53 protein-coding genes and 4 tRNA genes (1 of these 57 cut by a window edge) are annotated in these 56,218 nt (G+C 61.6%); 25 read left to right on the plus strand and 32 right to left on the minus strand.

All coding sequences use genetic code 11. The features are described from left to right. The first annotated feature begins 73 nt into the window (after nt 1–73). The 8 genes from REA38_RS14655 to REA38_RS14690 all read left to right on the plus strand — a co-directional run bounded on the left by REA38_RS14655 (nt 74) and on the right by REA38_RS14690 (nt 4,785). Nucleotides 74–149: transfer RNA gene (locus REA38_RS14655), tRNA-Val, on the plus strand. Nucleotides 150–177: 28 nt separating this feature from the next. Next, a tRNA-Val gene (locus REA38_RS14660) sits at nt 178–253 on the plus strand. Nucleotides 254–291: 38 nt separating this feature from the next. Beyond that, nucleotides 292–367 (plus strand) — tRNA-Val (locus REA38_RS14665). A gap of 7 nt (nt 368–374) precedes the next feature. Continuing rightward, nucleotides 375–450 (plus strand) — tRNA-Lys (locus REA38_RS14670). Between the two features lie 195 nt (nt 451–645). Beyond that, the gene (gene fepB, locus REA38_RS14675) at nt 646–1,653 is read left to right on the plus strand and encodes a Fe2+-enterobactin ABC transporter substrate-binding protein (protein ID WP_033649828.1); all 1,008 of its coding nucleotides are present in this window, start codon (nt 646–648) and stop codon (nt 1,651–1,653) included. A gap of 215 nt (nt 1,654–1,868) precedes the next feature. Then, the gene (gene fepD, locus REA38_RS14680) at nt 1,869–2,924 is read left to right on the plus strand and encodes a Fe(3+)-siderophore ABC transporter permease (RefSeq protein WP_033635435.1); all 1,056 of its coding nucleotides are present in this window, start codon (nt 1,869–1,871) and stop codon (nt 2,922–2,924) included. After that, on the plus strand, nt 2,924–3,961 hold the full coding sequence (gene fepG, locus REA38_RS14685; RefSeq protein ID WP_308886112.1) for an iron-enterobactin ABC transporter permease: 1,038 nt from the start codon (nt 2,924–2,926) through the stop codon (nt 3,959–3,961). Before fepD ends, fepG begins: the two co-directional genes overlap by 1 nt. Before the next feature lie 17 nt (nt 3,962–3,978). Next, complete coding sequence (locus REA38_RS14690; RefSeq protein ID WP_033655005.1) at nt 3,979–4,785, plus strand: ABC transporter ATP-binding protein; 807 nt, start codon at nt 3,979–3,981, stop codon at nt 4,783–4,785. Nucleotides 4,786–4,822: 37 nt separating this feature from the next. Here REA38_RS14690 and fes read toward each other — a convergent pair whose 3' ends face one another. Beyond that, nucleotides 4,823–6,106 carry an enterochelin esterase gene (gene fes / locus REA38_RS14695; RefSeq protein ID WP_308886114.1) on the minus strand — a complete coding sequence of 428 codons (1,284 nt, stop codon included), beginning with the start codon at nt 6,104–6,106 and terminating at the stop codon, nt 4,823–4,825. Between the two features lie 277 nt (nt 6,107–6,383). Between fes and REA38_RS14700 the strand changes: the two genes are divergently transcribed. After that, complete coding sequence (locus tag REA38_RS14700; protein WP_308886115.1) at nt 6,384–8,546, plus strand: TonB-dependent siderophore receptor; 2,163 nt, start codon at nt 6,384–6,386, stop codon at nt 8,544–8,546. A gap of 35 nt (nt 8,547–8,581) precedes the next feature. Here the strand turns inward: REA38_RS14700 and REA38_RS14705 are convergent, their stop codons facing one another. The 3 genes from REA38_RS14705 to budA all read right to left on the minus strand — a co-directional run bounded on the left by REA38_RS14705 (nt 8,582) and on the right by budA (nt 12,808). Further along, nucleotides 8,582–10,168 carry an ABC transporter substrate-binding protein gene (locus REA38_RS14705; RefSeq protein WP_308886116.1) on the minus strand — a complete coding sequence of 529 codons (1,587 nt, stop codon included), beginning with the start codon at nt 10,166–10,168 and terminating at the stop codon, nt 8,582–8,584. 142 nt (nt 10,169–10,310) lie between these two features. Further along, nucleotides 10,311–11,996 carry an acetolactate synthase AlsS gene (gene alsS / locus REA38_RS14710; RefSeq protein ID WP_308886117.1) on the minus strand — a complete coding sequence of 562 codons (1,686 nt, stop codon included), beginning with the start codon at nt 11,994–11,996 and terminating at the stop codon, nt 10,311–10,313. A 32-nt stretch (nt 11,997–12,028) separates the two neighbouring features. After that, entirely contained in the window at nt 12,029–12,808 is a 780-nt protein-coding gene (gene budA / locus REA38_RS14715; protein ID WP_033635443.1) for an acetolactate decarboxylase, read from the minus strand. Between the two features lie 451 nt (nt 12,809–13,259). Between budA and REA38_RS14720 the strand changes: the two genes are divergently transcribed. Continuing rightward, a complete protein-coding gene (locus tag REA38_RS14720; RefSeq protein WP_033635445.1) occupies nt 13,260–14,162 on the plus strand; it encodes a LysR family transcriptional regulator in 903 nt (300 codons plus the stop codon). On the opposite strand, the gene eutC is transcribed toward REA38_RS14720, so the two are convergent. Both eutC and REA38_RS14730 read right to left on the minus strand, forming a co-directional pair. Beyond that, entirely contained in the window at nt 14,141–14,932 is a 792-nt protein-coding gene (gene eutC, locus REA38_RS14725) for an ethanolamine ammonia-lyase subunit EutC (protein ID WP_161726334.1), read from the minus strand. The two genes, REA38_RS14720 and eutC, sit on opposite strands and share 22 nt — an antisense overlap. After that, nucleotides 14,929–16,314, minus strand: a complete 1,386-nt coding sequence (locus tag REA38_RS14730; RefSeq protein ID WP_126192480.1) for an ethanolamine ammonia-lyase subunit EutB — start codon at nt 16,312–16,314, stop codon at nt 14,929–14,931. The genes eutC and REA38_RS14730 overlap by 4 nt, the downstream gene beginning before the upstream one ends. Nucleotides 16,315–16,473: 159 nt before the next feature. Between REA38_RS14730 and REA38_RS14735 the strand changes: the two genes are divergently transcribed. After that, complete coding sequence (locus tag REA38_RS14735; RefSeq protein WP_308886119.1) at nt 16,474–17,022, plus strand: nucleotidyltransferase family protein; 549 nt, start codon at nt 16,474–16,476, stop codon at nt 17,020–17,022. Nucleotides 17,023–17,074: 52 nt separating this feature from the next. Continuing rightward, nucleotides 17,075–17,542 (plus strand): FlxA-like family protein, encoded by a 468-nt coding sequence (locus tag REA38_RS14740; RefSeq protein WP_060422042.1) that lies wholly within the window; start codon nt 17,075–17,077, stop codon nt 17,540–17,542. A gap of 1 nt (nt 17,543) precedes the next feature. Here the strand turns inward: REA38_RS14740 and REA38_RS14745 are convergent, their stop codons facing one another. Continuing rightward, nucleotides 17,544–18,464 carry a LysR family transcriptional regulator gene (locus tag REA38_RS14745; RefSeq protein ID WP_308886121.1) on the minus strand — a complete coding sequence of 307 codons (921 nt, stop codon included), beginning with the start codon at nt 18,462–18,464 and terminating at the stop codon, nt 17,544–17,546. Between the two features lie 96 nt (nt 18,465–18,560). On the opposite strand from REA38_RS14745, the gene REA38_RS14750 reads away from it, so the two are divergent. Then, nucleotides 18,561–19,559 carry a bile acid:sodium symporter family protein gene (locus REA38_RS14750; protein ID WP_164134899.1) on the plus strand — a complete coding sequence of 333 codons (999 nt, stop codon included), beginning with the start codon at nt 18,561–18,563 and terminating at the stop codon, nt 19,557–19,559. 26 nt (nt 19,560–19,585) lie between these two features. Here the strand turns inward: REA38_RS14750 and REA38_RS14755 are convergent, their stop codons facing one another. The 3 genes from REA38_RS14755 to zipA form a co-directional block, all read right to left on the minus strand. After that, nucleotides 19,586–19,801, minus strand: coding sequence for a DUF3820 family protein (locus tag REA38_RS14755; RefSeq protein WP_004936441.1), 216 nt, complete (start codon nt 19,799–19,801; stop codon nt 19,586–19,588). Then, nucleotides 19,801–21,822 carry an NAD-dependent DNA ligase LigA gene (gene ligA / locus REA38_RS14760; RefSeq protein ID WP_047571072.1) on the minus strand — a complete coding sequence of 674 codons (2,022 nt, stop codon included), beginning with the start codon at nt 21,820–21,822 and terminating at the stop codon, nt 19,801–19,803. The genes REA38_RS14755 and ligA overlap by 1 nt, the downstream gene beginning before the upstream one ends. A gap of 79 nt (nt 21,823–21,901) precedes the next feature. Continuing rightward, complete coding sequence (gene zipA, locus REA38_RS14765) at nt 21,902–22,918, minus strand: cell division protein ZipA (protein ID WP_060427682.1); 1,017 nt, start codon at nt 22,916–22,918, stop codon at nt 21,902–21,904. 221 nt (nt 22,919–23,139) lie between these two features. Between zipA and cysZ the strand changes: the two genes are divergently transcribed. From cysZ to crr, 5 genes are all read left to right on the plus strand, one after another. Then, a complete protein-coding gene (gene cysZ / locus REA38_RS14770; protein WP_033635453.1) occupies nt 23,140–23,898 on the plus strand; it encodes a sulfate transporter CysZ in 759 nt (252 codons plus the stop codon). Nucleotides 23,899–24,083: 185 nt separating this feature from the next. Next, entirely contained in the window at nt 24,084–25,052 is a 969-nt protein-coding gene (gene cysK, locus REA38_RS14775; RefSeq protein ID WP_033635454.1) for a cysteine synthase A, read from the plus strand. A gap of 398 nt (nt 25,053–25,450) precedes the next feature. Continuing rightward, the gene (gene ptsH / locus REA38_RS14780) at nt 25,451–25,708 is read left to right on the plus strand and encodes a phosphocarrier protein Hpr (protein ID WP_033635455.1); all 258 of its coding nucleotides are present in this window, start codon (nt 25,451–25,453) and stop codon (nt 25,706–25,708) included. A 46-nt stretch (nt 25,709–25,754) separates the two neighbouring features. Continuing rightward, nucleotides 25,755–27,482 carry a phosphoenolpyruvate-protein phosphotransferase PtsI gene (gene ptsI / locus REA38_RS14785; RefSeq protein WP_004936461.1) on the plus strand — a complete coding sequence of 576 codons (1,728 nt, stop codon included), beginning with the start codon at nt 25,755–25,757 and terminating at the stop codon, nt 27,480–27,482. A gap of 49 nt (nt 27,483–27,531) precedes the next feature. Beyond that, nucleotides 27,532–28,041: a PTS glucose transporter subunit IIA gene (gene crr / locus REA38_RS14790; RefSeq protein WP_004936467.1), complete on the plus strand. Its 510-nt coding sequence runs from the start codon at nt 27,532–27,534 to the stop codon at nt 28,039–28,041. A 75-nt stretch (nt 28,042–28,116) separates the two neighbouring features. Here crr and REA38_RS14795 read toward each other — a convergent pair whose 3' ends face one another. The 10 genes from REA38_RS14795 to REA38_RS14840 form a co-directional block, all read right to left on the minus strand. Further along, the gene (locus REA38_RS14795) at nt 28,117–29,442 is read right to left on the minus strand and encodes an ATP-binding protein (RefSeq protein ID WP_041036181.1); all 1,326 of its coding nucleotides are present in this window, start codon (nt 29,440–29,442) and stop codon (nt 28,117–28,119) included. 6 nt (nt 29,443–29,448) lie between these two features. Continuing rightward, on the minus strand, nt 29,449–30,129 hold the full coding sequence (locus REA38_RS14800) for a response regulator transcription factor (protein ID WP_033635459.1): 681 nt from the start codon (nt 30,127–30,129) through the stop codon (nt 29,449–29,451). 257 nt (nt 30,130–30,386) lie between these two features. Beyond that, entirely contained in the window at nt 30,387–31,268 is an 882-nt protein-coding gene (cysM, locus tag REA38_RS14805; protein ID WP_308886124.1) for a cysteine synthase CysM, read from the minus strand. 81 nt (nt 31,269–31,349) lie between these two features. After that, nucleotides 31,350–32,438 (minus strand): sulfate/thiosulfate ABC transporter ATP-binding protein CysA, encoded by a 1,089-nt coding sequence (gene cysA / locus REA38_RS14810; protein WP_033635460.1) that lies wholly within the window; start codon nt 32,436–32,438, stop codon nt 31,350–31,352. Then, on the minus strand, nt 32,428–33,303 hold the full coding sequence (gene cysW / locus REA38_RS14815; RefSeq protein ID WP_101427202.1) for a sulfate/thiosulfate ABC transporter permease CysW: 876 nt from the start codon (nt 33,301–33,303) through the stop codon (nt 32,428–32,430). Before cysW ends, cysA begins: the two co-directional genes overlap by 11 nt. Next, complete coding sequence (cysT, locus tag REA38_RS14820; RefSeq protein WP_019453852.1) at nt 33,303–34,142, minus strand: sulfate/thiosulfate ABC transporter permease CysT; 840 nt, start codon at nt 34,140–34,142, stop codon at nt 33,303–33,305. The genes cysW and cysT overlap by 1 nt, the downstream gene beginning before the upstream one ends. After that, on the minus strand, nt 34,143–35,165 hold the full coding sequence (locus REA38_RS14825; RefSeq protein ID WP_033635463.1) for a sulfate ABC transporter substrate-binding protein: 1,023 nt from the start codon (nt 35,163–35,165) through the stop codon (nt 34,143–34,145). 200 nt (nt 35,166–35,365) lie between these two features. Next, complete coding sequence (locus tag REA38_RS14830) at nt 35,366–36,265, minus strand: Dyp-type peroxidase (protein ID WP_033649846.1); 900 nt, start codon at nt 36,263–36,265, stop codon at nt 35,366–35,368. A gap of 181 nt (nt 36,266–36,446) precedes the next feature. Then, complete coding sequence (locus REA38_RS14835; RefSeq protein WP_033635465.1) at nt 36,447–37,034, minus strand: RpoE-regulated lipoprotein; 588 nt, start codon at nt 37,032–37,034, stop codon at nt 36,447–36,449. A gap of 156 nt (nt 37,035–37,190) precedes the next feature. Further along, on the minus strand, nt 37,191–37,655 hold the full coding sequence (locus REA38_RS14840; RefSeq protein ID WP_041036188.1) for a DUF2919 domain-containing protein: 465 nt from the start codon (nt 37,653–37,655) through the stop codon (nt 37,191–37,193). Between the two features lie 178 nt (nt 37,656–37,833). Between REA38_RS14840 and REA38_RS14845 the strand changes: the two genes are divergently transcribed. Then, nucleotides 37,834–38,232, plus strand: coding sequence for a YgiW/YdeI family stress tolerance OB fold protein (locus tag REA38_RS14845; RefSeq protein WP_016926776.1), 399 nt, complete (start codon nt 37,834–37,836; stop codon nt 38,230–38,232). 42 nt (nt 38,233–38,274) lie between these two features. On the opposite strand, the gene REA38_RS14850 is transcribed toward REA38_RS14845, so the two are convergent. Next, nucleotides 38,275–38,700: a GNAT family acetyltransferase gene (locus tag REA38_RS14850; RefSeq protein ID WP_004936504.1), complete on the minus strand. Its 426-nt coding sequence runs from the start codon at nt 38,698–38,700 to the stop codon at nt 38,275–38,277. Nucleotides 38,701–38,904: 204 nt separating this feature from the next. Here REA38_RS14850 and amiA point away from each other — a divergent pair, with 204 nt between their 5' ends. The 3 genes from amiA to REA38_RS14865 all read left to right on the plus strand — a co-directional run bounded on the left by amiA (nt 38,905) and on the right by REA38_RS14865 (nt 41,227). After that, on the plus strand, nt 38,905–39,786 hold the full coding sequence (gene amiA, locus REA38_RS14855) for an N-acetylmuramoyl-L-alanine amidase AmiA (RefSeq protein WP_033649849.1): 882 nt from the start codon (nt 38,905–38,907) through the stop codon (nt 39,784–39,786). 65 nt (nt 39,787–39,851) lie between these two features. Next, the gene (hemF, locus tag REA38_RS14860) at nt 39,852–40,772 is read left to right on the plus strand and encodes an oxygen-dependent coproporphyrinogen oxidase (protein ID WP_047571066.1); all 921 of its coding nucleotides are present in this window, start codon (nt 39,852–39,854) and stop codon (nt 40,770–40,772) included. Beyond that, entirely contained in the window at nt 40,772–41,227 is a 456-nt protein-coding gene (locus tag REA38_RS14865) for a YaiI/YqxD family protein (protein ID WP_041038074.1), read from the plus strand. The genes hemF and REA38_RS14865 overlap by 1 nt, the downstream gene beginning before the upstream one ends. Before the next feature lie 30 nt (nt 41,228–41,257). Here the strand turns inward: REA38_RS14865 and REA38_RS14870 are convergent, their stop codons facing one another. The 4 genes from REA38_RS14870 to REA38_RS14885 form a co-directional block, all read right to left on the minus strand. Next, a complete protein-coding gene (locus REA38_RS14870; protein WP_308886126.1) occupies nt 41,258–43,498 on the minus strand; it encodes a TonB-dependent receptor domain-containing protein in 2,241 nt (746 codons plus the stop codon). A gap of 121 nt (nt 43,499–43,619) precedes the next feature. After that, a complete protein-coding gene (locus REA38_RS14875) occupies nt 43,620–45,746 on the minus strand; it encodes a S9 family peptidase (protein WP_079656691.1) in 2,127 nt (708 codons plus the stop codon). 54 nt (nt 45,747–45,800) lie between these two features. Next, nucleotides 45,801–46,604 carry a TonB family protein gene (locus REA38_RS14880; RefSeq protein ID WP_060424427.1) on the minus strand — a complete coding sequence of 268 codons (804 nt, stop codon included), beginning with the start codon at nt 46,602–46,604 and terminating at the stop codon, nt 45,801–45,803. Nucleotides 46,605–46,706: 102 nt separating this feature from the next. After that, nucleotides 46,707–47,546, minus strand: a complete 840-nt coding sequence (locus REA38_RS14885; RefSeq protein WP_308886134.1) for a ChaN family lipoprotein — start codon at nt 47,544–47,546, stop codon at nt 46,707–46,709. Nucleotides 47,547–47,723: 177 nt separating this feature from the next. Between REA38_RS14885 and mmuP the strand changes: the two genes are divergently transcribed. Both mmuP and mmuM read left to right on the plus strand, forming a co-directional pair. Next, nucleotides 47,724–49,133 (plus strand): S-methylmethionine permease, encoded by a 1,410-nt coding sequence (mmuP, locus tag REA38_RS14890; RefSeq protein ID WP_033654998.1) that lies wholly within the window; start codon nt 47,724–47,726, stop codon nt 49,131–49,133. Then, complete coding sequence (mmuM, locus tag REA38_RS14895; protein WP_308886128.1) at nt 49,123–50,061, plus strand: homocysteine S-methyltransferase; 939 nt, start codon at nt 49,123–49,125, stop codon at nt 50,059–50,061. The genes mmuP and mmuM overlap by 11 nt, the downstream gene beginning before the upstream one ends. A gap of 10 nt (nt 50,062–50,071) precedes the next feature. Here the strand turns inward: mmuM and REA38_RS14900 are convergent, their stop codons facing one another. The 7 genes from REA38_RS14900 to REA38_RS14930 form a co-directional block, all read right to left on the minus strand. Beyond that, complete coding sequence (locus REA38_RS14900) at nt 50,072–50,428, minus strand: type II toxin-antitoxin system death-on-curing family toxin (RefSeq protein WP_308886130.1); 357 nt, start codon at nt 50,426–50,428, stop codon at nt 50,072–50,074. Beyond that, nucleotides 50,425–50,634, minus strand: a complete 210-nt coding sequence (locus REA38_RS14905) for a type II toxin-antitoxin system Phd/YefM family antitoxin (RefSeq protein ID WP_004936539.1) — start codon at nt 50,632–50,634, stop codon at nt 50,425–50,427. The genes REA38_RS14900 and REA38_RS14905 overlap by 4 nt, the downstream gene beginning before the upstream one ends. A 109-nt stretch (nt 50,635–50,743) precedes the next feature. Continuing rightward, nucleotides 50,744–53,023, minus strand: coding sequence for an NADP-dependent oxaloacetate-decarboxylating malate dehydrogenase (maeB, locus tag REA38_RS14910; RefSeq protein WP_033635475.1), 2,280 nt, complete (start codon nt 53,021–53,023; stop codon nt 50,744–50,746). Nucleotides 53,024–53,235: 212 nt separating this feature from the next. After that, the gene (locus REA38_RS14915; protein ID WP_193146500.1) at nt 53,236–53,409 is read right to left on the minus strand and encodes a hypothetical protein; all 174 of its coding nucleotides are present in this window, start codon (nt 53,407–53,409) and stop codon (nt 53,236–53,238) included. Beyond that, the gene (locus REA38_RS14920; RefSeq protein ID WP_033635477.1) at nt 53,390–53,770 is read right to left on the minus strand and encodes a DUF2570 family protein; all 381 of its coding nucleotides are present in this window, start codon (nt 53,768–53,770) and stop codon (nt 53,390–53,392) included. The genes REA38_RS14915 and REA38_RS14920 overlap by 20 nt, the downstream gene beginning before the upstream one ends. After that, a complete protein-coding gene (locus tag REA38_RS14925; RefSeq protein WP_033635478.1) occupies nt 53,767–54,168 on the minus strand; it encodes a M15 family metallopeptidase in 402 nt (133 codons plus the stop codon). Before REA38_RS14925 ends, REA38_RS14920 begins: the two co-directional genes overlap by 4 nt. Continuing rightward, the gene (locus REA38_RS14930; protein WP_004936551.1) at nt 54,158–54,484 is read right to left on the minus strand and encodes a phage holin, lambda family; all 327 of its coding nucleotides are present in this window, start codon (nt 54,482–54,484) and stop codon (nt 54,158–54,160) included. Before REA38_RS14930 ends, REA38_RS14925 begins: the two co-directional genes overlap by 11 nt. A gap of 292 nt (nt 54,485–54,776) precedes the next feature. Here REA38_RS14930 and REA38_RS14935 point away from each other — a divergent pair, with 292 nt between their 5' ends. Further along, a protein-coding gene (locus tag REA38_RS14935) for a glycosyl hydrolase family 18 protein (protein ID WP_308886132.1) crosses the window boundary here: on the plus strand, nt 54,777–56,218 show its 5' portion. 58 nt of this gene lie beyond the right edge of the window; the window shows 1,442 of its 1,500 coding nt (coding positions 1–1,442); its start codon is at nt 54,777–54,779; its stop codon lies beyond the right edge, outside the window.

Below are 56,218 nucleotides of genomic sequence, written 5' to 3' on the forward strand. Positions count from 1 at the left end.
CGAACGATTGAAATCATTTTAAAAACCGTTGACTCACTTTGAACTATCCCTATAATGCGACTCCAACAAGACGGGGCGATTAGCTCAGTTGGTAGAGCATCTCCTTTACACGGAGGGGGTCGGCGGTTCGAGCCCGTCATCGCCCACCATCTTGTTGAGAAAAATGAGAACGAATGAGGGTGATTAGCTCAGTTGGTAGAGCATCTCCTTTACACGGAGGGGGTCGGCGGTTCGAGCCCGTCATCACCCACCATCATTCTCTCGTTTAGCAGTACCTGGAAGTCCTGAAGTGGGTGATTAGCTCAGTTGGTAGAGCATCTCCTTTACACGGAGGGGGTCGGCGGTTCGAGCCCGTCATCACCCACCACTTCTGCGGGTCGTTAGCTCAGTTGGTAGAGCAGTTGACTTTTAATCAATTGGTCGCAGGTTCGAATCCTGCACGACCCACCAATTCAGAGAAAAGCGCCTTTTGGCGCTTTTTTCGTTTCTGCCGATCGATATCCCTTTCTTCTTCATTCACCACGCGCTGAGATACGAATGGTTATCATTTTGCCGGCTTGGATGGTAAATTAGCGGGCATCCACCACGCAGCCAATCCGCCGCCGGATTGATAAGCCTTAGTTCAAGGAAAGAAAGAGCCCGCTCATGACCCTATCCTTACGCCAGCTGTTCATTGCATTTATCGCCACTTCCAGCCTGCTGCTCAGCGGCTGCGGCCCGGACGACCAGAGCGACGGGCAGAAACCGTCCGCCCCCGCTGCCGACAGCAGTTGGCCGCGCACCATCGACAGCGTCAAAGGGAAATTCACGCTGGAAAAACCGCCGCAGCGCATCGTGTCCACCAGCGTCACCATCACCGGCACGCTGCTGGCTATCGACGCCCCGGTCGTCGCCAGCGCCGCCACCAGCCCAAATCCCCTGGTGGCCGATAAGCAAGGCTTCTTTACCCAGTGGAGCGAAGTGGCCAAACAGCGCCACGTCGAACGGCTGTACCAGGTGGAGCCCAATGCCGAAGCCGTCGCCGCCGCCGCACCGGATTTGATCGTCGTCGCCGCCACCGGCGGTGATTCGGCGTTGAAGCTGTATGACCAGCTGTCCGCCATTGCGCCGACGCTGGTGCTCGACTATGGCGACAAGAGCTGGCAGCAGCTGGCCAGCGAGCTCGGCGAGATCACCGGCCATGAAGCCGGCGCCAAACAGGCGGAGGATCGTTTCGAACAGCGCGTGGAGCAAGTGAAGCAGGCGATCGCGCTGCCGCCGCAGCCGACCACTCCGCTGGTGTATGCCGACAACGGCCGCGAGGCCATGCTGTGGACGCCGGGTTCCGCCCAGGGCAAGCTGCTGACGCAGCTCGGCTTCCAGCTGGCCACCCCGCCGGAAAGCGCCAAAGGCAACACCAGCATGGGTAAACGCCATGACATCATCCAGATCTCCGGCGAAAAAATGGCCGAGGGCCTGAACGGCAAAACGCTGATCCTGTTCGCCACCAACGAGCGCAAAGTGCAAGAGGTGCTGACCAACCCGTTCCTCAAACATCTGGAGCCGGTGGAACAGCGGCACGTCTATGCCGTCGGCAACGACACCTTCCGCCTCGATTACTACAGCGCCACCAACATGCTGAACCAAATCGAACGGCTGTTCAAAAAGCCCTGAACCACGCCGTCGGCGGGTCAGCCTCCTGCCGACGTTTGCCATAAACAGGGCAACCGTTCACATTCAATCAATTGAAATATCAATAGTTATTAACATCGTCAACGCACCTGCGCCACCAACCGGCGGGTGCATGCGGGCGTAAACTCGTGCTACTATTGGCACCCCGCATGAACGCAAATAACAATGAGAATAAAAATCATACAGGAGTTACCGGTGTGAACGTACCCACTCCGACTGAGCGGACGCTTTCGTCCGCACCGCACGCAGCTTACGCCAGTGGCTTCAAACGCATCGCCGGGTTCGGTATCGGCTTGGCGCTGTTGCTGCTGTGCATCATTGCCAGCCTGATGCTGGGTTCCAAAGCCATCCCCTTCCACACCGTCTGGCTCAGCCTGCAGGGCGCCGCGAGCGGTTCCGACAGCACCATCATTCTCAACGCCCGGGTGCCCCGTACGCTGGCGGGCATCTTGGCCGGCATGGCGCTCGGCGCCGCCGGCGCGCTGATTCAGGCCTTGACGCGCAATCCGTTGGCCGATCCCGGCGTGCTCGGCATCAACGCCGGCGCCAGCTTCGCCGTGGTCATCGGCATCATGTTTTTCGGCGCCGCCACCACCGAAAGCTATATGGCCTACGCCTTTGTCGGCGCCGCCCTCACCACCCTGCTGGTCTACCTGATCGGCACGCTGGCGGGCGGGCGCATCAACCCGGTGCGGCTGACGCTGGCCGGCGTGGCGATCGGCGCGGTGCTGCTCGGCATCACCACCGGGCTGTCGCTGATCGATCCGCAAACCTTCGACCAACTGCGCTTCTGGCAGGCCGGCACGCTGGATATCCGCACGCTGTCCACGCTGCCGGTCACCGCCCCCGCCATTTTGCTCGGCTGCCTGCTGACGCTGCTCATCGCCCGGCCGCTGAATACCATCGGCATGGGGGAAGATCTGGCTATCGCGCTCGGCGCGCGCGTGGTGCTGACTCAGGTCATCGCGGTGATCGCCATCACGCTGCTGTGCGGCGCGGCAACCGCCACCGTCGGCCCAATTAGCTTTATCGGCCTGATGGTGCCGCACATCGCCCGCTGGTGGGTCGGCCCCGACCAGCGCTGGATCCTGCCCTACTCCATGCTGCTGGCGCCGATTTTACTGCTGTGCGCCGACGTGGTCGGCCGTCTGCTGGCGGCCGGTGAGCTGCGGGTTTCCATCGTGGCGGCCTTCATCGGCGCGCCGGTGCTGATCTGGCTGGTGCGCCGCAAGAAAACGCTGGGGGGGCTGTGATGAGTCTGCCCCACACGTTGCATATCGGCCGCCCGGACGGCGTCATCAACTGGCGCATGCCGCTGCGCCTGCTGCTGGTCAACCTTTCGCTGCTGGCGTTGTGCCTGGCGATGGCCGTTACCGCGCTGTGCTACGGCACGCTGCAGCTCTCGCTGGAGCAGGTCTTTGCCGCGCTCAGCGGCGAGGCGCCGAAAAATCTGGTTACCGTGGTCACCCAATGGCGCTTGCCGCGTATCGCCATGGCGCTGCTGTTAGGCGCCGCGCTCGGCATGAGCGGCGCCATTTTCCAGTCGATTATCCGCAACCCGCTCGGCAGCCCGGACGTGATTGGCTTTAACATGGGGGCTTACACCGGCGCGCTGATCGCCATCACCCTGTTCAACGGCGGCTATTACTACATCGCCAGCGGCGCGCTGGCCGGCGGCATTCTCGCCGCGCTGGCCATCTACCTGCTGGCCTGGCGGCAAGGCATCGCCGGCTTCCGGCTGATCATCGTCGGCATCGCCATCAGCGCGGTATTGGTCTCCACCAATACCTGGCTGATCATCACCGCCTCGCTGGAGCGCGCCATGGACGCCGCCATGTGGCAGGCCGGTTCGCTCAACGGCATGACCTGGCAGAAAGCCCAACCCGCCACGGCGTTCATCGTGCTGGCGGCCGCGGCCGCGCTGCTGATGGGCAAACGGCTGCAGCTGCTGGAAATGGGCGACGACACGGCGCGCGCGCTGGGCGTGAACGCCGAAGGCAGCCGGCTGTGGCTGATGCTGTTCGGCGTCACCCTCACCGCCGCCGTCACCGCCACCGCCGGGCCGATTTCCTTTATCGCGCTGGCGGCGCCGCAGATCGCCCGCCGCCTGGCCGGCCAATCCTCGGTCACCCTGACGTCCTCGGCGCTGATGGGTGCGGCGCTGCTGCTCGGCGCCGACGTAGTGTCCCAACATCTTTTCGCACCGATCCAACTGCCGGTCGGGGTCGTGACCGTCTGTATCGGCGGCCTGTACCTGATTTGGCTGCTCATCCGTGAGGCCCGCAGATAATGAAGAATGACAATGCCATGAGCCACCGCCTGCACGCCTCGCATCTGAAGCTGGGCTACGACAATAAAATCATCGCTGACGATCTGAGCGTGGCGATCCCCGACGGCGCCTTCACGGTGATCGTCGGGCCGAACGCCTGCGGCAAATCGACGCTGTTGCGCGCCCTGTGCCGCCTGCTGAAACCCAGCGCCGGCGAGGTGATGCTGGACGGCAAGAACATCAGCAACTTCGCCACCAAGGCGCTGGCGCGCGAGCTTGGGCTGCTGCCGCAAACCTCGATCGCACCGGACAGCATTACCGTGGCGGATCTGGTGTCGCGCGGCCGCTACCCGCACCAGAGCCTGCTGAAACAGTGGACGCAAGCCGACAAACAGGCGGTGGAAGCCGCCATGGCGGCCACCAACGTCGGCCAGCTGGCGGACCGCAGCGTCGACGAGCTGTCCGGCGGGCAGCGCCAGCGCGTCTGGGTGGCGATGGCGTTGGCGCAGCAAACGCCGCTGCTGCTGCTGGATGAACCGACCACCTATCTGGACATCGCGCATCAGATCGAGCTGCTGGATCTGTTCCGCCAGCTCAACCGCGAGCACGGCCAAACCCTCATCGCGGTGCTGCACGATCTCAACCACGCCTGCCGCTATGCCGATCACATCATCGCTATGCGCGACGGCAAGATCGTGGCGGAGGGGAAACCGGCGGAGATCATCACCGCCGAGCTGGTTGAGCGGGTATTCGGCATGCCGTGCATGATCATCGACGATCCGCTGTCCCACACGCCGCTGGTGATCCCGCGCGGCCGCTACCACTGCGACACGCCGCAGGCATGAAAAAGGCCGGGTTAACCCGGCCTTCGTTTATCCATGACTAGGGAGCCAACAGCGCCCGCAATCCGTCGAGCAAACCGCCGCGCCAGCAGACGGCATCATGCCCGCCGGCGAACACGCGATAATCGACCCGATGCCCCGCCTCCACCAGCGCCCGATGCATTTGGCGATTGACCTGATGAATATCCCTCTCCCCTTCACCGGCTTCCTGAAAGACGCGCAGCGGCGTCGCGGCGCACAAGCCCCGCCGCACCTGTTCAGTCAACCAGCCGACGTCGGCGTCATACTCCTCAGCCGGGTTAATCATCGCTTCAATGTGCGGCCACCAGAAAGAACCCGACTGGGTCAATACACAGCCGAAACGCTGCGGCCAATGCAACGCGGCATACAACGCCGCCAACCCGCCGTAACTCTGCCCCGCCACCACCGTGCGCTGCGGATCGTCGCTGTAAGGCGCACGCGCCGCCACCTGCGGCAGCAGCTCCTCTTGCACCGCCCGCCAGAAAGCCGCATTGCAGGCCAATTCTTCCGCACGCCGCGCCATGTCTATCACGTCGATAAACAGATAAAGCGCCGACGGCAGCCTTCCGTTAAGCGTCTCGGCGTCCAGTGCGGAAAAAATCGGTATGCCATGCAGCCAAAATTGCCCGTCCAGCAGTACGACTAACGGGCGGTCTTCCCCTGCGCCGGTGGCGTACAGCCAGATGTTGCGTCGGTTAGCCAATCGTTCGCTGTGCCAAAAGAAGTGCTGCAAACGCCCAGACGCGGCGGGCAATGCTTGCCCGGCGTCCAACGCCCGCCACGCTGATTGATCCGGCGCCGCCGGCAAATGTATCGCAGACAACGGGAAGCCGCGGCTGCTGCAGTGTGGCGCCACCGGATTGAGCGGATCATGGCGCATCAACGGAAACAACGAACACCACCACTGACGCTGCTGCTGCCGACGCTGAGCCGCATCGCCGGTAAAAGCGGGCGGCAGTTGCGCCGTCTCAATGGGTATAAAACTGTAACTGCCTCGCCAATCTTCGCGAACAGTGAACTGCCACCACCAAATATCGCTACCCGGCCGGCGTTCCAGACTCTGTGGCGAAGGGCTGTGATGGTCGGTCACGCAGTTGATATCGACATACACCTTTTTAATCGGCGAGCGCCGTTCATCGCCCCACGGGTCGCGCCAGAAAAAGGTAACGCGCACCTGCGCTGCGGGCAGCGATTCGACGAGCGGCATTCCCAACTCCGCGACCTGACGCCACCAATCTTCTCCGCCGAGATCGGGCCTTTGCAGCAGGTTGAGCACCAGGCCATCGGCATGAAGCGAATGCATTTTTCCTTTTTCCCCTGTTCACCGCACCCGGCGTTTTTTGTTTTCTTGAATAATGCAAATGGTATTGAGAATCATTTGTATTTTCAATAAAATGTAACCAATTATAAATCAACGCGCCTGAGGTCAACAAGGCCACTTCGAAGCGTGGCTCTGCAAAACGGTAAGCGATTCGTCCACCGTTCATTTATGGCAAGGAACTGCGCAGCCCTTCTCGGCGGCGCCAAATGAAAAAAGACGGCAATAGCTTGATATAAAATTGTTTTTTAAGGGATGAAAAATGTCAGAACACCCCCAAAATACCGCCAATCAACCTCTGCGTCACCCAGTCGCCAAGCTCTTGCTGACCTCAGCCATGCTGCTGGCGCCGGGCGTACAGGCCGGAACCGACAACGTTGAGCGTGATATCACCGTCGTCGCCGGCGCACAGGAAAACGTCACCGCGCCGCTGCAGGGCATCGTCGCCAAAGAAAGCGCGGCGGGAACCAAAAGCGCCGCGCCGTTGGTAAAAACGCCGCAGGCCATCACCGTCGTCACGCGCGATCAAATGGATCAGCAGGATGCGGCTTCCGTCGCCCAGGCGCTGCGATACTCCAGCGGCGTCGTGGCGGAATACCGCGGCACCTCTAACCGCAGCGACGAAGTGATCGTACGCGGCTTTCGTTACGCCCCAAAATATCTGGACGGCCTGAGCTATCAAAGCGGCCAGATCGATCCCTGGCTGCTTGAACGCGTTGAGGTGGTGCGCGGCCCGGTTTCTGTGCTGTACGGCCAGGCCAACCCGGGTGGGCTGGTGGCGATGACCAGCAAGCGGCCCGTCGCCCAGGCTATTCGCAAACTGCAATTGAGCGCGGGCAACCTGCATCAAGGAGAGGCCGCTTTCGACTTCGGCGGCGCATTGGACGAAGATGCCAAACTGCTGTATCGCCTTAACGGCATCGCCGGCACCAAAGAGACCGGTATCAAAGAGCACAAGGAAAAACGCTTCGCCATCGCACCGGCGCTGACCTATATCGCCAATGAAGACACGACGTTCACCCTGTTGACCAGCTATCAAAAGGAACCGGAGAACGGCTACCGCAACTTCCTGCCGACCTCCGGCGTGGCGATCAAAAGCAGCGCCGGCTATCTGCCGTATGATTTCAACGTCAGCGATCCCGGTTTCAATCAGGCTCGCCGCGAACAAACCTCGTTCGGCTATATCTTCGAGCACTATATTAACGACGTTTTCTCTTTCCAGCAGAACATGCGTTACACCACGGTGGATGAACGTTACAAATATCTGGTGTTCATGTCGCAAGCCAAAAACAGCACGCTGCTGCAGCGCCGTCCGCAAAAAGATATCGTCAAATCCCATGAGCTGGGGTTGGATAACCAACTGAAAGCGCAATTCAGCACCGGCGACGTCGAGCACAGCGTGTTGACCGGCCTTGACTACAAGTGGAGCAAGGTCAATACCCAAAACTGGCGCGGCGACAGCGCGGGCTATTTCCTCGACTGGACTCGGCCGGTTTACGGCATGCCGGTCAACGAAAGCGCATTGCCGAAGGTCACCGATAACCGCAAGGTGCTGGACCAACTCGGCGTTTATCTGCAGGATCAGATGAGCTACGGCGGTTGGAATTTGTTGTTGTCGCTGCGCAACGACTGGACCGAGCTGCGCACTCAGGACATGTTGAGATCCAGCGACAGTCAGCAAAACGACACCAAGCTGACTGGCCGCAGCGGCCTGCTGTACGCCTTTGACAACGGCATTGCCCCGTACATCAGCTACAGCACATCGTTTGAACCCAACCTCGATACCGGCGCGCCGGGCACCGATCCGTTCAAGCCCACCACCGGTGAACAAACCGAAATCGGCGTGAAATTCCAGCCGAAGAACAGCAACACGCTGCTGACGCTGGCGTTGTTCGATCTGACGCAGAAAAACGTCAGCTCCACCAACCCGGTAACCAAATACAAGGAGCAGATCGGCAAAGTGCGTTCCAAGGGGCTGGAAGCCGAAGTGCATTCACAGCTCACCCCGGCCATCGCGCTCATGGCGGCCTACACCTATACCGACATCGTTACCAAAGAAACCTATGTCGACGATCAGCGCGGCAAGACGCTGGTGATGGTGCCGACGCACGCCGCCTCCGCCTGGGGAACCTACAGCTTCCTGCAAGGGCCGCTGAAAGGCTTCTCCACCGGCGCTGGGGTACGCTACAACGGCGCCAGCCAAGGCGATGCGACCAACACCTACAAAGTGCCGGCCTTTACGCTGTATGACTGGATGGCGCGCTACGAATTGGCAGAAGTGGCTCCAAGCCTGGCAGGCGCCGCGCTACAGGTTAACGTCAACAACCTGACCGACAAGCATTACGTTTCGTCCTGCGGCGGCGTGGACGCCTGTTTCTACGGCAGCGGCCGCACCGTCACCGCCACGGTCAGCTACAGCTGGTAAAACCTTTGGGCGCCGCATTGCCGCGGCGCCCTGCTTTATTTCTCCAGCGATACCTGCTTGAAGATGTGTTTGCCGAACGGGTCTATCTCGTAGCCTTTCACTTCCTTGCGCACCGGTTCGAAGATGGTCGAGTGCGCGATCATCAGCGCCGGCATCTGATCGTGCATCATCACCTGCGCCTGCTGGTACATCGCCACCCGCTTGGCGTGATCGTTCTCCTCGCGCGCCTGCAGGATCAGCTGGTCGAACGGTTTGTAGCACCATTTCGCCGAGTTCGAACCACCGAGCGAAGCGCAGGTGAACAGCGGCCCGAAGAAGTTGTCCGGATCGCCGTTGGCGGTGGTCCAGCCCATTAGCGCCGTCTGGTGCTCGCCGTTTTTAATCCGCTGCAAATATTCGCCCCACTCGAAGGTGACGATTTTGGCGCGCACGCCGATGTTGGCCCAGTCGGCCTGGATCATCTCCGCCATGCGTTTGGCGTTGGGATTGTAGGGCCGCTGCACCGGCATCGCCCACAGATCGATGTCGAACCCCTGCCCCAGCCCGGCCTCCTGCAACAGCTGCTTCGCCCGCTCCGGCGAATACGGGTAATCTTCAAGCTGCGCGTTGCTGCCCCACTGGGTCGGCGGCAGCAGATTCTTGGCCGGCTGGCCGGCGCCGTGGAACACCGCCTCGATGATCGCCGGCTTGTTGACCGCCAGCGCCAACGCCTGGCGCACCTTGACGTTATCCAACGGTTTCTTCTGGGTGTTGAACGCCAGGAAGCCGATATTCAAGCCGGATTTTTCCATCACCTGAAGGTTGCCGTCCTGCCGCATGCGCGCCAGATCCGCCGGATTGGGGAACGGCATCACCTGACACTCGTTCTTTTGCAGCTTGGCGTAACGCACCGTCGCATCCGGCGTGATCGAAAACACCAGCCGGTCGATCTTCGGTTTGCCTTCCCAGTAACGATCGAACGCCTTGTAGAGGATTTTCGCGTCTTTCTGATACTGCACCAGCTGGAACGGCCCGGTGCCGATCGGATCGTTGTCCACCCGCTGCGGCGTGCCGGCCTTCAGCATCGCGTCGGCATATTCCGCCGAAAAAATGGTGGCGAAGTACATGCCCAGATCGGCGACGAACGGCGCCTCGGCGCGGGAGAGCTCAAAGCGCACGGTGTTGTCGTCCACCTTGACGATCCGGTCGATCAGCGTGCCGAACTCCATCGACTCGAAGTTGGTGTAGGCGCCGTTGGAGACCTTGTGATACGGGTTGTTGGCGTCCTTTTGCCGCATAAACGAGAAGATGACGTCATCGGCGTTGAAATCGCGGGTGGGCGTAAAATATTTATTGCTCTGGAATGCCACGCCCTTGCGCAGGTGGAAGGTATAGCGCTTGCCGTCCTCGCTCACCTCCCAGCTTTCCGCCAGGCTGGGTTGCAGCTCGACGGTGCCGGGTTTGAAGTCCACCAGCCGGTTGTAGATCGCCGCCGAACTGGCGTCCACCGTGGTGCCGGAGGTGAACAGCTGCGGGTTGAAGCCTTCCGGCGAGCCTTCGGAACAGTAGACCAGCGTATTGGCCCGCGCGCCGCCGGCAATCGCCAACGCCAGCAGCCCGATCGTTATTGCTTTTCTTTTCATTGCGCTATCCCCAGTGGTGAAAAAACAGCCCAACGGTTAGCAATAAATCATGCGGTTAGCGATGTAAAGGACAAATTCCGCGCATAAAAACGGGCAGGCGCGCATGCGGCCTGCCCGGTGAAACGGCGCGAGGATGATGAAATTAAATCATCTGGCTGAAGTTCATCTGCGCCATCAGCTTATAGTTGTCGGCGTAGTCGACCGGAATGGCCACCACCACCGGCCCCTGGATCGCCATCGCCTTGCGCAGCATCGGCCGCAGATCGTCCACCGACTGCACGGCGAAACCGACCGCGCCGCAGGATTCCGCGTAGGCTTTGAAGTCGATCGGCCCAAACTCCACGCCGGATTTGCGCTGGTATTTGTTCACTTCCTGCATCTCCACCATGTTGTAGGCGTTATCGACCCAGATGACGTGCACGATGTTGTTTTTCAGCCGCACCGCGGTCTCCAGCTCCATGCTCGACTGCATGAACCCGCCGTCGCCGGAGATCGACACCACTTTATCGCCAGGGCGCACCAGCGCCGCGCCGATGGCCCACGGCAACGCCACCCCCATGGTTTGCTGGCCATTGGAGATCAACAGCTGACGGGCGCGGAAGCTGTACAGGTAACGGGCGATCCAGATATGGAAGCTGCCCATGTCCACGCACAGGGTTACGTCGTCGCTGACGATGTCCTGCAGCTCCTTGACGATGCGCAGCGGGTGGATCGGCATGCCGCCGCGGCGCGCGGCGCGCTCCGCCAGTTCCGTGCGTTGGCGGCCGAGATCGGTGAGGATCAGCTCCACCTCCGGCGGCACGCAGACCGCCTCAGTGAACGTTTCGGTCATCATGTTCAGCGTGGCGCTGATGTTGCCCACCAGCTCGACGTCCGGCCGATAGCAGATGTCGATATCCGCCGGCAGCACGTCGATGTGCACCAGTTTCAGCCGCCCGTGGCTGTTCCACATGCAGGGATCGTATTCGATCGGATCATAGCCGACGCTGACCACCAGATCGGCCTTCTGCAACAGCTGATCGGCCGGCTGGTTGTTGAACAGGCCGACGCGGCCGGCGAAACGGGCGAAGTGGTTGACGTCGATCACCCCCGCCGCCTGATAGGTGCCAACCACCGGCATATGGGTGCGGTACAGCAGATGGCGCACCGCTTCGCTGTTCTCCGGCCGGCTGGCCTGCAGGCCGAGCAGCAATACCGGGCATTTGGCCTGCCGGATCAGTTTCACCGCCGCCTGAATGTCGTCCGCCGCCGCGGCCCCCATGCGCGGCAAGCGGCAGCCGGCCAGCACCGGCGCGCTCACCGGTTCATTGACGATATCCATCGGCAGGCTGACGAACGATGCCCCCGGCCGGCCGAACTCGGCGCGGCGAAAGGCGTTGGCGATCACCTCGGAAATTGCCGAACCGGCATGCACTTCGGCGCAATACTTGGTCACCGGCCGGAACATGCTGACGGTATCCATGCTCTGGTGCGTCTGTTTCAGGCTGTCGGCGCGCTTCACCGCCCCGCCGAAGGCCACCACCGCGTCCCCTTCCGAAGTGGCGGTGGCCAGCCCGGTGATCAGGTTGGAGCTGCCCGGCCCGGAGGTGACCAGCGCCACCCCGGCCTTACCGGTCAAGCGGCCGACCGCCGCCGCCATAAAGGCCGCGTTGGCCTCATGCCGCACCACCACCGTTTCAATCGATGGCGCGTCCTCCAGCGAGTCGAACACCCGGTCGATCTTGGCGCCCGGAATGCCGAAAACGTGTTTGACGCCCTGCGCTTCCAGGTTTTTCACCACCAAATCGGCGCCGCATTGCCAGTCATTGCCTGTTTTTTCCTGTGCCATGGTTCCACCTCCTAAGAAAACGATCGCCGGGGTTAGCCCTCGGCGGAACGAATCGCGCGATCCAAATCCTCTGGACAGAGGTTGGCGCGCAAGAAATCCGCATCATGCGGCAACTGAAGATTGAGACGCGTGATGACGCCGAACTGCAGACGGCCATGATCGAGCTGGTAGTCCAGCACGTGGCCGCCGCCGCTGCGGTCGTCGGTAACGAAGTGTTCGTGATAGCCGGCCACGCCGATGCCCTGCATGTAATCCGGCGAGCGGAAACCAACCAGCGTGCCGCGCCGCTGATGGAACGAGAAGGTCGGCTGCTCTTCTATCGCCTCCAGCATCGGGCGGTAGGGCCGCTCCTGGCGCGGCACGGTGCGGGTTTCCACGTGGCTGAACTCGCCGTCGACCCGCACCGCGCAAAACAGGTTCGGCGAGGCGACCTGCTCGTCGATGCACTGGTGCAGCTGCGCCTTGGTGATCGGCCGGTCGAACTGCTGGCTGACGCTGGGCTGGAAAAAGGTGACGACGGCGAAGGGGGTTTGCTGTTGCAGGCCGGCCGGCCGGGCGCTGCCGTCGGCGCGCAGCTGGTGTATTTCCTGGTCGAAAGCGATCAGTTCGCCGTCCAGGTGATTGAAGGTGCCGAGGCCGAAATCGCCGTGCTTGAGCAGCTCGGCAATGGTGGTTTCACCCTCGTAGACCCCGTCGATGAGCGCGCTCATCAGCGAGATTTGATAGATTTCGCCCTCCCCGGCGTTGATCGACTGCCTGGCAAAACCCTGCGCCAAATGGCGCGCACAGGCACACCCGTGTTTTTCGTTCATGACTGACTCCTCCACCAGCGCGAAACCGCGGTTCCGCGCGTTCAAAAGACCCACCGACGGTGAGCCAAGATGCCCCCCAAGGCGCGTTCATCAGTTGGAACGATTCAGCCTGAGGCGACAAAAAAACCGGCACGGCTGGCCGGCCGATAACCAGGCATCAGATCAGAATGAGATAAAGTAAAGGCTTACTAATCATTAAGACTGAACCGGTTATCAAATTGAACGGTTAATCTGGTGTTGGAGCGGCAATCAACTCCGCAGGCGGCTCACGCGGCCTGGGAAAAACATCTGCTATTTGGTGCTAAGCGCCGCGAGGTTTATGCGTTTTTTCTCTATGCGGCCGGGATGGGACGGCGCCGAAGCCCGTCGTCAACCCGCAGCCAGAGTAGCCGCCGCGCCGCCGGCAGAGAAGCGGGTATTCATAAGAAACGCTTTTGCATATAATGCAAAAATGAATGACGCCCGCTATGTAGAACATCTGCCAATTTTTCTCGACGTCGCCCGCCTGGGCAGCTTTTCCGCCGCTGCGCGCCGGCTGGGCATGGTGCCCTCTTCACTGGTGCGCCACATCGATGCCCTGGAAAGCGCGCTCGGCGCCGCGCTGTTCGTGCGCTCCACCCGTGGCCTGCTGCTGACCGACGCCGGCGAGCTGCTGCTGACGCGCGCCGCCGCGCTGATGACGGACATCACCGGCCTTCGCGCCGAGCTGAGCGCGCTGAACGAAACGCCGCAGGGCACGCTGCGCATCAGCTGCCTGCCAACCTTCGGCAAAACCTATGTGCTGCCGCTGCTGCCGACGCTGGCGGAACGCTACCCGCAGCTGTCGGTCGACCTCGATCTGACCGAACGCCAGACCGATCCGACGCAGGAGCGGCTCGACGCCGCCCTCCGCATCGGCGAACAGAAGGACAGCGCGCTGTATGCCAGCCGCATCGCCACCCAACGCTGGGTAATGTGCGCCAGCCCCGCCTACGTCGCCCGCTATGGCCTGCCGGCCGATCTGGAAGCGCTGCCGCAGCATCGGCTGATCGCCCGCTACCACAAGCAGCAGCCGGCCTGCTGGGCGCAGATCCTCGACGCGGCGCTGATGAACCGCTGCACCATGGCGCTGCGCTGCGACGACTTCACCGCGCAGCGCCAGGCGGCGCTGCTCGGGCTCGGCATCGCCTTTCTACCCAACTGGGTGGTGGGGCCTGACGTGCAGCACGGGCAACTGGTGCAGATGCTCGAAGATCCGCGCCATGAGCAGCAAGGCATCTATCTGCTGCGCCCAATGGCGAAGGTGTCCGCCCGGCTGGCGGCCTTCACCGCCCTGCTGCAGCAAACCCTCGGTCAGCCGCCCAACTGGGGGTAAAGCGGCGTTACCCGGCCGCGCAGCGCCGGGTTGTCACTCTCGTCTTTCAGTTCGACGCCGGTCAGCCGGCGCTGGAACGCCTGCTCCAGCAGCCAGGCCAATTTGAACGCCGCCTGCGGGTAATCCAGCCCCTCGGGGCGCACGTTGGAGATGCAATTGCGCTCGGCGTCCGTTCTGCGCGCGTTCGGCCCCCAGGTCATATAGACACCCAGGCTGTCCGGCGACGACAGCCCCGGCCGTTCGCCGATCAGCACCGCCACCGCCCGGGCCTGCAGGCATTCGCCGATCTCATCCCCCAGCGCCACCCGCGCCTGATGCGCCAGCACCACCGGCGCAACGGTCAGCCCCAGCGTATCGAGATAGGGCCGCAGCGCCTGCAGCAGCGGCAGCGCCTGGCGGTGCACCGCCTTGGAGGAGAGACCGTCCGCCACCACCAGCAGCAGATCGACGCGGCGCGATGGCGAACCGAGCAGCAGGCTGCGGCTATCCGGCGCTAATCGCCGCCCCAGATCCGGCCGGCGCAGATAGGCGGCGCGGTCGGCGGCCTGGCTGTGCACCGCCAGCGTGGGCCAACCGGCATCGTGCAGATCCGCCGCCAGCCGCTCGCTGTCGAAAGGCTGATGCACCGCGTCGCGCGCCTGGGCATGAGCCAGGCCGAAGCGCAGCAGTTCGTCGGTCGGCAGGCTGGCACCGGTGCGCCCCAGCGCGATGCGCGCATCGGTAAAGGCGCGCAGCGCGTCCCAGCTGTTGACGTGAACCGGTTTGCTCATGTGCGTTCTCCCTGCAACGCCAGTAGCAGCGGATGATTGGCGGCGGCATCGCGCAGCCGCCCGCGTTCGTCGGTGATGTTCATCGCCGCCAGCCAGGCGGCGAACTCTGGCGCGTGCTTCAGCCCCAGCAGCTCGCGGATATAGAGCGCGTCATGGAACGACGTGCTTTGGTAGTTGAGCATGATGTCGTCCGCGCCCGGCACGCCGATCAGGAACGTTAACCCGGCGGCGGCCAACAGCGTCAGCAGCGTGTCCATGTCGTCCTGATCGGCTTCGGCATGGTTGGTGTAGCAGACGTCGCAGCCCAGCGGCAGCCCGAGCAGCTTGCCGCAGAAGTGGTCCTCCAGCCCGGCGCGGATAATTTGCTTGCCGTCATACAGGTATTCGGGGCCGATAAACCCTACCACGGTGTTGATCAGCAGCGGCGAGAAATGGCGCGCCACCGCATAGGCGCGCGCCTCGCAGGTTTGCTGATCGACGCCGTGATGGGCGTTGGCCGACAGGCAACTGCCCTGCCCGGTTTCGAAATACATCACGTTGTCGCCCAGCGTGCCGCGCCTGAGGCTCAGCGCCGCCTGCTGCGCTTCCTCCAGCAGCGCCAGATTAATGCCGAAGCCGCGATTGGCCGCTTCGGTACCGGCGATCGACTGAAACACCAGATCCACCGGCGCGCCGCGCTCTATCAGCCGCAGCGTGTTGGTCACGTGGGTCAGCACGCAGGATTGGGTGGGAATGGCAAAGCGCTGGATCACGTCGTCCAGCATGTAGTTGAGCTTTTCCAGCAGCGGCAGGCTGTCGCTGGCCGGATTGATGCCGACCACCGCGTCGCCGCTGCCGTACAACAGGCCGTCCAGCATGCTGGCGGCGATGCCCTGCAGGCTGTCGGTCGGGTGATTGGGCTGCAGCCGCACGCTGAGGTGGCCCGGCAGGCCAATCGTATTGCGAAAGCGCGTCACCACCCGGCACTTCTTGGCCACCAAAATCAGATCCTGATTGCGCATGATCTTGCTCACCGCCGCCGCCATCTCCGGCGTGATGCCGGCCGCCACCTGCGCCAGCATGGCGCTGTCCGCCTGCTCGCTCAACAGCCAGTCGCGAAAATCGCCGACCGTGAGGTGCGAGATGGGCTCGAAGGCGGCGGCATCGTGGCCGTCGATAATCAGGCGCGTCACCTCGTCCTGTTCGTACGGCACCAGCGCATGCTGCAGGAATGCCTTGAGCGGCAAGTCCGCCAGCGCGATGCGCGCCGCCATGCGCTCTTCGGCGCTGTGCGCCGCCACCTCCGCCAGATAATCGCCGGAACGCGCCGGCGAAGCCTTCGCCATCAGCTGACGCAGATCGCCGAAGCGATAGCCGCGTTGGCCCACCGTTGCCTGATACATAGCCCCCTCCCTTGCCCCGAGTGACGAGATAAAAGCCCTGCACCAAGTGTAGTCAGTGAGAGAAGAAAATTAATTTGCCTGCGATCGCCGTCATCACGCCTCCTGCCATTTCACCCGCCGCCGCTTCGGGTTACAGTAGCCGCGAAAACAGGAGGGGTGATGGATCCGCAACGGCAAATTATCGACTGGCTGCAACAAGATGACGCGCGCATGGCCGCCCTGCGCACCGTGCGCCGGCTCGGCCTGAATGACTGGTGCCTCGGCGCCGGCTTCGTACGCAATCTGGTGTGGGATCGGCGCCACGGCTATGTGGAGCCCACGCCGCTCAACGATATCGACGTGATCCACTTCGATGCGGAGCGTGCGGACGCCAAGCGCGATCGCATGCTGGAGGCGCGGCTGCAGCAATGGCTGCCGCAGCCGTGGTCGGTCAAGAATCAGGCGCGCATGCATCTGCGCGGCGGCCGGGCGCCTTACCGCAACAGCGAAGAGGCCATCAGCTTCTGGACCGAAGTGGAAACGGCGATCGGCGCGCGCCTGAACGCCGACGACAGCCTCACGCTGGTGGCTCCCTTCGGGCTCGCGGCGCTGTTCGGCGACACCATCACCTTCAACGTGAAAAACGGCGATCGCGCTGCCTATGCCCAGCGCGTGCTCGACAAAGGCTGGCTGCAGCGCTGGCCGCGCCTGCGGCAAGTAAAGATTTAGCCGCCGCTGCCGATACCCTGAACAGCGATATACCGACTCAGGGAGAGCATCCATGTCGACCAGCATCACCATGATCGTACCGATCAAAAATACCGTTCCCGGCGTCAGCAACGTCTTCAGCGCGCCGGGCCATCAGGGCGAATTGCTGATGGCCAAACCGGTCAACAACCAGCCGGAAGGCGGCAAGGCGAAGAAAAACGAAGGCGCCAACGGCAATGACGAACCGGCAAATCTCAACGAAAGCCGCGCCTCGGCGCGCATCAAGGCGCTGAACCGGCAGATTCAGGCTCTGCAGCAAAAGCTGGTGGAGCTGAAGGACTCCAGCGCCGATCCCAAAGAGATCGAGAAGCAGAAACAGCTGATCGAAGCGCAGATCAAGATGCTGCAGGCCGAGATCGCGCGCATCCAGAAAGAAGAAATGGAAAAGCAGCAGCAGGAGCAAATGGAAAAAGCCGCGGCGCAAGCCGGCGACGGCGTAAACCGCCCGACGCCGCTCAACGCGGTGGACGTCTATATCTGAGTCAATATTCCGCGTTTTCCTGCCGGCGCTGGTGCAGCAGCGCCGCCTGCTGACGCGCGACCTGCCAGATGGCCTCCGCCGCCGGCGTCAGCGAGCGATTTTTACGCCGCACCAGCATCAGCGCGCGGTTGATCTCCGGCACCAGCCGCCGCACCCGGAGCCGCCCCCCTTCCGGCAGCGGCAGCGCCAACGCCGGGAAGATGCTGATGCCGATCCCCTCCGCCACCATCGGGAACAGCGTGGCCGGATGGCCGATTTCCTGCACCACCTGCGCCTCGACGCCCTGCTGCCTCAGCGCGCTGTCGATCAACGGCCGGCTGCCCGACGCGTAATCCTGCAACACCAGGCGGCAGCCGTTTAACGCCGACCAACGCACCTCTTGCTGCGCAGCAAACGGGTGGTCGTCGCGGCACAGCAGCAGGAACGGTTCATGCAGCACCGCTTCGCACTCCAGATCTACCGCCTGCACCGGATCGACCACGATGCCGAAATCCACCTCGGCGTTGCGCACGCTGTGCAGCACCTGCTGCTGCGCCTGATCGCGCAGCATGATGCGGATCTCCGGGTATTCGCGTTCACCGGCGGCGATGCACTGCGGCATCAGATGGGCGGAAATGGTCTGGCTGGTCGCCACCCGCACCGTACCGCTGCGCTGTACGCCAAAGCTGCGCGCATCCAGCAACGCGGCCTGCAGTTCGTCCAGCAGCCGTTCGACCCGGTTGGCCAGCTGCAGGCCGGCATCGGTCAACACCACTTCACGCGTGGTGCGATCCAGCAGGCGAACGCCGACCTCCGCCTCCAGCTCTTTCACGCTGTGGCTGACCGCCGATTGCGTCAGGCCGATCGCCTCGCCGGCGCGGCTGAAGCTGCCGTGGCGGGCGACAGCGACGAACACCCGCAGCTGTTTGAGTGAGTAATTCATGTGTTTTATTCATATATAAATTAAATAAATCAATTTAATTATTATATGCCCACGCGGGAGAATAGCCCCATCGATTTTCTACCCGAGCGCATCGCCATGAGATTCCTGCCCGATCGTTTTACCCTGACGCTGATCGCCACCGTGCTGCTGGCTTCTTTCCTGCCGGCGCGCGGCGAGTTCGTCGGCTGGCTCAACGTCCTGACCATCGCCGCCATCGCCCTGCTGTTCTTCATGCACGGCGCCAAGCTGTCGCGCGAGGCCATCCTGGCCGGCAGCAATAACTGGCGGCTGCATCTGTGGGTGATGTTCAGCACCTTCATCATTTTTCCGGCGCTGGGGATGCTGTTCGCCTGGTGGGCGCCGATCGACGTCAGCCCCGAGCTGTACGCCGGTTTCATCTACCTGTGCATCCTGCCCGCCACCGTGCAGTCGGCCATCGCCTTCACTTCGCTGGCGGGCGGCAACGTGGCGGCGGCGGTGTGCAGCGCCTCCGCCTCCAGCCTGCTGGGGATCTTCGTGTCGCCGCTGTTGGTCGGCCTGCTGATGAACGTGCACGGCGATACCGGCAGCCTGCGGCAGGTGGGCTCGATCGTGCTGCAACTGCTGGTGCCGTTCGTCGCCGGCCACCTGCTGCGACCGCTGATCGGCGGCTGGATCGAGCGCCATCGCCCGCTGATCGGCAAAACCGACCAGACCTCGATCCTGCTGGTGGTGTACGCCGCCTTCAGCGAGGCGGTGACGCACGGCATCTGGCATCAGGTGGGGATCGGTTCGCTGGCGTTTATCGTCGGCGGCAGCATCGTGCTGCTGACGATCGTGCTGGTGGTGAACACCTACATGGCGCGCTGGCTGGGGTTCAGCAAGGCGGACGAGATCACCATCGTGTTCTGCGGCTCGAAGAAGAGCCTGGCGAACGGCATTCCGATGGCCAATATCCTGTTCCCGGCGGCGACGGTGGGGCTCATGGTGCTGCCGCTGATGGTGTTCCATCAGGTGCAGCTGATGACCTGTGCGGTGCTGGCGAAAAGGTATCAGCGCAAGCAGCAGGCGCAACAGGCGGTGCCCAACGCCAACGCGCAGGTGTCGCGCGGGTAAAAAAAGACGGGCCGGGGCCCGTCAGTTCAACTTTTCTTCAGCGGCTTGACCAGGTGGTCAAGCCCTTCGATTTTAATCGCCAGCGTCATCTCCATCAGCATGCCGAGCTTGCCTTTGGGAAATTCACCCTTGCGGGCGAACCACAGCAGGTACTCTTCAGGCAGATCGATCAGCACCCGTCCCTGGTACTTGCCGAACGGCATCACGGTATTGGCGATCTCCAGCAGGTTTTCCTTTTCCATCAGTCACCCAGCAGGCGGATCATCTCCGCTTCGTCGATCACGGCGATACCCAGCTCCTGCGCCTTCGCCAGCTTGGAGCCGGCCGCTTCGCCGGCGATCACCAAATCGGTTTTCTTCGACACGCTGCCGCTGACCTTGGCGCCCAGCGCCGTCAGGCGATCTTTGGCCTCGTCGCGCGACAGCTGGCTCAGCGAGCCGGTCAGCACCACGGTTTTGCCGGCGAACGGGCTGTCTATCTCTTCGGCGACCACCACCACCGGTGCCGGCCAGTGAATGCCGATCTCGGCGCCCACCAGCTCGTTGATCACCTGCTGATTGAGCGCTTCATCAAGGAAATTGCGGGTGTGTTTGGCCACCACTTCGCCGACGTCCGGCACCTCTTTCAGCGCCTCGATATCGGCGGCGAACAGCTTCTCGAGCGATCCGAAATGCGCCGCCAGGTTGGCGGCGGTCGCCTCGCCAACCTCGCGAATGCCCAGCGCATACAGGAAACGGGCGAAGGTGGTCTGCTTGGATTTCTCCAGCGCATTGACCAGATTCTGCGCCGATTTCGGCCCCATGCGATCCAGGCCGGTCAGAATGCCGGCGGACAAGCGGAACAGATCGGCCGGATTCTTCACGTACTCTTTGTCCACCAGCTGCTCGATGATCTTGTCGCCCATGCCTTCAACGTCCAGCGCGCGGCGGGAAACGAAGTGCTTCAACGCCTCTTTGCGCTGCGCGCCGCAGATAAGACCGCCGGTGCAGCGCGCTACCGCCTCGCCTTCCACGCGCTCAACGTCTGAGCCGCACACCGGGCAGTGCAGCGGGAACACCACTTCGCGCGCATCCTGTGGCCGGCGGTCTTCCAGCACCCCCACCACCTGCGGGATCACGTCGCCGGCGCGGCGCACGATCACCGTATCGCCGATGCGCAGCCCCAGACGCTCAATTTCATCGGCGTTGTGCAAGGTGGCATTGCTGACGGTCACCCCGGCCACCAGCACCGGCTCAAGGCGCGCCACCGGCGTAATCGCGCCGGTGCGGCCAACCTGAAACTCCACTTCGCGCACTACGGTGATCTGCTCCTGCGCCGGGAATTTGAACGCCGTCGCCCAGCGCGGCGCACGCGCCACGAAGCCCAGCGTTTCCTGCAGATCGATGTCGTCAATCTTGATCACCACGCCGTCGATGTCGAAACCGAGCTGCGCGCGGTCCTGCTCGACCTGGCGATAAAACGCCAGCACTTCCTCGCTGCCGGTGCGGCGCTGGGCGCGATCGCTGACCGGCAGGCCCCAGGCCTTGAACTGCATCAGGCGCTCAAAGTGGCTGCGCGGCAGTTCGCCGCCTTCCAGCAGGCCGACGCCGTAGCAGAAGAAGGTCAGCGGGCGTTTGGCGGTAATGCGCGGATCGAGCTGGCGCAGCGAGCCGGCGGCGGCGTTGCGCGGGTTGGCGAACACCTTGCCGTCTTTGCGCCGGGCTTCTTCGTTCATCTGTTCAAAACCGGCCTGCGGCATGAACACTTCCCCGCGCACTTCCAGCCGGCGCGGGATGTTGTCGCCGGTCAGGCGCAGCGGAATGGCGCGAATGGTGCGCACGTTGGAGGTGATGTTTTCGCCGGTGGTGCCGTCGCCGCGCGTCGCCGCGCGCACCAGCTCACCGTCTTCGTACAGCAGGCTGACCGCCAGGCCGTCCAGCTTCAGCTCGCAGCAGAAGGTCAGCGGATCGCTGCTTTTGAGCCTGTCCTGCACGCGCTTGTAAAACGCCAGGAAGCTTTCTTCGTCGAACACGTTGTCCAGCGACAGCATCGGCACTTCGTGGCGCACCTGGTCAAACGCCGCCAGCGGTGCAGCGCCCACGCGCTGGGTCGGTGAATCGGCGGTGACCAACTCAGGATGCGCGCTCTCCAGTTCCCGCAGTTCGCGCATCAGGCGGTCATATTCCGCATCCGGCACTTCCGGCGCATCCAGCACATGATACTGGTATTCATGATGGCGCAATGTGGCTCGTAGTTGATTGATTTGTTGGATTATCGATTCCATGGCTCACCATCAAAGATAAAAAACCCCCGGCTAGCGGGGGCTTTGTTGTTACGGATGTTCTGTGCGCGCGGCAACCCGGTCAGGCGTTGTTTTCCAACACTTCACGAATGCGCGCTTTGTAGGTTTCCAGCTTCTGCGGCGTCATCATGCGGCGCTCATCGTCCAGCACCACGCCGCCCACGTCGTCGGCGATGCGCTGTGCCGACTGCAGCATCAGCTTGAAGTTCTGATTGGCGTCGCCGTAAGACGGCACCATCATGAACATCGACACGCCCGGCGTGGAGAAGTCGGACATCATGTCAGGATCGAACGATCCCGGCTTGACCATGTTCGCCAGGCTGAACAGCACCGGGCCGCTGCCGGCCGGGCTGATATGGCGGTGGAAGATACCCATTTCGCCAAACTGGAAGCCGGCCTGCAACACGCTCTGCAGCAGCACTTCGCCGCCGATCACGCCGCCCTGGTGGGCCGCGACGTGCAGCACCAGCACGGTCTCTTTCAGTTTAGCCTGAATTGGCGCAGCCGCCGGCTGCGGTGCAGGTTCCGGCGCAGGCTTCACTTCCGGCGCTGGCTGCACAGAGGCCGGCTCGGCGTGGAATGCCGGTTCCGCCACCTGCGGCACCTCATGTTCATGCGGCAGATCGTCGACGCGCGGCTCACGGCGCGCGGCCGGTTGCGGTTGCTGCGGTTCGGCCGGTTCTTCGTCCGGCGCGTAGTTGTTCAGCAGGATGTCATCATACTCCGGCCGCTGAGACAACGGAGGCGGCGTCTGATGGGCAGCCGGCTGAACGGCGCGGGGCGCTGGCGCAGCCGCCGGAGCGGGCTTCGGCGCGGCCACGGGTTCTTCGCGTGCGGCATCGAAATGGCCGAATGACGGCTCGTCTTGCGGGTGAGCGGCGCGTACGCGCACCTCACCGACGCCTTCTTCGAGATCGTCGATCGGAGTTTGTTCACGTTCCTTTTGGGAACGTTTGGCTGGGCGATCGCGGAAGAGCGCTGACCGTTCTTTGCGACTGGTCCACAGACCGTGCAATAACAGCGCTATTATGGCGATCGCGCCAACAACGATTAATATCAGACGCAAATCCTGCATCATTGCTATCTCTGTTGTTCCAATACATTGCCACCGCGGCAAACATTCACTCTTTAACTCTATTTGCCCGCGCACACAAGTGCAAGTCCGTGCTGAACTTTATGCCAATAAAGATGATTATACTGCCTTTTTCTGCTGGTTTTTCAGCCAACCCTACCCTAGCCAGTGGAAAATCATCCCTATATGATAATGATGCCTGTTCAGACAACGAGATAACTTAAGATATGTCCTATACGCAGCCCCCTTCCCGTTCGACCAGCGGCATTCACTATTTCGCCGAGGGTTGGCGCCTGATTTCGCGCCCGGGGATTAAACGCTATGTGGTCCTGCCGTTGCTGGTCAACGTGCTGCTGATGGGTTCCGCTTTCTGGTGGCTGTTCAGCCAACTCGGCGACTGGATCCCGGCGATGATGAGCCACGTTCCCGACTGGCTGCAATGGTTGAGCTACCTGCTGTGGCCGCTGGCGGTCATTTCGGTGCTGTTGGTGTTCAGCTATTTGTTCAGCACCATCACCAACCTGATCGCCGCGCCGTTCTGCGGCCTGCTGGCCGAGCAGCTCGAAGGCAGCCTGACCGGCAAACCGCTGCCGGACACCGGCCTGCTCGGCATCGCCAAAGATTTGCCGCGCATCATGGCGCGCGAATGGCGCAAGTTGATGTATTACCTGCCGCGCGCGCTGCTGCTGCTGGCGCTGTACTTCGTGCCCGGCATCGGCCAGACGGTGGCGCCGGTGCTGTGGTTCCTGTTCAGCGCCTGGATGCTGGCGATCCAGTATTGCGACTACCCGTTCGACAACCACAAGGTGAGCTTTGCCGACATGCGCCGCGCCTTGCGCCAGCACAAACCCGCTAACCTGCAGTTCGGCGCGCTGGTCAGCCTGTTCACCATGATCCCGATCCTCAACCTGGTGATCCTGCCGGTCGCCGTCTGCGGCGCCACCGCCATGTGGGTCGATCGCTACCGCTCACAGTTCGTCCGATAACCGCCGCTTTTTACCGCCGATAGCGCGGGAATTTTCGACAGGGCGCGCATTTCGCGCCCTTATCATTGTGCTTAAAACTTATTTCCTAATAACATATAGATATACCAATTCTTTACTTCCCTGTCGGTACTGTTAGCGTATGCTTTCGATGTTCCCCACATTTTCATAGAGTTAAAGGACGGGCTATGAGCAAGATATATGAAGACAACTCATTAACAATCGGCCATACGCCGCTGGTTCGTCTGAACCGTATCGGCAACGGACGCATTCTGGCCAAGGTTGAATCACGCAACCCGAGCTTCAGCGTCAAATGCCGCATCGGTGCCAATATGATTTGGGATGCGGAACAACGCGGCGTGTTGACCGCCGGCAAAGAGCTGGTGGAGCCGACCAGCGGCAACACCGGCATCGCGCTGGCCTTCGTTGCCGCCGCACGCGGTTACAAGCTGACGCTGACCATGCCGGAAACCATGAGCATCGAGCGCCGCAAGCTGCTCAAGGCGCTGGGTGCCAATCTGGTGCTGACCGAAGGGGCGAAAGGCATGAAAGGCGCTATCGCCAAAGCCGAAGAGATCGTCGCCACCGATCCGAACCGTTACCTGATCCTGCAGCAGTTCAGCAACCCGGCCAACCCGGCGATCCATGAAAAAACCACCGGCCCGGAAATCTGGGAAGACACCGACGGCGACGTCGACGTATTCATCTCCGGCGTCGGCACCGGCGGCACGCTGACCGGCGTCAGCCGCTACATCAAGAACACCAAAGGCAAGGCCATCACCACCGTGGCGGTCGAGCCGACCGACTCGCCGGTCATCAGCCAGGCGCTGGCCGGTGAAGAGCTGAAGCCGGGCCCGCACAAGATCCAGGGCATCGGCGCCGGCTTCATTCCGGGCAACCTCGATCTGGATCTGGTGGATCGCGTCGAGAAAGTCTCCAACGACGAGGCCATCAGCATGGCGCGCCGCCTGATGGACGAAGAAGGCATCCTGGCGGGCATTTCCTCCGGCGCAGCGGTCGCGGCGGCGGTGAAACTGGCCGAAGAACCGGCGTTCGCCGACAAGACCATCGTGGTGATCCTGCCCTCTTCCGGCGAACGTTACCTGAGCACCGCGCTGTTCGCCGATCTGTTCACCGAGCAGGAATTGCAGCAGTAATTCCGCCACTGCACAAATCGCTAAAAAAGCACCCTGCGGGGTGCTTTTTTGTGGACTGGATCAAACTTTATAGCAGTCCAAGATTGCTTTTGCCCGCCGGCTTTAGTATTTAACGGTGCATTATTTCGATGCGCAAAATTAATCCCCCCTGAGCCCGGTCAAGGCTGAATCGATTTACTCATCTGTCGCCGACGCGGCGAATCGGGCATAATGGGGAGCGGATTGGAACGACGTCTAAAGCCGAGTTTTTTGATCTGAAGTGCCTAACGCGTCGTTTTCTGTTGCATCAACGTTCGCCCCTGTCCATAGTCAGGCGCTATAACCAGACAAGCTAAAGTCAGGCCCCTGGGCTAAACTTTAGCTCCACAACATTAATCCAATAAGTTGGGGAAACATCAATGTTCCAGCAAGAAGTTACTATTACCGCTCCGAATGGTCTGCATACTCGCCCTGCCGCTCAGTTCGTTAAAGAAGCCAAAGGCTTCGCGTCTGACATCACCGTGACCTCCAACGGCAAAAGCGCCAGTGCTAAAAGCCTGTTCAAACTGCAAACTCTGGGGCTGACTCAAGGGACCGTAGTGACAATCTCCGCTGAAGGTGAAGACGAGCAGAAAGCCGTTGAGCACTTGGTAAAACTGATGGCAGAGCTTGAGTAATCGGCCCGTCTTTTTAGTTAACACCAGTCAAGAGTAAGGTAGGGTTATGATTTCAGGCATTTTAGTATCACCGGGCATCGCTTTTGGTAAGGCTCTCTTGCTGAAAGAAGACGACATCGTCATCAACCGGAAGAAAATCTCTGCTGATCAAGTAGAGCAGGAAGTCTCGCGTTTTCTGGCCGGCCGCGCGAAAGCGTCCGAACAGCTGGAAGCGATCAAGACCAAAGCTGGCGAAACCTTCGGCGAAGAGAAGGAAGCTATCTTCGAAGGCCACATCATGTTGCTGGAAGACGAAGAGCTTGAGCAGGAAATCATAGCCCTAATCAAAGACGATCTGGCCTCCGCAGACGCCGCCGCCTACACCGTGATCGAAGGTCAGGCGAAAGCGCTGGAAGAGCTGGACGACGAGTACCTGAAAGAACGCGCCGCCGACGTGCGCGACATCGGCAAGCGCCTGCTGCAGAACATTCTGGGCATGCCGATCGTCGATCTGGGCTCCATTCAGGACGAAGTGATCCTGGTGGCCACCGATCTGACCCCGTCCGAGACCGCGCAGCTGAACCTGGACAAAGTGCTGGGCTTCATTACCGATCTCGGCGGCCGGACTTCCCACACCTCTATCATGGCGCGCTCCCTGGAGCTGCCGGCGATCGTCGGCACCAGCGACGTGACCAAGCAGGTGAAGAACGACGACTACCTGATTCTGGATGCGGTTAACAACCAGATTTACGTTAACCCGACTGCTGACGTTATCGATCAGCTGAAAGCCGCCCAGAACCAATACATCACCGAGAAAAACGATCTGGCCAAGCTGAAGGACCTGCCGGCGATTACGCTGGACGGCCATCAGGTTGAAGTCTGCGCCAACATCGGCACCGTGCGCGACGTCGCGGGTGCAGAGCGCAACGGCGCGGAAGGCGTCGGCCTGTATCGTACCGAATTCCTGTTCATGGACCGCGACTCGCTGCCGACCGAAGACGAGCAGTTCCAGGCTTACAAAGCCGTGGCGGAAGCCATGGGCTCGCAGGCCGTAATCGTCCGCACCATGGACATCGGCGGCGACAAAGACCTGCCGTACATGAACCTGCCGAAGGAAGAGAACCCGTTCCTCGGCTGGCGTGCCATCCGCATCGCGATGGACCGCCGTGAAATCCTGCACGCCCAGCTGCGCGCCATCCTGCGCGCCTCGGCGTTCGGCAAACTGCGCATCATGTTCCCGATGATCATCTCCGTGGAGGAAGTGCGCGATCTGAAAGGCGAAATCGAGACGCTGAAGGCGCAGCTGCGCGAAGAAGGCAAGGCGTTTGACGAGAGCATCGAAGTGGGCGTGATGGTGGAAACACCGGCTGCGGCGGTCATCGCTCACCACCTGGCGAAAGAAGTCGACTTCTTTAGTATTGGGACAAACGATCTAACCCAGTATACTCTGGCGGTAGATCGCGGCAACGAGCTGATTTCTCATCTCTATAACCCGATGTCCCCATCAGTGCTAGGCCTGATCAAACAGGTTATTGATGCATCTCACGCGGAAGGCAAGTGGACCGGCATGTGCGGCGAACTGGCTGGCGATGAGCGTGCTACACTGTTGTTATTGGGCATGGGGCTGGATGAGTTCAGCATGAGTGCGATTTCAATCCCGCGCATCAAGAAAATTATTCGTAACACGAATTTCGAAGATGTGAAGGCGTTGGCAGCGCAGGCCTTGGCACAGCCAACGGCACAAGACCTGATGAATTGCGTCAATAAATTCATCGAAGAAAAAACGCTCTGCTAAACTTCCACGACACTGGAACGCCGCCCAATTTAATGCTTAGGAGAAGATCATGGGTTTGTTCGATAAACTGAAATCTCTGGTTTCTGATGACAAGAAAGACACGGGCACTATCGAGATCGTCGCTCCCCTTTCTGGCGAAATCGTCAATATCGAAGATGTGCCGGACGTAGTGTTCGCTGAAAAAATCGTTGGCGACGGTATCGCCATCAAACCGGCCGGCAACAAAATGGTTGCTCCGGTTGACGGCACCATCGGTAAGATTTTCGAAACCAACCATGCATTCTCTATCGAATCCGACAGCGGCATTGAGCTGTTCGTCCACTTCGGCATCGATACCGTAGAACTGAAAGGCGAAGGCTTCAAACGCATCGCCGAAGAAGGCCAGCGCGTCAAGAAAGGTGACGTGGTTATCGAGTTCAACCTGCCTCTGCTGGAAGAGAAAGCCAAGTCTACCCTGACGCCGGTCGTTATCTCCAACATGGACGAGATCAAAGAGCTGATCAAACTGTCCGGCAGCGTGACCGTTGGCGAAACCCCGATCATCCGCATCAAGAAGTAATCGCGAATGAGCAAGAAAAACGGCGCCCTCGGCGCCGTTTTTTTATCCCCTTCGTCGTATCCCGATTTCGCTACGTTATGACGGCCAGCGCGGGATACGCAGGGTAATGACCAGGCCTTCTTTATCGCCGTTGCGCGCCTCAACCTGGCCGCCGTGCGCCAGCACCACCTTGCGGGTAATCGCCAGCCCCAGGCCGTAGCCCTTGCCCGACAGCGCCGACTTCACGCGCACGAACGGATCGAAGATGCTCGACAGCTTCGCCTCCTCGACCCCCGGCCCCTGATCGCTGACGGCGATCTGGAACTGGTTATCGACGCGCGTCAGCGCTACCGTCACCCGCTGGCCGTGGCTGGAAAAGCGCAGCGCATTGCGCACGATGTTGTCCACCGCACGCCGCATCAGCTCCGCATTGCCCTTGACGGTGTACTCCACGTCCGATTCGGCCTGCAGCACGATATCCACGCCGGGCACCTGCGCCTCGTAGCGCGCATCGCTCACCACCGCGTCCACTAACCCATAGAGATCGAAATACTCTTCGTCCGGCAGGCTGCTGTGTTCGGTACGCGACAACGCCAGCAGCTCGCCGATCATTTTGTCCAGCCGCCCCGACTCGTGTTCGATGCGCTTGAGCGAGGTTTCGACATTGCCGGCATTCTGCCGCGCCAAACCGATCGCCAGCTGCAGGCGCGCCAACGGCGAACGCAGCTCATGCGAAACGTCGTGCAACAGCTGCTCGCGGGCGCTAACCAGCAGCTCCAGCCGCTCGGCCATGGTGTCGAAATCGCGCGCCACGTCGGACAGCTCGTCATGGCGGCGCCGCATCTTCGGGAACAGCCGCACCGAGAGATCGCCCTGCGCCACCCGATCCAGGCCGCCGCGCAGCTGACGCATCGGCCGGGTCAGGTTCCAGGCCAGCACGGCGCTGAACAGCAAACCGCCCAGCCCGCCGACCCACAGCATCGGCGCAGGAATGTTGAAGAAGTGGGAACGCCGCTCCGGCCGATACTCTTCCCGCAACGCGCGCACGTTATAACTCAGCCAGTATCCCTGCCCTTCCCCGGTCTGCACCCAGGCAGAGATCTCTTTCGGCATCCGCCGCCCTTCAAACGCCGGCTCTTCCGGCGCGGGCGGCGGCGGTTGGGTCATCGGCGTCACGGACAGCAAACGCCTGTCGTCCTCGGGCCAGTCGCGCATCAGGGCTTCCAGCGCCGGCATGCCACCGCTGCGCAACTGGGTGGCGGCCGAGGCCAGCTGCAGGCCGATCACCCGCCGCGCCATAGCGTTCTCCGGCGGCACATAGCGATCGCCATAGAGAGAAAACGCCACCCACAGCGCCTGTGTCATGATGATGAAGGTCAGCCAAAAGCCGAGTAAAATTTTCCAGAACAGTCTTCCGCGCATGTCAGATTACCGAATGCGATAGCCGATGCTGCGCACCGTCTCGATAATGAGCTTACTGCCAGCCAACGCGCTCAGCTTCTGGCGGATATTGCTGATGTGCACGTCCACGCTGCGGTCATAGGCCTCGCGCGGGCGCCCCAGCCCCTTCTCTGACAGTTCGTCCTTCGACACCACGCGATCCGGCGCACGCAGCAACAGCTCCAGCAGATTGAATTCCGAAGCGGTCAAATCAAACGCCTTGCCGCGCCATTCGCTGCTGCGGGTTGAAGGGTTCAGCGTCAGCTCGCCGAAGCTGATGGCGGCCTCGTCGTCCGCCTCTTGCGGCCGCTCTTCGAAACGGCGCAGCACCGCGCGCAGACGCGCCACCAGTTCGCGCGGGTAGCACGGCTTGGGCATGTAATCGTCGGCGCCCATCTCCAGACCAATCACCCGATCGATGTTGTCGCCTTTGGCGGTCAGCATGATGATCGGCAACCGGCTCTTTTTACGCACGTCGCGCAGCACGTCGATGCCGCTCATATCCGGCAGCATGATATCGAGGATCATCGCGGTATAGTCGCCCGACAGCGCGCCCTCTACTCCCGCCTTGCCGGTCAGCACCAGCGTGGCGTCGAAGCCTTCGCCCGTCAGGTATTCGCTCAGCATGGTGCCAAGCTCCAGGTCATCGTCGACCAGTAAAATTTTCATGCCTTGCTCCTTCACCGATTTTCGTTATTTTCCCGCCAATTCCGCCGGCCCGCAGCCGGTTTTACTCAATCCTTACACATCGCCGTTCGCGTCTCGCCACCGTTAGTGTGGCTGCTGTCGCGCGATTTCTCTACTTCTGTCAGGGCATTGGCATGCAGGCAGGCGCCAGCCGCCATGCTGGCGGGGCGGATATGCCGTCGGTCAAAAGGGAAGTGAGAGGGGGTTTCCCGGCGGAACGCGCCGCCGGGAGGGCACATTCAGTCGAACACGCCGGTGGAGAGGTAACGGTCACCGCGATCGCAGACGATCGCCACCACGACGCTGCCGGGGTGGGCCGCCGCGACGCGCAGGGCACCGGCCACCGCGCCGCCGGAGCTGACGCCGCAGAAGATGCCTTCACGCTGTGCCAGCTGGCGCATGGTCTGCTCGGCATCGCGCTGCTCGATATCCAGCACCTGATCCACCAGCTCCGGGCGGAAAATGCCCGGCAGGTAAGCGGGCGCCCAACGGCGAATGCCGGGGATGCTGCTGCCTTCCGCCGGCTGCAGGCCGATGATCTGCACCAGCGGATTCTGGCTCTTCAGGTAACCGCCTACGCCGGTAATGGTGCCGGTGGTGCCCATGCTGGAAACAAAGTGGGTGATGCGCCCTTCGGTCTGGCGCCAGATCTCCGGGCCGGTGGTGGTGAAGTGGGCGTAGGGGTTGTCGAGGTTGTTGAACTGGTCCAGCACCTTGCCCTGCCCCTGGCGCTGCATCTCCAGCGCCAGATCGCGCGCCCCTTCCATTCCCTGCTCACGGCTGACCAGGATCAGCTCGGCGCCGTAGGCGCGCATCGCCGCCTGCCGCTCCAGGCTCATGTTCTCCGGCATCAGCAGCTTCAGCGTATAGCCTTTGAGCGCGGCGATCATCGCCAGCGCGATGCCGGTGTTGCCGCTGGTGGCCTCGATCAGCACGTCGCCGGGCTTGATCTCGCCGCGCAGCTCCGCCTGCTGGATCATCGCCAACGCAGCGCGATCCTTCACCGAGCCCGCCGGGTTATTGCCTTCCAGTTTGACCCATACCTCGCTGCCCGCCTGGGCGGCCAGCCGTTGCAGTTGTACCAGCGGGGTATTCCCGATGCATTGTTCGAGCGTTGTCACGATCTTTGCCTGTGTGTTGGTGTGCGTAAAGTAAAAAGGCAACCCGGGGGTTGCCTTGAATAAAAGGGCAGCTAAAACCTATCAGGCGCTTTTGGCTAACGCAACAGGTTGCAGCAGTTGATCGCCGGCATACAGCCGCGCATTGAGGCTGCCGACGTAATAACGGCCGCCGCGCACCGGGGTTGGGTTGCCTTCCGGCAACACCACGCCGATCGGCTCCTGATGCCAGCCGATTGGCTGCACCGTCAACTGCCAGAAGTGGCCACGCGGGCTGACTTCCAGCACCTGCACCGGCAGCGGGCAGCGCTCGCTGCTTTCGGTCGCCACTTCCATTTCCCACGGGCGCAGGAACAGATCGACGCTGCCCTGGTGCATCGGCTGGAACGACAGCGGCCACTGGTGCGCGCCGACGAACAGCTGGGAGCCGCGGATCTCGCCGTTCAGGCGGTTCACTTCCCCCATGAACTCCAGCACGAAGCGGCTGGCCGGTTCGCGCATGATCTCTTCCGGCGAGCCAACCTGTTCGATATTGCCCTGGCTCATCACCACGATGCGGTCGGCCACTTCCATCGCCTCTTCCTGATCGTGGGTGACGAACACGCTGGTGAACTTCAGCTCTTCGTGCAGCTGACGCAGCCAGCGGCGCAGTTCTTTGCGCACCTGCGCATCCAGCGCGCCGAACGGTTCGTCCAGCAGCAGAATTTGCGGTTCCACCGCCAGGGCGCGCGCCAACGCCACGCGCTGTTTCTGGCCGCCGGACAGCTGCGACGGATAGCGGTTGGCCAGGTGGGCCAGCTGCACCATTTCCAGCAGCTGGGTGACTTTCTGTTTGATCGCCGCGGCGTTCGGCCGCTCGCGACGCGGCAGCACGGTCAGGCCGAAGGCGATGTTGTCGAACACCGTCATATGGCGGAACAGCGCATAGTGCTGAAATACGAAGCCCACGCGCCTGTCGCGCGCGTGCATGTGGCTGACGTCGGTGCCGTGGAAGCCCAGCTTGCCGCCGCTCTGGCTTTCCAGCCCGGCGATAATGCGCAGCAGCGTGGTCTTGCCGGAACCGGACGGCCCGAGCAGCGCCACCATCTCGCCGGAAGCAATATCGAGCGAGATATCGTTCAATACCTTGGTGCGACCGAAGTACTTGTTGATGCCGTTAATCTCAATACTCATGATTTTCCTCCCGCTCGAGACGCGCGTTTTGACGTTCCAGACGCCACTGCAGCGCGCTCTTCAAAAATAGGGTAACGATCGCCATCAGGGTCAACAGGGCGGCGGCGGTAAAGGAGCCGACGGTGTTGTAATCCTGCTGCAACAGCTCGACCTGCAGCGGCAGGCTGTAGGTTTCGCCGCGAATCGAACCGGACACCACCGACACCGCGCCGAACTCGCCGATGGCGCGCGCGTTGGTCAGCACCACGCCATACAGCAGCGCCCAGCGAATGTTAGGCAGCGTCACGCGGCGGAACATTTGCCAGCCGGACGCCCCCAGCAGAATGGCGGCCTCGTCTTCCTGGCTGCCCTGGCTGAGCATCATCGGCACCAGCTCGCGCACCACGAAGGGGCAGGTGACGAAAATGGTCACCAGCACCATGCCCGGCCAGGAGAACATGATCTGGATGTTATGCGCATCCAGCCAGCCGCCCAGCAGGCCGTTGCTGCCGTAAAACAACAGGTAAATCAGCCCCGCCACCACCGGTGAAACGGCGAACGGGATATCGATCAGCGTCAGCAGCAGCTGGCGGCCGGGGAAAGTGAAGCGCGTCACCAGCCACGCCAGCAACGTGCCGAACACCAGGTTGAACGGCACGGTGATCAGCGCGATCAACACCGTCAGCCAAATGGCGTGCAGCATGTCCGGATCGAGCAAGTTGCTCCACATCGCGCCGAATCCTTTGGAAAAGGCCTCGGCGAAAATCGATATCATCGGCACCACCAGCAGCAGCACCGAGAACAGCGCGCCGATGGCGATCAGCGTCCACTTGCCCCAGTTGACGCGCGGGCGCTCGGCGCCGTTGAAGGCGGAGACATCAGCCATCAGTGCCCTCCTCCCAAACGTCTGCCGAAGCGGCTTTGCAAGACGTTAATGCTGAACAGCAGCAGCAGCGACGCCGCCAGGATCACCGAGGCGATGGCGCTGGCCGCCGGGTAATCGAACTCCTGTAAACGCACAAAAATCATCAGCGAGGTCACTTCCGTCTTCCAGGCGATGTTGCCGGCGATGAAAATCACCGCGCCAAACTCGCCCAGGCTGCGGGTAAAGGAGATGGCGGTGCCGGCCAACAATGCCGGCGCCACCTCAGGCAATACCACGCGGCGGAAGCTCTGCCAGCGCGTGGCGCCCAGCGTCTCGGCCGCCTCTTCGTATTCCGGCCCCAGCTCTTCCAGAACCGGCTGCACGGTGCGCACCACAAACGGCAGGCTGGTGAACGCCATCGCTACCGCGATCCCAAGCCAGGTAAAGGTGACCTTGATGTCGAAGTGCGCCAGCCACTGACCGTACCAGCCGGTGGTGGAAAACAGCCCCGCCAGCGTCAGGCCGGCCACCGCGGTCGGCAGCGCAAACGGCAGATCGATCAGGCCATCCAGCAGCGAGCGGCCGGGAAAACGGTAGCGCGTCAGGATCCAGGCCATCAGCATGCCGAACACCGCGTTGAACAGGCTGGCGACGCCGGCCGCCAGCAGCGTCACTTTATACGCCGCCACCACCTGCGGGTTGGAAATCACTTCCCAGTATTGCGCCAGGCTCATCTGCGCCAGCTGCATCACCAGCGCGGTGAGCGGCAGCAGCAGGATCAAACAGGTATAAAACAGGCTGCTGCCGAGGCTGAGGCCAAATCCGGGCAGCACACGCTTACTGGACGACAACGCCAACATTTACTTGCGCCCTGCCGCTAACAGCTGATCCAGCTCGCCGCCGGTGGCGAAGTGGGTTTTCATCACCTGCGGCCAGCCGCCGAATTGATCTTCCACGCGGAACAGTTGGGTATCCGGGAATTGCCCCTTCGCCGCCGCCATCGCTTTCTGGTCGTACACGCGGTAGTAGAAGCTGGTGATCACCTGCTGCGCCGCCGGGCTGTAGAGATAGTTCAGATAGGCTTTGGCCGCCTGTTCGGTGCCGTTGCGCTCGACGTTTTTGTCGATCCAGGCCACCGGGAACTCCGCCAGAATATCGACCGGCGGCACGATCACTTCGTACTTGTCTTCACCGTACTGCTTGCGGATGTTGTTCACTTCGGACTCGAAGCTGATCAGCACGTCGCCCAAGCCGCGCTCGACGAAGGTGGTGGTCGCGCCGCGGCCGCCGGTATCGAACACCAGCACGTTTTTCAGGAAGCGGGTCATGAAGGCGCGGGTCTTGGCCGCGTCGTTGCCGTCGGCCTGGCTGGCGGCGCCCCAGGCGGCCAGATAGGTGTAACGGCCGTTGCCGGAGGTTTTCGGGTTCGGGAACACCAGCTTCACGTCGTCGCGCACCAGATCGTTCCAGGTGTGGATGCCCTTCGGGTTGTCCTTGCGCACCAGAAACGCCATGGTGGAGTAGAACGGCGAACTGTTGTTCGGCAGGCGCGCCTGCCAGTCCGCCGGGATCAGCTGCCCGCGATCGTGCAGGATTTGCACGTCGGTGACCTGGTTGTACGTCACCACGTCGGCGCGCAGGCCCTGCAGGATCGCCAGCGCCTGCTTGGAGGAACCGGCATGCGATTGTTTGATGGTCAGCTTATCGTTCGGATGCTGTTGATTCCACTGCTGTTCAAAGCCGGGATTCAGCGCGACGAACAATTCACGGGAAACGTCATAAGAGCTGTTCAGCAATTCCGCCGCCGACGCGGCGCCGCTCGCCAACAGTGCAGCCGCCAGCCAACCTTTCAGCACGAGATTTTTAACCCGGTTTTGTTTCATTCTGCACCTTATCACTGAGTCATTCCTTCAGGCTTTCGCCTTATTGACGACCAGTGTATTTATAACTCGGTGCGGAGCTGTAACGCTTTTATATACCGTTTAGTGATTTACAAGCATCAAACGCTATAAGGCAGGGAATGCGAGGCGCTTTGGGGCGGGAAAACGGACCGAAGCCGGGCGAGCCGGCTTCGGCAACGGCGTCAAAGTGACAGCAGGCGAGTCAGCGATGGCGCGAAGTAGTAGCTGCCGGTCACTGCACGGCTGAAACGCAGCATCGCGTCGCGTTTGCCGTCCAGATCGCCGAACATGCTCAGCAGCTGCTGCTCGATATTGTGCAGGCGCGCGCAATACGCGATGAAGAACAGGCCGTGCTTACCGCTGGCGGTGCCGTAAGGCAGGCTCTGGCGCAAAATTTTCAGGCCTTTGCCGTTCTCTTTCAGATCGACGCGGCTGACGTGCGAGGTATCCGGGCGCTGATCGGCCGGCAGCTCTTCGCTGTCGTGCTTGGTGCGGCCGATAATCTGTTCCTGTTGTTCGGTGGTAAAGCGCTGCCACTGGCGCAGGTTGTGCTCGTAGCGCTGCACCAGCACGTAGCTACCGCCTGCGTCCTCTTCGCCTTCGGCGATCGTCGCCACTGCCGGGCGCTGCTCGCCCTGCGGATTTTCGGTGCCGTCGATAAAGCCGCTCAAATCGCGCTCTTCCACCCAGCGGAAACCGTGGGTTTCTTCTTCGATCTTGATGGCGTTGCCAAACGCCGCCAGCGCGGCCTGCGCCAGCGTGAAGTTGACGTCATGACGCAGCGACTGGATGTGGATCAGCATATCGCGCTGGGTGGCCGGCGCCAGCCCTTTGCCGAGCGGCGTGAACGGCTTCAGCTCTTGCGCGCCCTGGCCGCTGGAGAGATCGTGCCAAACGTCGTAGCCGAAAGCGATCACCGCGCCGAGGCGCGCATCGGGGAACTGCTGCTGCAGCTCGCTCAGCGTCTGACAAAACTGCTTGCAGCCCTGGCGCAAGTCGGCGAACTCGCCCTGTACGCTGGCTTCCATAAAAATGGCGAAACGGCAGTGCTCCAGCAGAATGCCGCTCTGAACCTGTGTCATGTTGTTATCCTCAATACAGAATCCGGCAACAGGTAAGGTATGGCGGTTGACGCGCGGGTTCCCTGTTACAAACGCGCGCTATCATACCGCAAGCACGGGCGATTGCCTTGCAGCAGCGCAAAGAAAATAGGGGTAATGGCTTGAAAAGACAGGCGCCGCGAACCGACGCCCGTTGAACGCGTTACTGCTGCGGCTTGGCGTGCCAGATGATTTTGCTGACCGTCCAGCTTTTCAGAGTGTCGTCCGGCGGGATGATATCCTGCGCCCCGGCCCACTTGCCGCTGAAGATGTAGGTGACGTACTTGCTCTGCTCCGCCACGCACTCCACTTTACCGGCGTCTTCGCCGCTGCCCGGTTTACAGGAACCGAACGCCTTGCTGTACATGTCGCCGAACGGCGTGCCGAGCTTGTTGCCCCACTCCGTCGCCACTTGCGGATCCAGCACGTCTACCCGCTGCAGGCGCCCTTTCGGTTCGCCGGTGATCACCAGCTTCACCTCGTCGCCGGACAGCGCCTGGTAATAAGAGACGATCTGGCCGTTGCTGGTCGCCATGCCGCCGCGTAGGCGGTAGTTGCCGTCCAGCCCATCGTTGATGGCGCTTTCCGACATCGGCGTGCCGGCGTTGAGCTTGCCGACGCCCTTGGCGCCGACCTCCAGGCTGCTGCCGAACCAGTTGAACGGCGACAGGCTGGACCAGGAGAAATTGGACATGCTCGAACAGCCGGTCAGTAACAGCGGAAGCCCTAACAGCAGGGGGCGAATATTCATCTCTAGCTCCTTAAACATCAATGGCACGGGGCGGTAACCCGCCCCCGCCGCACTCGGCATTTTGCTGCGTGCCAGCCTCTCACAACGGCCCGCACTACGCCAACGGTTGCCAGCTTGGAGTGCGGAAAATGCGAAAAGTGCCGCACTTCTCGGCAATTAGTCGGCGTGCTCCGCCGGCGCAAAGCAGGCTTTCAGGCGCGCATTCAGCAACAGATAGCTTAGCGCCAGCGCATCGAGCAGCGCCAACGCCAGCTCCAGCCCCGGCGCATCGCCGTCCTGGCGCCACAGGCTGAACAGCGAGCCGCCGAGCGACGCCAGCAAGGAGACAGCCAGCCCCCAGCGCCAGCCGCGCCACAGCCGCGGCCACTGGTGACGGCGGCCGCTCAGCAAAAACGCCAGCGCCGCCGGCAGGCCGAGCAGCATGCCGTACCAAAAACGTTGGGTATCCGGATAAAATAGCGCCAGCAAGCTTTCGCCCTGCTCGCGCGAAGCGCCGGCCATCACGAACAGCAGCCAGGTGCGCGCCTGCAAAATCAACACGGCCCAAAATCCCAGCGGCAGCCGCAGCGCGCCGTGCTGGTCGTAATCGTCCGGGGAAAACCGGGGTGAGAATGGCTTCAACGATCGTTCCTTGCCAACAGAATAAAGACTATGGCTACAGATGGGCGCCGGCGGCGGGAATTTCAATGCGTCGGCTTAAGAAGCTCTTAAGATCGGTGTGTTTTAATCGTTAGCACTTAACAAGCAGCCCGATATCAGCGGGATGTGATTTTCGATAACGATGATAAGGAAGCGCAACATGAAAAAACTGACTCTGGCCGCCCTGATCGCGCTGTGCAGCGCACCGGTACTGGCGCAGCAAGGCGGGTTCCTCGATCCGGCCGCGCCGCAGGCTCAAACGCAAACCACCGCACAAGGCGGTTTCTCCGGCCCCAGCGCGGCGCTGACCACCGTGGACAAGGTGAAATCGCTGAGCGACGACACCTGGGTGATGCTGCAGGGCAATATCGAGCAGCGCATCGGCGACGACACCTATACCTTCCGCGATGCCACCGGCACGCTGACGGTCGAAATCGATCGCAAGCGCTGGAACGGCCAAACCGTTACGCCGAAAGACAAGGTGCAGTTGGAAGGCAAAGTGGATAAAGACTGGAGCAGCGTCGAAGTGGACGTGAAAACCGTCAAAAAACTGCCGTAATGCACTGCGGCGGGCGGTGCAACGCCGCCGCCCGCCGCCCGCTCAATATTCCTGATCTTCGATCAGCCGCTTGCCCAGGCTGGTGATGCCCTGGATCTCGTAGCCGAGCTTCTCGTACATCTCGACCACCGTGTCGTTGTCTTCGCGCACCATAATCTGGATTTTCGGGCAGCCACGGGCGATCAATTTCTTCTCCAGACGGTTGATCAACGCATTGGCGATGCCGCGCCCGCGATAGTCGGGATGCACCCCGAGGTAATACGCCGAGCCGCGGTGGCCGTCATAGCCGCCCATCACCGAACCGACCACTTCGCCGCCGACTTCCGCCACCAGGAACAGCTCCGGATCGTGGTTCAGCTTGCGCTCGATGTCCATTTCCGGATCGTTCCAGGGCCGCAGCAAATCGCAGCGCTCCCACAGGGTAATGACTTCTTCAAAGTCGTCTTGTCGAAATACGCGAATTTCCATCGATGTTGGCCGCTGTTAATTAAGGTGTTTATCTGATTATCGCGTGATTATTCACTTACGCAATATCAAACTGCGATTTACCGCGCTATTTGCCCAGAAATCGCCGGTAACAGGCGTAATAAATGGAAATAGTTATCGGGTCGATTAATGATTATCAATACGATATAACGTCGCAAAATAGAAACGTCGACGGAGCGTTGCGTAATGAAAAAGCAGGGTAAACCCTTCCTCAATTTTAAACCGCTTGCCGTTTCCCCGACGCGACGCCAACTTTTGCTTTCCGGCCTGGCGGTGGCGCTGCTCGGCGTGAAAAGCCAACGCGCCAGGGCGGAAGGCCTGCTGCGCAATCAGCACAGCAAGCCGGCGGCGAAACCGGCCGGTGCCAAGAAGCTGGTGATGATCGATCCCGGCCACGGCGGCATCGACTCCGGCGCGGTCGGCCACGAAGGCTCGCAGGAAAAACACATCGTGCTGGAAATCGCCAACCACGTGCGCCGTTTCCTGCATGAGCACGATCACGTCGAGGCGCGCCTGACGCGTGAAGAAGACGAGTTCATTCCGCTGTTCCAGCGGGTGGAGATCGCCCACCAGCACCAGGCCGACCTGTTCATTTCGATTCACGCCGACGGCTTCACCAGCCCGTCGGCCTCCGGCGCTTCGGTGTTCGCCCTGTCCAACCGCGGCGCCAGCAGCGCCATGGCGCGCTACCTGTCCAACCGTGAAAACGCCGCCGACGACGTGGCGGGCGGTAAATACAAGGATCAGGACAACTACCTGCAGCAGGTGCTGTTCGATCTGGTGCAAACCGACACCATCAACAACAGCCTGACACTCGGCCGCCACGTGCTCGGCCAAATTCGCCCAGTACACCATCTGCACAGCGACAGCACTGAACAGGCGGCGTTTGCGGTGTTGAAATCGCCGTCCATTCCCTCGGTGCTGGTGGAAACCTCGTTCATCACCAACCCGAACGAAGAGCGGCTGCTGGGCACCACCGCGTTTCGCGAGAAGATTGCCCGCGCCATCGCGGACGGCATCGTTAACTTCTTCGACTATTTCGACGCCCACCAACGCAAACCCCGCTGATGCCGCGGGCGGCGAATAAGAGTATACTCAGCGCCTTGTTCAGCCAGACGCTATAAAGACCCCGCATGAGTTTACCTAACATCGCTGAAGTAAAATCCTTCCTGCTGGCGCTGCAGGATCACATCTGCGCGCAGCTCGCCCAGGCCGACGGCGGCGCCGCGTTCACCGAAGACCAATGGACGCGTGAAGAAGGCGGCGGTGGCCGCAGCCGCGTGTTGACCAACGGCGCGGTGTTCGAACAGGCAGGGGTCAACTTCTCGCACGTCTCCGGCGCCACCCTGCCGGCCTCGGCGACCGCGCACCGGCCGGAGCTGGCCGGGCGCAGCTTCCAGGCGATGGGCGTCTCATTGGTTATCCACCCGCTCAGCCCCTACGTGCCCACCAGCCACGCCAACGTGCGCTTCTTCATCGCCGAAAAGCCGGGCGAGGCGCCGGTGTGGTGGTTCGGCGGCGGCTTTGATCTGACGCCGTTCTACGGTTTCGCAGAGGATGCCGTGCATTGGCACCGCACCGCGGCCGAGCTGTGCGCGCCGTTCGGCGACGAGGTCTACCCCAAATACAAACAGTGGTGCGACGATTACTTCTTCATCAAGCACCGCAACGAAGCGCGCGGCATCGGCGGCCTGTTCTATGACGATCTGAACACCCCGGACTTCGACCACTGCTTCGCCTTCACCCGCGCGGTGGGCCAGGGCTTCCTCGACGCCTATCTGCCGATCGTGGAAAAACGCAAGGCCTTGACCTGGGGCGAGCGCGAGCGTCAGTTCCAGCTGTATCGCCGCGGCCGCTACGTGGAGTTCAACCTGGTATGGGATCGCGGCACGCTGTTCGGGCTGCAAACCGGCGGGCGCACCGAGTCCATTCTGATGTCGATGCCGCCGTTGGTGCGTTGGGAATATAACTACCAGCCGGACGCCGATAGCCCGGAAGCGGCGCTGGCGCGCGATTTTCTGCCGGTGCGCGACTGGCTGCAGGAGCCGAAATGATGCAGATTTGGGTCGATGCAGACGCCTGTCCGAACGTGATCAAAGAGGTGCTGTTCCGCGCCGCCGATCGTACCGCCATCACCGTAACGCTGGTGGCGAACCAGCCGCTGCGCACGCCGCCGTCGAAGTACATCCGTTCGCTGCAGGTGGCGGCCGGCTTCGACGTGGCCGACAACGAGATCGTGCGCCGCTGCGCAGCGGGCGATCTGGTGATCACCGCCGACATTCCGCTGGCGGCGGAGGTGATAGAGAAAGGCGCGGTGGCGCTGAACCCGCGCGGCGAACGCTACACGCCGGACACCATCCGCGAGCGCCTCAACATGCGCGATTTTATGGATACCCTGCGCGCCAGCGGCATCCAGACCGGCGGCCCGAACGCCCTGAACCAGCGCGACCGCCAGCAGTTCGCCAACGAGCTGGACAAATGGCTGCTGCAGGCAAAGCGGGCGCAGTGATGAATGAACTGCGCCCTGCTCTGCTGCGGTTTAGAAGCGCAACTCCCCCCCGAAGATATAAGTCCGCCCACGGGCGGTGTTGGTCGGCGTCTCATACTGCGACTGCGACGGCAGCGAGTTCATCTTGTTCAGCGCGTCCGAATAGTCTTTGTCCATCAGGTTTTGCACGCTGAGCTTGAGCAGCAGATTGCGATTCACCTGATAGGTGCCGTACAGATCGATAATGGTCGGAATATGCGGCGCCGGCTCTTTTAGCAACTGTTCATTCTCATCGTAATCAGAGTCAGGCGACAGGCGCACCGACTTGCCGGTGTATTTCACCACCCCGCCCAGCGTCAACGTCTCGTCCAGCAGGCGTACCCCGCTGTCCAGCGTGAAGTAGAATTCCGGCAGTTCGCTGATATCGCCCGCGCCGAACACGTTGCTGGCCTGGTTGGTCGGCTGGGAGGTATGCTCCTTGCTTAACGACAGCTTGGTAAAGGCGAAACCGGCGTCGTACAGCGCTTCGAGCTCCACCCCGCTCATTTTGACCGGTTCTGGGGCGTTGCTGTACATGGTCATGCTGACGTTGACGTCCGCGTTATCCCACTCTTCCTGCGTCGCCTGCGAACGGTTGCATTTCTGGCGGTTTTTACACACCAGGTAGGTTTGGCTGGATATGTAGTTTTTGATCCTGGTTTCGAAATAGACCGCTTTCAGTTGGAAGCTGTCCTGCTTGAACAACAGATCGTGGGCATTGGCGTTGAAACCGCCCTGCCAGGTCTCCGCTTTTTCGCCTTTCAGGAACGGGTTCATCGACTGGCCGCCGCTGTTGGCGAAGAACACCTCCTGGATATTCGGCCCGCGCATCGACTTGCTGTAGCTGACGAACGGCTGCAGCCACGGCGTCACCTGCGCCGACAGCATGACCGACGGATTGAAACCCTGTTCATTGCGAGTGATATTGCTGGCGCCCTGCGGGAAGCACTCTACGCGTTCGTCACAGGCCGGCTTATAGCCGGAGAGGCGATAGGCGGTGTAGTTCAGATCGAAATTCCCCTGCCAGATGCCGTAGTTGGCCTGCAACCCACTATACAGGCTGGAGATATCTTGTTTGCCGGCAATGCCCACCGGCATGCTTTCCGCCTGATTGTCATCCGTCACCAAACCGGAGGCCTTTTTCTTATACTCGTTGCGCACCAGCTTGCCGCCGTAGCTGAAGGCGAAATCGACATCCTGCAGGCTGAAACGGCTGGTGTTGTTGATATCCAGCGCATCGGAGATGTTTTTCGCCGTGCTGTCGCTGAATCCCGCCATGTTGTCGGACATAAATTGCTGCTTGCCGCGGCTGGTGCTGGCGGTCAGGTTGAAATCGATCAGTTCCGAGAACGGCGCGTAGTGGTATTTAAGGTAGAAATCGTCGCTGTCGATGTGGCGGCGGGTGATTTTATTCTGGTAGCTGCGCGCCGACAGTTCGATGCTGTTGAAGGCATCCGGCTTGATGTCCACCTTGAACAGCTGGGATTTCGGGTTCTGACGATAGGTTTTATCGACGTTGAACACCTCGCTGTCGAAACCGGCGCCGTTTTTGTAGTTGGAGGTGATGGAGCTGCCGCTGATGGCCGCCATCGCCCCCAGGCTACCGCCGTCGGCAAAGGCGGCGGTTTTGGCGCCCACGGCGATCATGCCGCTGCGGCCGATGCCGTTATTGCCCACCGAGAATTTGGTGCGCACGCCGAACGGGTTATCGGAAAATACTACGTCGTCCACGCCGATAGTGCGGAAGTTGGCGCTGCCCGCCAGGGCGTTCACCCCAGCGGAGCCGGTGGCATTGCCGCGCGCCACGTCGACGCCGACGATAAAGTTAGGATCGATCAGCGCCCCGAACTGGCTGGTGGGCAATCCCCCGTGCGCTGCGTCGCTCGGCGAGTTGCCGTAGTAGTTTTGCGTGATGCCGTCGACCATGGTGTTGACCCGGCCAAAGCCGCTCAGGCCGCGGATATTGACGCTGACCGATCCCTGGCCGGGATCGATCTGGGTATAGGTGCCCGGCATGCTGCGCAGAATGCTGTCCACCGACTCCAGATTCTTGTTTTCGTCGCGCGAGCTGAACGCGCCTGGCCTCGCCAACGCGTCTTTTTCGCTGCTGTTGCCGCTGTCGGCGGCCGAGACGTTGAGCGGGCTGAACGCCACGCTGCCTTTATTATTTTCCGCCTGTTCCTGCGCGGCCGCAGCCGGCCCGTACAGCGCCAGTCCCGCGCCGATCAGGCTCGCTATCATTTTGATTTTCATATATCCCCAGAAATAGCCAATAAGGTTTGATGGCCGACAATGCCCAGCAAAAAGCCCGCCGAAAGCGCGGTAAAAGATTGTTATTGTTTTATTGCGCCGCAGCGTGCCGCGGCGCTGAAGGTTATTTCTGCGCCTGCCGATCCGCCGCCAAAATAAAGGCGTACTCCAGCGCGCCGTTTTCCAGCCGCGCCAGGCGGCCCGATTTGCCGCCGTGGCCGGCGGTCATGTCGGTGGAGAGCAGCAGCAGCGAATCGCCCTGCTTGAAGCGCCGCAGCTTCGCCACCCATTTGGCCGGCTCCCAATACTGCACCTGCGAGTCGTACAAGCCGCTGGTAACCAGCAGGTTCGGGTAACGCTGCTTGCGCACGTTGTCGTACGGGCTGTAGGACTTCATCAGCGCATAGGCGGCCGGCTGGTGCGGGTTGCCCCACTCCTCGTACTCCCCGGTGGTGAGCGGAATGCTGTCGTCCAGCATGGTGGTCACCACGTCGACGAACGGCACCTGCGCCACCACCGCGTTGTACAACTGCGGCGCCTGATTGATCACCGCCCCCATCAGCAAGCCGCCGGCGCTGCCGCCCATGGCGTAGATGCGCCCCGGCTGGCCGTAGCCGTCTTTGATCAGCGCCTGGGTGGCGTCGATGAAATCGTTGAAACTGTTCGGTTTGTGCGTCAGCTTGCCCTGCTTGTACCAGCTCTGCCCCAGCTCGCCGCCGCCGCGCACGTGGATCAGCGCATAGACGAAGCCGCGATCCAGCAGGCTGATGCGGTTGGCGCTGAACGCCGGATCCATGCTCATGCCGTAAGCGCCGTAGCCGTACACCAGCAGCGGGTTATGCCCGTTTTTGAACAGCGATGTGCGGTACACCAGCGAGACCGGCACCTTCACGCCGTCACGCGCCGTTACCCAGATGCGCTCGCTGTGATACAGGCTCGGATCGACGCCTTTCACCTCCTGCTGCTTCAGCAGGGTGCGCTCGCCCTTGTTCAGATCCCACTCATAGGTGCGGGTCGGCGTGGTCATCGCCGAATAGCCGTAGCGCAACCGATCGCTGTCCGGCTCGGGGTTATAGCCCAGCCAGGCCATGTAGCTGGCGTCGTCGAACGGGATGGCGCGCTCGGTTTTGCCGTCCCAGCTGATTTGCCGCAGCTGCACCAGCCCGTTGGCACGCTCCTGCACCACCAGCCAGTCGCGGAACAGGCTGAAGCTCTCCACCTCGTGCTGCGCCTGCGGCGCGATCAGCGTCTGCCAAGGCTTGCCCGCCGCCGCCGTGCGGTACAGGCCAAAGTTCGGATCCTGATGGTTGGAACGCAGATAGAACTCGCCGCGGTAGTGATCGAGATAGTACTCGCGGCCGTTCTGCCGGGCGGCGAACAGCTGCGGCTCGCGCTGCGGCTGGTTGGCGTCGATCAGGCGCACTTCGGAGGTGGTGTTGCCGCTGATGGTCAGAATCAGGTAATCGCGCGAGGACGAGCGCCCGAGGCTGAGGTAGAACGCCGGATCGTTTTCCTGGTACACCAGCTTATCTTCCGCCGTCGGCGTACCGTACTGATGGCGATAAACCTGGTATGGCAACAGCGTTTGCGGGTGGTTGCGCACGTAGAACAGGGTTTGGTTGTCGTTGGCCCACACCATGTTGCCGGAGGTGTTTTCCAGCGTTTCCGGCGACCAGCGTTCGCTGCCTATCTCGCGCAGGGAGATGCGGTATTGGCGGCGGCCCTGCAGATCTTCGGCCACCGCCAGCCGGCGGTTGTCCTGGCTGACGTCCATCGCCCCCAGGCGATAGTAGGCGTGGCCGGCCGCGCGCTGATTGGCGTCCAGCAAGGTTTGCCACGGCGCGTCGGCGGTCAGCGCCTGGCGCTGATACCGCGCGAAATCTTTACCGGCGGCGTAGCTTTCCTGATAGCGATAGCCGTTGAGCTGATACGGCACCGAACGATCGTCAGGGTTCATGCGGCCCAGCATCTCCTGATACAGCGTGGCGCGCAGCTTCTGGTACGGCGCCATCATCTGCTCGGTGTAGCGGTTCTCCGCCTTCAGGTAGTCCAGCACCTTCTGCTCTTTTCGGCTGTCGTCGCGCAGCCAGTAGTAATCGTCGGTGCGCGTCTCGCCGTGGGCGGTCAGCGCTTTCGGCGCGCGTTCCGCCAACGGCGGCTGCGGTTGCGCCAGCGCGGCGCCGGCGACGCCTAAAGAAAGCCAGAGCGCGGCCACGATGCGACGGCGCGGGGTGGATAACAGCGGATTCATAATCCCTCACGAAGTTTGAAAAGGCGGACGACGGCGATACGGCGCCTGCGGGCATTAACGGCGGGCATTCAGCTCCGCCAGATTGAAATCGATCGGCATCGTCACCCTGACGGCCCCCTGCTGCAGCATCTCCGGCGGCGGCGGCGGCAACGGCTGAGCGCGCGACACCACCGCTACCGCTTCCCGATCCAGCGACGCAGTGCCGGAGCGCACCAGCAGCGTAACGTTCGAGACCCGCCCCTGCGCGTCGACGCTGAAACTGACCTGCGGCATGCCGCTGCGCCGGCGGCTGCGGGCATCCAAAGGGTAATCCTTGATGCGGTTCAGTTTGCCTTTCACCAGGCTCTCCCACGACAGTTTTGCCTGCGCGTTGCTGTTGGCGTCGCTGTTGATCGGTGCGGCGGTCTGGTGAGAGAGCGTCTGCGCCTGCGGCGCGGCGGCGCTGGACGCGGCGGCGTTGCGCGTCTCTTTGGCCTGTTCCTGCGGCTTAGGCTGCGGCTGCGTTTTTTGCGGGGGGCGGCGTTCGGCGCGCTTCTTCTCCGCCGTCACGATTTTCGCTTTCTCGGCGCGCGCCAGCTTGGGCAGATCCGGCTGTTGCTGCTGCTCCGCCGGCTGCGCCGCAGCGGATTCCGCCTGCTGCACGCCCAGCGGCAGCGGCTTGCTTTCCGGCGCTTCAATCTGCGCCGCCCAGCTCATCATCACCGCCGGCGGTGGCAACACCACCGGCTCCAGCGCCGTCTGCGGCCAGTAAAACAGCAGCACCAACGCCGCGTGCGCCGCCAGAGCGAGCAGCAGGCCGCGCGCCCAGCGCGGCTGCGGCAGTTCAAAGGCCGGGAGGGAGTAAGACTGACTTAACATAGGGGCATTAGCTTGCTTAATTGCGAATGATTGCAGATCGCATTTACTAATGATAATCATTTGCAACTATAATTAACACCCCTTTTCACTCTCTTAACGTATTCATTTCACTGATGGTGTGATCCACAGGTAGTCTGCGGTGTTCGCATCGACCTGTACGCCCGGCTCCGCCAGCATCAGCACCGTCAGCGCCGCCGCCGGTTGCAGATCCCGCACGTGCAGCGGCACCCCCACCGATTTGGCGGCGTGATAGCCACCGGCGATCAACAGCGCGGGCGTGGGCGCCGCCAGCAGGCGCTCAGCCATGCGCCGGTCGCGCTGCTGCTGGATCGCCAGCATCGCACGCAACTGGTCGGCCTCAATCTTGCCGCCGTGCGAAGTACGGATGGTCTCTTCCAGCGCCTTGCGCACCGCCGGCTGCGCCGATAGCTGCCCCGCCGGGAATTGCGGCTGCTGATAGAACGCCATAATCTCGCTGCGATCCAGATTGGCCGACCACAGCGGGTAAGGCGCGCGCATCGCCGCCATCGTCACTCCGCCATACAGCGCCCACTTCCAGCCCGGCTGCCAGGCGATCAGCTCCGCTACGCGGCCGTCGCGCACCGTCGGATCGCTCTGCAACCACTGCTTGACCTTGTCGACCTGCGCCTGTTGGTTCGGGTTGATCATCTCCATCAGCACGCTGCCCTGCGGCCGCCGCTGCGGCAGCTGCTGCACCAGCCATTGCTCAATCTGATGGTGGTAAGGATTGTCATGTTTCTCACCCAGGATCACCCGCGGCTGCTGCGCCAGTCGCGTCAACAGCTGCTCCGGCGTCAGGGTCGCGCCGCTGTGCAGATCGGTGATCCTCCCCAAACTCGCGACGTCGTTGGCCGGCGCCTTCACCGGCGCCTGGCTGCAGGCGCCGAGCGCCAACGCCGCCAATAAAATCAGGTATCTCATCATGTTGCCCCATTATCGAAAATGGCGACATTATAGATAATAATTATCATTTGCATATAGATCCGGCTTAACGATTTTTTTACGCGCCGATCGCCGGCTGCGCATTGCGTTGAAAAAGCATTGCGGGTATAACCAATAGCCATTCAGATATTTAGACGTCTATACGGATAGATTATTATGCAACCATCGGCACCCGCCGCAGGACAGTTCAAACGCAGCATGAAGGCCCGGCACCTGGTGATGCTGTCGCTGGGCGGCGTGATCGGCACCGGGCTGTTTTTCAACACCGGCTACATCATCTCCACCACCGGGGCGCTCGGCACGCTGCTGGCCTACCTGATCGGCGCGCTGGTGGTGTATCTGGTGATGCTGTGCCTGGGCGAGCTGTCGGTGGCGATGCCGGAAACCGGCGCCTTTCACGTCTATGCTTCGCGCTATCTGGGGCCGGCCACCGGCTATACCGTCGCCTGGCTGTATTGGCTCACCTGGACAGTGGCGCTCGGCTCCAGCCTGACCGCCGCCGGATTCTGCATGCAGTACTGGTTCCCGCAGTCGCCGGTGTGGCTGTGGTGTTTGATCTTCTGCGTGGCCATTTTCCTGCTTAACGTGGTGACCACCCGCTTTTTCGCCGAAAGCGAATTCTGGTTTTCGCTGATCAAAGTGGTGACCATTCTGGCGTTTATCATTCTGGGCGGCGCCGCCATGTTCGGCCTGCTGCCGATGAAAGACGGTACCCCGGCGCCGTTCCTGCATAACCTGACCGCTTCCGGCTGGCTGCCGCACGGCACGCTGCCGATCCTGATGACCATGGTGGCGGTGAACTTCGCCTTCTCCGGCACGGAACTGATCGGCATCGCCGCCGGCGAAACCGAGAACCCGGAAAAAGTCGTGCCGCTGGCGATCCGCACTACGGTGATCCGCCTGATGCTGTTCTTTATCGGCACGGTCTTCGTGCTGGCGGCGCTGATCCCGATGGATCAGGCGGGGATCGTCAAAAGCCCGTTCGTGCTGGTGTTTGAACGCATCGGCGTGCCTTACGCCGCCGATATCTTCAACTTCGTGATCCTGACCGCCATCCTGTCGGCGGCCAACTCCGGCCTGTACGCCTCGGGGCGCATGCTGTGGTCGCTGGCCCACCAGCGCACCCTGCCGGCCTACTTTGCGCGCGTCAATGCGCGCGGCATTCCGATCAACGCCCTGACCTTCAGCATGCTCGGCGGCGTGCTGGCGCTGCTGACCAGCGTGATCGCGCCGGACACGGTGTTTGTCGCCCTGTCGGCGATCTCCGGTTTTGCGGTGGTGGCGGTGTGGCTGAGCATCTGCGCGGCCCACCTTGCTTTCCGCCGCGCCTACCTGCGCAGCGGCCAGCCGATAAGCGGCCTGAAATACCGCGCGCCCGGCTACCCATTGACGCCGATCCTCGGCTTTGCGCTGTGCCTGCTGGCCTGTATCGGTCTGGCGTTCGATCCGGAGCAGCGCATTGCGCTCTACTGTGGGCTGCCGTTCGTCGCCCTGTGCTACCTCACCTATTTCCTGACCCGGCGCGCCGGGCAAAAAACCGCTTTGGGAGAACAACATGTCGGTTAACAACCCCGTCGCCCGCCTGCTGGCCGAACATCCCACGCTGATCCTGGACGGCGCGCTGGCCACCGAGCTGGAAGCGCGCGGCTGCGATCTGACCGATCCGCTGTGGTCGGCCAAGGTGCTGATTGAAAATCCCGAGCTTATCTATCAGGTGCATCTCGATTATTTCAACGCCGGCGCCCAATGCGCCATCACCGCCAGCTATCAGGCCACGCCGCAGGGCTTCTTGCGCCGCGGCCTGGATCAGGAGCAATCGCTGGCGTTGATCGCCAAAAGCGTGCAGCTGGCGCAGCGGGCGCGCCGCGATTATCTGGCCGAACACCCGCAGGCGGCGCCGCTGCTGATCGCCGGTTCGGTAGGCCCGTACGGCGCCTATCTGGCCGACGGCTCGGAATACCGCGGCGATTACCGGCTGGCGCAGGATGACATGATGGCCTTCCATCGCCCGCGCATCGCCGCCCTGGCGGCCGCCGGCGTCGATCTGCTGGCCTGCGAAACGCTGCCGTCGTTCGCCGAACTGCAGGCGCTGCTGACGCTGCTGCAGGAATTCCCGATGCTCGGCGCCTGGTTCGCCTTCACCCTGCGCGACAGCCAACACCTCAGCGACGGTACGCCGCTGACGGAGGTCCTGTCCGCGCTGCGCGGCAACCCGCAGGTGTTGGCCATCGGCATCAACTGCATCGCGCTGGACAAGGTCGCCCCGGCGCTGCGTCAGCTGAACGCGCTGGCCGACAAGCCGCTGCTGGTTTACCCGAACTCCGGCGAGCACTACGATGCGGTGAGCAAAACCTGGCACGCCTGCGGCGGCGAGCACGGCAGCCTGGCCGATCAGGCGACGGAGTGGCGCGCGCTCGGCGCACAATTGATCGGCGGCTGTTGCCGCACCACCCCGCAGGATATCCGCGCCATCGCTGCGCGCTGCAAGAAATGAGAAAGGGGGGTTATTCGGTTAGCAGGCGTAAGTATTCAGCGGCTTGTTCAACGTTGAGGCGGCCTTGAGCTGCTTCAACCGTAATTTCGACCAGTTCTGCGTCTTCCCGCAGTGCAACGCCATTAATACCGAGAAATAGCGCCATGCTTTGGAAGGCCGTGCGTTTGTTGCCATCAAGAAAAATGTGACCGTGACTGATGGCGATGAGATAGAGCGCGGCCAAACGGTAAACGTCAGTGACGTTCTCGTAGTGGTAAGCATTGAGCACGCGGCTGGCTACAGCCTCAACTTTGCTGCCATCCTGGCGGCCGTGAGGCACAATTTCAGCATTGAATTCCGCAATATCCTCTGCGGTCAAAAAGATCATCTATTCGCCAGCGCCTTAATCGTATCCGCGTGTTTAGCCTGAATACGCGCTTTCACCTTGGCTTTGACCAAAACCTCATAGTCGGCCTTACTGATGATGTAAACCTCATCGTGTCCGCGGCGCGTCACTTCCACCGGCTGTTTTTGCGCTTCCAAAAGCACCTCGGCCAAATTGTTTCTCGCCGCCGTGTAGCTAATCGTAGTCATTTTCTTTACCTGTACATGTACATATTTGACGATTATTTGTACCACGTCCGCTGGAAATAAAAAAGCCCCCGGCGCCAGCGGCGCAGGGGGCCAGTCACTCAACCCGGGCTTACAGCGGCTGGGTCTGGGCTTCCACCACCGCCAGCGCCACCATGTTGACGATGCGGCGCACCGAGGCGATCGGCGTCAGGATGTGCACCGGCTTGGCGACCCCCATCAGCACCGGCCCGACGGTCACCCCTTCCGAGCAGGAGACGCGCAGCAGGTTGTAGCTGATGCGCGCCGCTTCCATGTTCGGCATGATCAGCAGGTTGGCCGAGCCTTTCAGCGGGCTGTCCGGCATCAGATCGTGACGGATGCTTTCCACCAATGCGGCGTCGCCGTGCATTTCGCCGTCGATCTCCAGCTCCGGCGCCAGCTCGTTCACCAACTCCAGCGTTTTGCGCATCTTGCGCGCCGCCGGGCAGTCGGAAGAGCCGAAGCTGGAGTGAGACAGCAGCGCCACCTTCGGCTCGATGCCGAAGCGGCGCACGGTTTCCGCCGCCATCAGGGTGATCTCCGCCAGCTGTTCCGGGGTCGGATCGTCGTTGACGTAGGTGTCGGCGATAAAGGTGTTGCCGCTCGGCAGCAGCAGCGCGTTCATCGCGCCGGCGACGTGCGCGCCTTCACGGAAGCCGAACACGTTTTTCACCACGTCGTAATGCTCGTGGTAGCTGCCGATGGTGCCACAGATCATCGCGTCCGCTTCGCCGCGGTGCAGCATGATGGCGGCGATCAGCGTCGGGTTGCCGATCACCGCACGGCGCGCCTGCTCTTGCGAGACGCCGCGGCGTTTCATGATCTGGTAGTACTCGCCCCAGTATTCGTTAAAGCGCGGATCCGACTCGTTATTCACCACTTCGAAATCCTTGCCCGGCGTCAGCTGCAGACCCAATTTTTTCAGGCGCATTTCGATCACGCTCGGGCGGCCGACCAGGATCGGGAAGGCCAGCCCCTGTGACACCAGTTCCTGCGTGGCGTGCAGCACGCGCTCTTCCTCGCCTTCCGCCAGCACCACCCGCTTCACCTCTTTGCGCGCCTGCGAGAAGATCGGCTTCATGAACAGGTTGGTTTTGTAGACGAACTCCGCCAGCTTCTCGACGTAAGCGTCGAAGTCTTCGATCGGGCGCGTCGCCACGCCGGAGTCCATCGCCGCCTTGGCTACCGCCGGCGCGATCTTGACGATCAGGCGCGGATCGAACGGTTTCGGGATGATGTATTCCGGCCCGAAGGAGAGATCCTGATCGTCATAGGCGGAAGCCACCACGTCGCTCTGCTCCGCCAGCGCCAGATCGGCGATGGCGTGCACGCAGGCCAGCTTCATCTCTTCGTTGATGGTGGTCGCGCCCACGTCCAGCGCGCCGCGGAAGATGAACGGGAAGCACAGGACGTTGTTCACCTGGTTCGGGTAATCGGAACGGCCGGTACAGATGATGGCGTCCGGGCGCACCGCTTTGGCCAGCGGCGGCAGAATTTCCGGTTCCGGGTTGGCCAGCGCCATGATCAGCGGATCGCGCGCCATGGTTTTCACCATATCCTGCGTCAAGACGCCCGGGCCGGAGCAGCCGAGGAAGATGTCGGCGTTCGGGATGGCGTCGCCCAGCGTGCGCTGGCCGTTATCCTCGATGGCGTAGGCGGCTTTGGTCTGCTCCATATTGGCGTCGCGGCCTTTATAGATGACGCCCTTGGAGTCGCAAACGGTGATGTTCTGTTGCCGCAGCCCCAGCGCCACCAGCAGGTTCAGGCAGGCGATGGAGGCCGCGCCGGCGCCGGACACCACCAGGCGTACGTCGGAGATATTCTTCTTCACCACGCGCAGGCCGTTGAGCACCGCCGCAGTGGTGATGATCGCCGTGCCGTGCTGGTCGTCGTGGAACACCGGGATCTTCATGCGCTCGCGCAGTTTCTGTTCGATGTAGAAACACTCCGGCGCCTTGATGTCTTCCAGGTTGATGCCGCCGAAGGTCGGTTCCAGCGCGGCGATAATGTCGATTAATTTGTCAGGGTTATGCTCATCCACTTCGATATCAAATACATCGATACCGGAAAACTTCTTGAACAAAACGCCCTTGCCTTCCATCACCGGCTTACCGGCCAACGCGCCGATATTGCCCAGACCCAGTACCGCCGTGCCGTTGGAAATCACCGCCACCAGATTGCCGCGCGCGGTGTATTTGTAGGCCGCCAGCGGATCTTCGGCGATCTCGAGGCAAGGCGCGGCGACGCCCGGCGAATAGGCCAACGCCAGATCGCGCTGGGTCGCCAACGGTTTGGTAGGGGAAACCTGGATCTTCCCTGGGACAGGAAACTGATGGAAATCAAGGGCACTCTGTTTGAGCTGTTCGTCCATTATGGATTCCTTTGTTTTTTGCTTTTATGTTGAGGTAAGGCTTTGAGGCTGCGCCCTGCCGTGGGCCGTGGCGCCCAAGTACAATGACAGGGCGCAGCCTTGAAGTATAGTGAGAGAAACATCACAAACTTTGAACCGCGCCATAACCTTGGCCGAAAGACCGTTTTAAAAGTAAAAAAAGGATCGCGAGACGAGTCGAAGAAGCGCCGCCGTCAGCGTGGCGGCAGCGTGGCGCGCCAGGCGTTGAGCGTCTCCACCTGGCCGGCGCAAATGTGTAACGAGGTTTGTAACGCCAGGGTATAGCTTACCGCATCGCCCCAGGTCCCCCCTTGCAGCCGCGGTTGCTCACAGGGCGCGAACACCGATTCAGGGGGCAACAGCGGCACGGCCTGCGGCGCCGGCGGCCGGGCGCAGGAGCTCAAGCACAGCGCCAGGCAGAGGCTGAGCGGCACAGGGATCGTTTTTAATCGCTTCACGGTATTTCCTCTGATAAGCCTCGTGTTGTTGGCGCAGCTGCCGTTCCTGCCGCTGCTGCGCCGCCATCAGCGCACGGTTTTGCGCATCCTGGGTCTGCAGGGTGGCGATCAGCCCGGCCTGCTGCGCCAGGCTTTTCTGTAGCTCCGCCGCCTGTTGGCGCGCGGACGCCAACTGGTGCGACAGCAGCGAGCTGTAGCCGCCGAGGCAGATGGCCGCCAGCAACAGCAGCAGCAACCCGCCCTGCATCAGTTTTTGCAGCCAGCCGCTCATGCCGGATAGTCCCGGAACGCCAGCTGGAAGTGCGGGCCATCCTTGAGGGTTTTCCACTCGCCGCCCCATTCGACGTTGACCCCGCATTCACGCGCCGCGCGCCGCACCGCCACCGCAATCTGCGCGTAGTAATCCCACTCCCAGGAGACCACACCCGCCGGCATCGCCACCACGTCCACCGCGTGGCCGGTCAGATGGCGGCTGCGCAGCGTTTGGCTGCTGCCGGCGCGCACCATTTCCCGCTGGCGCGCCATGCTGCGCAGCCCCTCGCTGACGGAAAACGGCACCAGCGAATAACGCAGCGCCAGACGAATAACGCGCACCAGATCCGGGTGCACGCCGCGCAGGTTCTCTTCGCTGCGGGCGGTAAAACGAATCTCTTCGATGTCATTTAACATTTTTAAACCCCGTCTTTTTGCCGATGAATTTTTTAATTAAGGCGTTGATGTAATCTGCCCCCATAAAGCCAATCAGTACGCTGGCCAAATTCGCCCACTTTAATTCCAGGCCCATCAGCGCCAACGCATCGCGCACCGTCCAGGCCAATAACGCGCACATCGCCGCATTCAATAAACGGCGCCGAATGCCCACGTTGCGATAGGCGCCGTGTAATAGCGCCATTACGCCGGCCAAAATGGCGTTTAATACCGGCTGAAGATATTCACATACTCGCTGGACTATTAAGCCAACAGCATCAGGCTCTATGCTGGACATAGCTCATCTCCTTTTTTATTTTTAATTAAATGCCAATCACGGCCGGTGGGACATCGGATAATCAGAATCTAGTTAAGGATGCTATTACAAAGCAAATGAATAAATACAGGCCCTATGGTCGAATTCATTCATGCTGAGCGCTGGCACAACGCATAAGCGCCAATGTTGACGGCAATGAATAAAATTTCATTGTTATCGTGATTTATTTCGACTTTCGTTTTCACGAAAAATAAACATTAATGGCTGCGGGAAATATGTCCCATCTTAAAAACATCCACTCTGGAGAAATACCATGTCCACACGCAAAGCCGTTATTGGGTATTATTTTATTCCGACCAACCAAATCAATAATTACACCGAGTCCGATACGTCCGTCGTACCGTTCCCGGTTTCCAACATCACGCCGGCCAAAGCCAAACAGCTGACGCACATCAACTTCTCGTTCCTGGATATCAACAGCAACCTGGAATGCGCCTGGGATCCGGCCACCAACGATGCCAAGGCGCGCGATGTGGTCAACCGCCTGACCGCGCTCAAGGCGCACAATCCCAGCCTGCGCATCATGTTCTCCATCGGCGGTTGGTACTACTCCAACGATCTGGGCGTGTCGCACGCCAACTACGTCAACGCGGTGAAAACCCCGGCCTCGCGCACCAAGTTTGCCCAATCCTGCGTGCGCATCATGAAGGATTACGGCTTCGACGGCGTGGACATCGACTGGGAGTACCCGCAAGCATCAGAAGTGGACGGTTTCATCGCCGCGCTGCAAGAGATCCGCACCCTGCTGAATCAGCAAACCGTCGCCGACGGCCGCCAGGCGCTGCCGTATCAGTTGACTATCGCCGGCGCCGGCGGCGCCTTCTTCCTGTCGCGCTATTACAGCAAGCTGGCGCAGATCGTCGCGCCGCTCGATTACATCAACCTGATGACCTACGATCTGGCCGGCCCCTGGGAGAAGATCACCAACCACCAGGCGGCGCTGTTCGGCGACGCGGCCGGGCCGACCTTCTACAACGCGCTGCGCGAAGCCAATCTGGGCTGGGGCTGGGAAGAGCTGACCCGCGCCTTCCCCAGCCCGTTCAGCCTGACGGTCGACGCCGCGGTGCAGCAACACCTGATGATGGAAGGCGTGCCGAGCGCCAAGATCGTGATGGGCGTCCCCTTCTACGGCCGCGCCTTCAAGGGCGTCAGCGGCAGCAACGGCGGCCAGTACAGCAGCCACAGCACGCCGGGCGAAGATCCGTATCCGGGCACCGATTACTGGCTGGTGGGCTGTGAAGAGTGCGTGCGCGACAAGGATCCGCGCATCGCCTCCTATCGCCAGCTGGAGCAGATGCTGCAGGGCAACTACGGCTATCAGCGGTTGTGGAACGACAAGACCAAAACCCCTTACCTGTATCATGCGCAGAACGGGCTGTTCGTCACCTATGACGATGCCGAAAGCTTCAAATACAAAGCGAAGTACATCAAGCAGCAGCAGCTGGGCGGCGTGATGTTCTGGCATCTGGGGCAAGACAACCGCAACGGCGATCTGCTGGCCGCGCTGGATCGCTATTTCAACGCCGCGGACTACGACGACAGCCAGCTGGATATGGGCACCGGCCTGCGTTACACCGGCGTCGGCCCCGGCAACCTGCCGATCATGACCGCGCCGGCCTACGTGCCGGGCACCACTTACGCGCAGGGCGCGCTGGTGTCCTATCAGGGTTACGTCTGGCAGACCAAATGGGGTTA

This window comes from Serratia sp. MF1(2023) (assembly GCF_030954545.1).
In the GTDB taxonomy this organism is placed as follows: Bacteria; Pseudomonadota; Gammaproteobacteria; order Enterobacterales; family Enterobacteriaceae; genus Serratia; species Serratia sarumanii.

Bases quoted from the DNA above. Each gene is read 5' to 3' on its own strand.
- fepB (WP_033649828.1), top strand. From the start codon at position 646: ATGACCCTATCCTTACGCCAGCTGTTCATTGCATTTATCGCCACTTCC.
- fepG (WP_308886112.1), top strand. From the start codon at position 2,924: ATGAGTCTGCCCCACACGTTGCATATCGGCCGCCCGGACGGCGTCATC.
- REA38_RS14690 (WP_033655005.1), top strand. From the start codon at position 3,979: ATGAGCCACCGCCTGCACGCCTCGCATCTGAAGCTGGGCTACGACAAT.
- fes (WP_308886114.1), bottom strand. From the start codon at position 6,106: ATGCATTCGCTTCATGCCGATGGCCTGGTGCTCAACCTGCTGCAAAGG.
- REA38_RS14700 (WP_308886115.1), top strand. From the start codon at position 6,384: ATGTCAGAACACCCCCAAAATACCGCCAATCAACCTCTGCGTCACCCA.
- REA38_RS14705 (WP_308886116.1), bottom strand. From the start codon at position 10,168: ATGAAAAGAAAAGCAATAACGATCGGGCTGCTGGCGTTGGCGATTGCC.
- alsS (WP_308886117.1), bottom strand. From the start codon at position 11,996: ATGGCACAGGAAAAAACAGGCAATGACTGGCAATGCGGCGCCGATTTG.
- budA (WP_033635443.1), bottom strand. From the start codon at position 12,808: ATGAACGAAAAACACGGGTGTGCCTGTGCGCGCCATTTGGCGCAGGGT.
- REA38_RS14720 (WP_033635445.1), top strand. From the start codon at position 13,260: ATGAATGACGCCCGCTATGTAGAACATCTGCCAATTTTTCTCGACGTC.
- eutC (WP_161726334.1), bottom strand. From the start codon at position 14,932: ATGAGCAAACCGGTTCACGTCAACAGCTGGGACGCGCTGCGCGCCTTT.
- REA38_RS14730 (WP_126192480.1), bottom strand. From the start codon at position 16,314: ATGTATCAGGCAACGGTGGGCCAACGCGGCTATCGCTTCGGCGATCTG.
- REA38_RS14735 (WP_308886119.1), top strand. From the start codon at position 16,474: ATGGATCCGCAACGGCAAATTATCGACTGGCTGCAACAAGATGACGCG.
- REA38_RS14740 (WP_060422042.1), top strand. From the start codon at position 17,075: ATGTCGACCAGCATCACCATGATCGTACCGATCAAAAATACCGTTCCC.
- REA38_RS14745 (WP_308886121.1), bottom strand. From the start codon at position 18,464: ATGAATTACTCACTCAAACAGCTGCGGGTGTTCGTCGCTGTCGCCCGC.
- REA38_RS14750 (WP_164134899.1), top strand. From the start codon at position 18,561: ATGAGATTCCTGCCCGATCGTTTTACCCTGACGCTGATCGCCACCGTG.
- REA38_RS14755 (WP_004936441.1), bottom strand. From the start codon at position 19,801: ATGGAAAAGGAAAACCTGCTGGAGATCGCCAATACCGTGATGCCGTTC.
- ligA (WP_047571072.1), bottom strand. From the start codon at position 21,822: ATGGAATCGATAATCCAACAAATCAATCAACTACGAGCCACATTGCGC.
- zipA (WP_060427682.1), bottom strand. From the start codon at position 22,918: ATGATGCAGGATTTGCGTCTGATATTAATCGTTGTTGGCGCGATCGCC.
- cysZ (WP_033635453.1), top strand. From the start codon at position 23,140: ATGTCCTATACGCAGCCCCCTTCCCGTTCGACCAGCGGCATTCACTAT.
- cysK (WP_033635454.1), top strand. From the start codon at position 24,084: ATGAGCAAGATATATGAAGACAACTCATTAACAATCGGCCATACGCCG.
- ptsH (WP_033635455.1), top strand. From the start codon at position 25,451: ATGTTCCAGCAAGAAGTTACTATTACCGCTCCGAATGGTCTGCATACT.
- ptsI (WP_004936461.1), top strand. From the start codon at position 25,755: ATGATTTCAGGCATTTTAGTATCACCGGGCATCGCTTTTGGTAAGGCT.
- crr (WP_004936467.1), top strand. From the start codon at position 27,532: ATGGGTTTGTTCGATAAACTGAAATCTCTGGTTTCTGATGACAAGAAA.
- REA38_RS14795 (WP_041036181.1), bottom strand. From the start codon at position 29,442: ATGCGCGGAAGACTGTTCTGGAAAATTTTACTCGGCTTTTGGCTGACC.
- REA38_RS14800 (WP_033635459.1), bottom strand. From the start codon at position 30,129: ATGAAAATTTTACTGGTCGACGATGACCTGGAGCTTGGCACCATGCTG.
- cysA (WP_033635460.1), bottom strand. From the start codon at position 32,438: ATGAGTATTGAGATTAACGGCATCAACAAGTACTTCGGTCGCACCAAG.
- cysW (WP_101427202.1), bottom strand. From the start codon at position 33,303: ATGGCTGATGTCTCCGCCTTCAACGGCGCCGAGCGCCCGCGCGTCAAC.
- cysT (WP_019453852.1), bottom strand. From the start codon at position 34,142: ATGTTGGCGTTGTCGTCCAGTAAGCGTGTGCTGCCCGGATTTGGCCTC.
- REA38_RS14825 (WP_033635463.1), bottom strand. From the start codon at position 35,165: ATGAAACAAAACCGGGTTAAAAATCTCGTGCTGAAAGGTTGGCTGGCG.
- REA38_RS14830 (WP_033649846.1), bottom strand. From the start codon at position 36,265: ATGACACAGGTTCAGAGCGGCATTCTGCTGGAGCACTGCCGTTTCGCC.
- REA38_RS14835 (WP_033635465.1), bottom strand. From the start codon at position 37,034: ATGAATATTCGCCCCCTGCTGTTAGGGCTTCCGCTGTTACTGACCGGC.
- REA38_RS14845 (WP_016926776.1), top strand. From the start codon at position 37,834: ATGAAAAAACTGACTCTGGCCGCCCTGATCGCGCTGTGCAGCGCACCG.
- REA38_RS14850 (WP_004936504.1), bottom strand. From the start codon at position 38,700: ATGGAAATTCGCGTATTTCGACAAGACGACTTTGAAGAAGTCATTACC.
- amiA (WP_033649849.1), top strand. From the start codon at position 38,905: ATGAAAAAGCAGGGTAAACCCTTCCTCAATTTTAAACCGCTTGCCGTT.
- hemF (WP_047571066.1), top strand. From the start codon at position 39,852: ATGAGTTTACCTAACATCGCTGAAGTAAAATCCTTCCTGCTGGCGCTG.
- REA38_RS14865 (WP_041038074.1), top strand. From the start codon at position 40,772: ATGCAGATTTGGGTCGATGCAGACGCCTGTCCGAACGTGATCAAAGAG.
- REA38_RS14870 (WP_308886126.1), bottom strand. From the start codon at position 43,498: ATGAAAATCAAAATGATAGCGAGCCTGATCGGCGCGGGACTGGCGCTG.
- REA38_RS14875 (WP_079656691.1), bottom strand. From the start codon at position 45,746: ATGAATCCGCTGTTATCCACCCCGCGCCGTCGCATCGTGGCCGCGCTC.
- REA38_RS14880 (WP_060424427.1), bottom strand. From the start codon at position 46,604: ATGTTAAGTCAGTCTTACTCCCTCCCGGCCTTTGAACTGCCGCAGCCG.
- REA38_RS14885 (WP_308886134.1), bottom strand. From the start codon at position 47,546: ATGAGATACCTGATTTTATTGGCGGCGTTGGCGCTCGGCGCCTGCAGC.
- mmuP (WP_033654998.1), top strand. From the start codon at position 47,724: ATGCAACCATCGGCACCCGCCGCAGGACAGTTCAAACGCAGCATGAAG.
- mmuM (WP_308886128.1), top strand. From the start codon at position 49,123: ATGTCGGTTAACAACCCCGTCGCCCGCCTGCTGGCCGAACATCCCACG.
- REA38_RS14900 (WP_308886130.1), bottom strand. From the start codon at position 50,428: ATGATCTTTTTGACCGCAGAGGATATTGCGGAATTCAATGCTGAAATT.
- REA38_RS14905 (WP_004936539.1), bottom strand. From the start codon at position 50,634: ATGACTACGATTAGCTACACGGCGGCGAGAAACAATTTGGCCGAGGTG.
- maeB (WP_033635475.1), bottom strand. From the start codon at position 53,023: ATGGACGAACAGCTCAAACAGAGTGCCCTTGATTTCCATCAGTTTCCT.
- REA38_RS14920 (WP_033635477.1), bottom strand. From the start codon at position 53,770: ATGAGCGGCTGGCTGCAAAAACTGATGCAGGGCGGGTTGCTGCTGCTG.
- REA38_RS14925 (WP_033635478.1), bottom strand. From the start codon at position 54,168: ATGTTAAATGACATCGAAGAGATTCGTTTTACCGCCCGCAGCGAAGAG.
- REA38_RS14930 (WP_004936551.1), bottom strand. From the start codon at position 54,484: ATGTCCAGCATAGAGCCTGATGCTGTTGGCTTAATAGTCCAGCGAGTA.